This is a genomic window from Mycobacterium kiyosense (genome assembly GCA_021654635.1).
Classification (GTDB): domain Bacteria; phylum Actinomycetota; class Actinomycetes; order Mycobacteriales; family Mycobacteriaceae; genus Mycobacterium; species Mycobacterium kiyosense.
In genome coordinates, this window is the sequence record AP025179.1 from 3,912,920 (window position 1) to 3,970,590 (window position 57,671).

Here is a 57,671-nt window from a genome sequence, read left to right on the forward strand (position 1 = left end):
GATGCGGTTACATTCGGAGCCATGAGCGACAGCAACGACACCTCGGGCTTGCACGCGGTCGACAACGCGCTGACTGAGCGGCAGCGCACCATCCTGGAAGTAATCCGCTCCTCGGTGACCACCCGCGGGTATCCGCCGAGCATCCGCGAGATCGGTGACGCGGTGGGCCTGACGTCGACGTCGTCAGTAGCACATCAGCTGCGCACCCTGGAGCGCAAAGGTTACCTACGCCGCGACCCGAACCGACCGCGCGCGGTTGACGTGCGCGGCGCCGATGACGCAGTGACACCGCCGGTTACCGACGTTGCCGGTTCCGACGCATTACCAGAACCCACCTTCGTCCCCGTTCTCGGACGGATCGCCGCAGGCGGTCCTATCCTCGCCGAAGAGGCCGTCGAGGACGTCTTCCCGCTGCCGCGCGAGCTGGTCGGGGAAGGGACGCTGTTCCTGCTCAAGGTTGTCGGTGAATCGATGGTCGAAGCCGCGATCTGCGACGGCGACTGGGTGGTCGTGCGTCAGCAGAACGTCGCCGACAACGGTGACATCGTGGCCGCCATGATCGACGGCGAAGCGACCGTGAAGACGTTCAAGCGGGCCGGCGGTCAGGTGTGGCTGATGCCGCACAACCCCGCGTTCGATCCCATTCCCGGTAACGACGCGATCGTGCTCGGCAAAGTCGTCACCGTTATCCGCAAGGTCTAACCCGGCGCCGGCGCGAGCGCTTAATCAGCTCGCACGAAGCCATTGGCTCGGGCAGCGTCCTCGGTGGCGAACCAGATTTCGGCCAAGGTGTCGTGGTACAGCACGCTGCTGGGCGTGTAGTACAGGCCGAACCGGGCGCTGGCCTTGATCGGATAGCCGTCCGGCGCGCGATACGGGTCATCGTCAAGCGGCAGATGGATGGTGGGACGCACTGCGGCGCTGCCCGCGGGCACTGCCACCGGCGCCTCGGCCCGCGGCGCAGCCGCATACGGCGTATCGGCCTCCGCGGTGTACCCGGCTGGCTCCGCAGCTGCATGCCGGCCCGTCCGAACCTCGGGGACGGGGGCGGCCTCCGGCGGAGACGCGAAGTCCGGCGACTCCTCGTCGGCGGGTTCGGTCTCGTCGGTTTCGGCATATGTGGATTCGGTGTAGGCGGACTCCGCAGCTGCGTTTTCGGCGAAAGCGTGTTCGGCGAAAGCGGATTCGGCAGCAGCCGATTCAGTATCGGCGGGTTCGGCGTCGGCGTAGAAGTCGTTCAGGTACTCATCGTCCGGGAAGCTCTCCGGCACATCGCTTTCCAGCGCATCCACTTCCGGCACGCCGATGCCGGGCAAGTGCGTCTGCGGCACCATGACGTCGGTTTCGAAAACTTCCGGCGTGACGGGCTCGGCGGCCGCCGGTTCCTCCACGATCAACTCGCCGGAGGCACTGCGCGTCACGATCGGAATCGGAGTGGTGCCCACCGCGTCGGGATCCTCGTCGTCGCCGAACTCCGCGAGCTCCCCCGACTCGTAACCCTCGTCGCCCACAGCCGCATATTCGGCGAATTCGTCGTCATACTCGTCGTCGAGGCGCGGCTCAGCGTCGGCAACGTCGCGATCGATGTCGCCGCCGACGTCCCGGCCGGGCTCCGCGCCGCCGACCAGCCCGCCCCGGGACCAGCCGACCCGCCCGGCCGGACCGGAGTCGGCATGCTCCTCGAACTGCTCGTCGACGGGCGGGAATCGCTCGGAACCGTAGTCGATGTCGTCGTGCCCCCAGGGCACGTCGGCGCGGGGCTCGTAGCCGGCGCCCACATCGAGTTCCGGTTCTCGTTCGTACTCGGGTACAACCTGGCCGGCGGCGCGGCGACGGCGCATGCCCACCAACACCAATACGAACATCAGCAGGAGCAGCAGCACCGGTACGGCCGCGACCAGCCACCACCAGTGGAAGGTGAACTTCTTAGCCGGCGGCGGGGACGCGGAGTTACTCGGCTGGTTCTGCCCCGCGACCTGCAGGCCGGACAGCAACGGCGCCAAGTTCGACGGATCGGTGCTGAAGGCGTTCTTGGCGCGGTTCCACGAGATCTTGCCGCCGGTGAACTTCTGCGACACCACGTCGCCGTCCATGGTCTGGTCCCCAACGGGGGCGCCGAGTTTCCCGGTGGGGCCCTTGAGCTTGTCCCACGCGGCCTTCATGGCACCGCGCACCACGAACGCGCCGTGATCGGGCGTCCAGAAGATCACCGGCTTGTCGGCGGCGGAGAATGTCGCGATCCGGCTGGCGGGCGTGATGCCGCCGTCGGCCTCATTGGCGGTGGGAAAACCCAGGTCGCTGCTGACCGGTCCCCCGACCGCCTCGTACTTCTGCAGAATCGGCCCTTCGACCGCATTGGCTCCGGTGGCCGGGCTGAAGAAAATCTTGCCGCCGTTGAAGTCCTGGACGATCCCGTCGCCGCCGATCGGATATTGACCGCCCTTCTTGGCGCCCAATGGGCCGTTCGCTCCGCCGGCGGCGCGCCAGGACATGTTGATGGCTGCCGTGGGGTCGATCGCTACCTGCAGGCCCTTGAGCTGCTCGGCCAGGGTCGCGGGATTGGTGGTGAACTCCTTGGTCTTGCGGTTCCAGGACACCTCGCCACCGGTGAACTTCTGGGAGGTCACCTCGCCGTCGTAGGTTTCGTCACCGATCGGGGCGCCCAGCACGCCGCCCGAACTGCCCAACTTGTCCCACGCCGCGTTGAGCGCGCCGCGAACCACGAACGCGCCGTGGTCGGGGGTCCAGAAGATCACCGGGTTGTCGCTGGCGGCGAAGGTGCTGACCCGGCTGTCGGGTCCGGCCAGGCCGGGAACCTCGTTGATGGTCGGGAAACCCAGATCGCTGCCTGCCGGACCGCCCAGCGCCTCGTACTTGGCCAGGATCGGTCCGAACATGTATTTGGCGCCGGTGGCCGGCGTGTAGAACATCTTGCCGCCGTCGAATTCCAGTGCGAATCCGTCCCCGACGGGATATACGTCGCCTTTGCGGGCTCCCAGCGTCGACGTGTCGCCGCCGGCTTTCTCCCAAGCGGCCATCATGGCCGCCTCGGCATCGCCGATCGGGGACGCCGAGACGGTCGGCGCCATCAGCGTGACGGCCAGCGCAGTAGCCGCCAAGCCGAGTAACGCCCGCCCGAACAGCCTGCTCAATTGACCTCTCTGCCCGTTCACCAAGCCTCCCAGCCGATGCCCTGCCCACCTGGCGAGCCGGCGGATTCACCGCCGTGGGCCGTTTCCCCGCAACGGTCCGCATCGTCGCCGGGCTCGCATTACTTTGCTCTTGCGAACGAGAAATGCGAAGTCAAATTGTAGATATTACGGAAACGGATACCGAGCCGATGTCGAAATGATGCCGTGCCGCGCTCGTGTCGCGAACACGCGGCGTGCGGAACTCCCGGGCGAGCTGGGGTGGCGAGGGGACTTTGCCGATGCCTGGGCGGAGGTCAGACGCCTAGGCCGCGGCCGATGATCTCTTTCATGATCTCGGTGGTGCCGCCGTAGATCGTCTGCACCCGAGCATCGAGATACGCCCGGGCGACCGGGTATTCGCGCATGTAGCCGTACCCGCCGTGCAGCTGTAGGCCCCGGTCGATCAGCTGGACCTGCTTCTCGGTCGAGTACCACTTAGCCATCGCGGCCTGCTCGGCCGTCAGCTTGCCTTCCAGGTGCAGCGCCAGGAACTGGTCGACCATGATGCGCACCACGGTCGCCTCGGTGGCCAACTCGGCCAGCAGGAACCGGCTGTTCTGGAAACTGCCGATCGGCTTGCCGAACGCCTTGCGTTCCTTGGTGTACTGCAGCGTCTGTTCGAGCACGGTTTCCATGGCGGTGGCCGCCATCACCGCGATGTTGATCCGCTCCTGGGGCAGGTTCTGCATCAGGTAGATGAAGCCGAGGCCCTCCTCGCCGAGCAGGTTCTCGACGGGCACGTGCACATCGGTGAACGACAGCTCCGCGGTGTCCTGGGCGTCCAAACCGATCTTGTCCAGGTGGCGGCCCCGCTCGAAACCCTCCATGCCGCGCTCGACCACCAGCAGGCTGAAGCCCTGCGCACCCTTCTCGGGGTCGGTCTGGGCGACCACGATGACCAGGTCGGAGTTGATGCCGTTGGTGATGAACGTCTTCGAACCGTTCAGGACGTAGTGGTCGCCCTGCTTGACCGCCCTGGTCTTGATGCCCTGCAGGTCACTGCCGGTACCCGGCTCGGTCATCGCGATCGCGGTGATCAGTTCGCCGGTGCAGAACTTGGGCAGCCAGCGCTGCTTCTGCTCTTCGTTGGTCAACTTCAGCAGGTAGGGCGCCACGACGTCGTTGTGCAGACCGAACCCGATGCCGCTGTAGCGTCCGGCGGTGGTCTCCTCGGTGACGATGGTGTTGTAGCGAAAATCCGGATTGCCGCCGCCGCCGTACTCCTCCGGGACGGCCATCCCGAGGAAGCCCTGTTTGCCGGCCTCCAGCCATACGCCGCGGTCGACGATCTTGGCTTTCTCCCATTCCTCGTGATGAGGCGCGACATGGCGGTCCAGAAAGGCCCGGTAGGACTCGCGGAACAAGTCGTGCTCGGGTTCGAAAAGCGTGCGCTGGTATTTGACGGCACCGCTCATGCGTGCGACCTCCGGGTAGCGAAAATTTGGCAGACCTGCCACCAACATATACCAACCGGGCGGTTGGTCGGCGGCAGGCGTGGCCGGACGCCCCGACGGCTGATCGCAGCGGTCAGGCCCCCCGACCGAAATCGTGCAGGGTGGCGGCCAGAGCCGCCGGCACCCGGGCCTTGATCCGCGTGCCGTCCGCCTGATGCTCCGCCTGCTGCACCCGACCCTCGGCATGCAGCCGGGCGACCAGGTCACCGCGCTCGTAGGGGATCACCACGTCCACCGCGGCGTCGGTCGGACCCACGAGTTCGGCCATCCGAACACGCAGCGCGTCGATCCCCTCCCCCGGTGCGCGCGGAGACGAAGACGGCGCCGGGCAGTTCGTGACGCAACTTGGCCAGCATCAGGCCGCTTGCCGCGTCCACCTTGTTCACCACCACCAACTCCGGTGGCGCCGCGGTGTCGTGGTCGGCGATGACCTCGGAGATCACCTGCCGAACCGCGCTGATCTGGGCCAGCGGGTTGACGTCGGAGCCGTCGACGACGTGCACCAGCAGGTCCGCGTCCACCACCTCCTCCAGAGTGGACCGAAACGCCTCGACCAACTGGGTGGGCAAGTGCCGCACGAACCCGACGGTGTCGGTGAGCACGTACGGCCGGCCGTCCTCGAACTCGGCGCGCCGCGTCGTGGGCTCCAGCGTGGCGAACAGCGCGTCCTGGACCAGCACTCCCGCCCCGGTCAGCGCGTTGAGCAGGCTCGACTTGCCGGCGTTGGTGTACCCGACGATGGCGATCGACGCCATGTCGGCGTGCAGCCGGCGACTGCGCTGGGTGTCGCGCACCTGCTTCATCGCCTTGATGTCGCGGCGCAGCTTGGACATCCGCTCGCGGATGCGGCGCCGATCGGTCTCGATCTTGGTTTCACCCGGGCCGCGCAGGCCCACCCCACCACCGCTGCCACCGGCGCGACCGCCGGCCTGCCGCGACATCGACTCACCCCAGCCGCGCAGGCGCGGCAGCATGTATTCCATCTGCGCCAGCGCTACCTGTGCCTTGCCCTCCCGGCTGGTGGCGTGCTGGGCGAAGATGTCCAGGATCAACGCGGTGCGGTCGATGACCTTGACCTTGACGGCCTTCTCCAGCGCCGTCAGCTGGGCCGGGGACAGCTCGCCGTCGCAGATCACCGTGTCGGCGCCGGTGGCGATCACCACTTCGCGCAGCTCCTGGGCCTTGCCGGAGCCGATATAGGTGGACGGGTCGGGGCGGTCGCGGCGCTGAATGAGGCCTTCGAGGACCTCGGAGCCAGCGGTTTCGGCCAGCGCCGCCAGCTCCTCCATACTGGCCTGGTTGTCGGCTGAGGTCCCCTCGGTCCACACGCCGACCAGCACCACCCGCTCCAGGCGCAGCTGCCGGTATTCGACTTCGGAGACGTCGGTGAGTTCGGTCGACAGCCCGGCGACGCGGCGCAGCGCGGATCGATCTTCGAGCGCGAGCTCACCGAGGCTGGGTTCTGGAATGCCCGTTTCGGGCGAATCTGGATAATTCATAAGCGCTTTCGATGGTGGCACGTCGCGGGCGGCGATGCACCTGAATATCAGGCCGGTGAGTCCCACCAGGCGTCGTCGAGCTCGCCGCGGGCCACCAGCACCGACGGCCCGCGCAGGAAGCTGGTGGCCTCGGTGACGGTGACGACGACGTCGCCGCCGGGAACGCGCACGGTCAGGGTTCCGGTCTGCGCACCCTCGGATGCCAGCGCCGCGACGGCGGCCGCGACCGTTCCGGTGCCGCACGACCGGGTCTCGCCGACACCACGTTCGTGGACGCGCATGGTGACCATGCCGTCGGCGGGGGCGGTGAGAACCTCGACGTTGACACCTTCGGGGAATTGCGCGGTATCGAAGGTGACCGGCGCCGCGACGTCCAGGGCGGCCAGCGCGGTGGCGGTCAGTTGCGGATCGACGCACGCCAGGTGCGGGTTGCCCACGTCGACCGCCACTCCGGCGAATCGCCTGCCGCCGACCGTAGCTTCGCCGCGGCCGAGCACATTCGCCTTGCCCATGTCGACGGTGACGTCGGCGTTGGTCTGGTCGACGTGGTGCAGGGTCACCGGCCGGGGTCCGGCCAGGGAGCCGACCACGAACTCGTCGCGCGTCTCCAGCCCGCTGGCACGCAGGTAGTGGGCGAACACCCGCACGCCGTTGCCGCACATCTGCGCGGTCGAGCCGTCGGCGTTGCGGTAATCCATGTACCAGTCGCCGGGGCACACGCCATCGGGCAGCCGATCGAGCACGCCGGCGGCCTGCGCGGCCCCGGCGGTGGTGACCCGCAGCACACCGTCGGCGCCCAGGCCGCGGCGCCGGTCGCACAACGCGGCGACCTTGGCGGCGGGCAACCCCACCCGGCAATCGACGTCGGGCAGCAGCACGAAGTCGTTCTGGGTGCCGTGACCCTTGGCGAAGAACACCGGATCAGCCTACGAACTCAGCCTGAGCGTTGCCAGGCCCGCAGCGTTTGATCGACCGCGTCGGCCGCGGTCGCATCGATCCAATGCACGCGGTGGTCGCGGCGAAACCACGATCGTTGCCGTCGCACATAGCGCCTGGTGCCGAAAAAGGTCTGCTGCTGCGCGTCGTCGAGTAGTTCGGCGGTTCCGCCGGCGTCCAGTGCCTCGATGACTTGCGCGTAACCCAGCGCGCGGGCGGCGGTGACGCCGTCGCGCAGGCCGCGACCGAGTAGCGTCCGCACCTCGTCGACCAACCCTTCGGTGAACATCAGCTCGGTGCGCCGCGCCAGGCGTTCGTCGAGAATCGTTGTGTCACAATCCAACCCAACGATCGCGGTGTTCCACCGGGGGACACCGATGCGCGGCGCGGACGCGGCGAACGGCTGCCCGGTGAGCTCGATTACCTCCAGCGCCCGCACCGTGCGCCGGCCGTCGGTGGGCAGAATCGCCGCGGCCGCGACGGGATCCCGGCGGGCCAGTTCGTCGTGCAGCCGGGCCACCCCGATCTCGGCCAGCCGTTGTTCCCAGCGGGCGCGTACGGCCGGATCGGTCGCCGGGAAGGACCAGTCGTCCAGCAGGGATTGGATGTAGAGCATCGACCCGCCGACCACGACCGGGACGGCCGCCCGGGCCCGGATCGCCTCGATGTCGGCGACGGCCGCCTGCTGATAGCGGGCAACGGTGGCGGTTTCGGTGACGTCGAGGACGTCGAGCTGGTGGTGCGGGATGCCGCGGCGCTGGGCGACCGGCAACTTGGCGGTCCCGATGTCCATGCCGCGGTAGAGCTGCATCGCGTCGGCGTTGACGATCTCCGCCGCGCCGCCCAACCGGTCCACGACGTCGAGCGCAAGTTGCGATTTGCCGGTGCCGGTCGGGCCGATGATCGCCAGCGGTCTCATGGTTGCCAGACACCGGCGAAGTAGCCCACCCCGTAGGGCGCCCCCCGGTAGAGCTCCTTGGCCGACCGCGGTCCGGTTCGGCCAGACCGGCCAGCACCTGGAAGGCGACCCGACCCAGGACCCGGTCCGGCAGCCGGGCCAGGGCGCCGATGTCACCGGCGGCGAGCGCATCGTCGAGGACCAGCTGCGGAGGGGCGCCGCTGGGGTCGTAGCCGCCGGGCGCGCTCGGGGTCAGGGTGTTCACGCCGTCGGCGACGACCAGCACACCGATCGGCTCGGATTCGCCGTCGATCTCAATACGCAACCGGCGCCCGCACGCGAGCGCGCCGGCGGGGTCCCGGTCGGCGGCATACGCCCGGACCTGCACGCTGCCGTCAGGTCGGGCCCGGCCGCGGACCCACCCAGCCAGCAGCGCGCACAACGGCAGGTCGGTCGGCTGGCGGCTTCCCGGCGCGAGAGCCACGGGTACGTCGACGCCGAATCCCGCGAAGGTTCCGGCGCACTCCGGGCCCAGGGTGGCGTCGGTGCCCGCAATGCCCACGGCGATCCACCGGGCCGGCAACACCGCGGCCGCGGCCAGTACCGCCGTCCGCAGCTCACTCGTCTCGGCGGCGGCCGCCCCAGCCAGGTCCGGGACCAGCACCGGCGCGGAAGGGACGATCGCGATCGCGCTCAGCACGCCACCAAACTAGCTGGACGTCACCCAGTCGTCGGCCCCCACGCCGGCTCCTCGGCCGCGATGACGGGAGCGGCGGGTCGGGCCGGGGCGGTGGGGGCTTCAGCTTCGGCTTCGGCCTCGGCCTCGATCGTGGCGGCCTCGCCGCGAGCCAGCGCCACCGTCGCGGCGATCACCATGGCGACGGCCGCACCCAGGCCGACCCACTCGAAGCCGTCGGCCCGCAGCGTCTCCCCCAGGACCGTGATACCCAGCACCGTGGCCACCACCGGCTTGGCCACCGTCATCGTCGGCAGCGATGCCGTCAGCACGCCGGCGCGGAACGCCGACTGCTGGAAAATCATCCCGCACAGCATCATCACCAGCCACGGGATGAATTCCGGCGCGCTGATCGCGGCCAAGAAACCCCGCGTGTGCAGCACGTCGACGACGCCTTTGGTCAGCACGGCGAACAAGGCCAGCGAGGAACCCGCGACGAAGGCCAGCAGCACCGCTGCCTGCGGGCGGCCCGACCACACCTTTGCCGCGATCACACAGGACACCAACAGCGGACCCATCACCACGGCCACGATCAGCCACGTCGACAGCGGTGCCCGGTCATGTCCGGCCGTCGGGTCACCGACTGAGATGACCACCGCCAGAGACGCGGCCAGCACACTCGCCCAGATCCACTCCGACCGGGTGATGCGGTGGTGGGTCAGGCGCGAGTAGATCGGCAGAGCGAACAGCAGGGCCGTCACCTGCAGCGCCGTCACCAGCATCACCGACGCCCAGATCAGCGCCACCGCCTGCAGGCTGTAGTTGAGGATGGCGCACAGACCGCCCGTCCACCAGCGCGCGTCACGCAGGGACATGCCGAACAGCTTGAGATGGCCGACCTGCTCGTCGGTGATCTCGTGCGCCGAGCGCTGGCGGATCACGTCGCCCGTCGCCGAGGCCAGCGCCGCGAACAGGGCGATGATCCCGGCGATCGCAACCATTGACATGGGTGACCCTCATTCCCAACTTCGCCGCCAGCGTCCCCCCGTCAGGTCTACGGACACCTGATATTCGCTGGCAGTTCAACCAATACTGTATGGCTCTGCAGAGACACTGAACAGTGCTGCGGCCGGTCGCCAATCCGTTTCGCGCCCTTGGAAACCTCCCGACGGTTACCTCGCCCCAGAGCCTTGCCAGCGAAACTTCAGCTCCGCCCAGAGCCGGTTATGTGGCGGCTGTGAGAATGCTCCGCGCCCGCCGACGTCCCCTCGTTACGGTACCCGGCCGCGAGCAGTCCCCGCCGGGTGCAATCCAACGGGAACCGATTCGTTACGCACCCTGTCACGGCGGGAAAAAGCATCGGTGCCCAAAGGTGGCCGCGTACCGCCTGCCAAACTGCTTGAATACTGGTGGGGAACCGGTCGGCAGAGCACCAGAGCTGCCGGTCGTCTTGGGTGCCGCTTCGCGCGGCAGCTGCGCGGGATCTCGACCGCGTGACGGAGAAGGATAGGTGACGAGCGCAATGACGGGTGACCAGCCCAGCGGCAACGACTCAGCAGGGTCGATCAGTGAAACATCCGCCAGGCCGGTACCCGGCCCGCGCCCAGGTCCCGGGCCCCGGCCCGGTCCGGCGCCGGGTACCCGACCCACGGTCACCCACCACGTGTCCAAGCACCCGCCCAGCGATCCGCACAAGTTCGGGCGGGTCGACGACGACGGCACCGTATGGCTGATCACCGCGTCCGGCGAGCGTGTTGTCGGCTCCTGGCAAGCCGGTGACCCCGAAGCCGCGTTTTCCCATTTCGGGCGGCGTTTCGACGACCTGAGCACCGAAGTCTCGCTGATGGAAGAGCGGCTGGTGTCCGGCACCGGGGATCCCCGCAAGATCAGCGCCCACGCCGCCGCACTGGCCGAGACGTTGCCCACGGCTGCGGTGCTCGGCGACGTGGACGCGATCGCCCGCCGGCTGGACGATATCCAGGCGCGCATCGACGTGTACGTCACGGCGCACCGGTCCAGGCGCGAAGAGCATCGGATCGCCCAGACCGCCCGCAAGGAGGCGCTGGCCGCCGAGGCGGAGGAGCTGGCCACCAACTCGACGCACTGGAAAGTCGCCGGCGACCGGCTGCGGGCCATCCTCGATGAGTGGAAGACGATCAGCGGGCTGGACCGCAAGGTCGACGACGCGTTGTGGAAGCGCTACTCCACCGCGCGGGAGACCTTCAACCGGCGGCGCGGTTCCCACTTCGCCGAACTGGACCGGGAGCGCTCGGGCATCCGTGCGGCCAAGGAGCGGCTCTGTGAGCGCGCCGAAGCGCTGTCCGACTCGACGGACTGGGCGGCCACCAGCGCCGAGTTCCGCAAGCTGCTGACCGAGTGGAAGGCGGCGGGACGCGCCAGCAAGGACGTCGACGACGCGCTGTGGCGCCGGTTCAAGGCCGCTCAAGACACGTTCTTCAAGGCCCGCAACGCCGTCACCGCGGAAAAGGACGCCGAGCAGCGGGCCAATGCCGCCGCCAAAGAGGCCCTGCTGGCCGAAGCGGAGAAGATCGACACCAGCAATCACGACGCCGCGCGCGCCGCGCTGCGCGCGATCGCCGACAAATGGGATGCGATCGGCAAGGTGCCGCGGGAGCGGTCCGCCGATCTGGAGCGGCGGCTGCGGGCGATCGAGAAGAAGGTGCGTGACGCAGGCGAGTCGGACTGGGCGGACCCGCAGGCGCAGGCCCGCGCCGAGCAGTTCCGGGCCCGCGCCGAGCAGTACGAACAGCAGGCGGCCAAGGCCGAGGCGGCGGGCAAGACCAAAGAAGCCGATCAGGCCAGGGCCAACGCCGAGCAGTGGCAGCAGTGGGCCGACGCCGCGGCCAAGGCGCTGACCCGCAGGTCCTAGCGTTCGTCGGGCTCGGGGCTTTCGGGGTCGGTCGGCTCCGCGGGCGGACGGCCCAGGACGGTGTTGGACTCCAGCTCGCTGACGACGCGGCGCCGTTCCTGCTCGGCGGCCAGTTGCACGATGGTGCGCTGCCACACCACGCGGGCCCAGTGGAAGGTCAGCAGGATCACGGTGATCCAGGAGACGAACAGGCCGATGCCCGGGCCGGGGTGGCCGAGCGGCACAGTCTGGCGCGACCAGACGGCCAGCATGCCGGCGCCGCTGGCCAGCGCCGAGCCCGCCAGTGCCACCCACGCCACCGCCCAGCGCCGGGTCAGCAACGCCAGCGTGGAGAAGCCGATCCCGAACACCAGCGCCAGCCACTCGAAAACCCGCAACGGCAGCGCGACCACCGCCTGGGCGGCGCCGTGGGTGTTGAACAGCAAATCCCAGCCGCGGACGCTTCCGGTGTGCGGCAGGACGAACGAGCTCACCAATACGAACACCAAGATCGCCACGACCAAAGCCCTTGCACCAGGATCGATTTCACGTGCCACACGCCGCTCGGCGTCCTCGATCTCGGACCGGTAGGCGTCGAAATCCGCCACGTCTGTGTCTCCGTTCATCTGCTCATCGACCGAAGCCGGGTTGACCGCATCCGGCCGGTTGGGCCGGGGCGAGCGGCAACCCGACCGCGGGCATGCCGAGGCCGACCCCGCTGCTCGGTTTGCGGCCCGCGGCGTGCGCGTCTCCGGCGCGGGTGCGGCGATGGCTCAGGACGCCGGCATCGGCAATAAGGTGGTGCGGTGCGGCGTCGGTAACTCGCACGGTAACGATGTCACCGGGGCGCACCTGGTCGGTTCCCGACACGCGCCCGGTCGAGTCGACCGCCTGGGTCCGGTCGCTGGTGGCGAAGTGGACCAGCCTGCCGTCGCGCGCCCGGCCCGTCATGCGTGCCGTGCTGGCGTCCTTGCGTCCCTCCCCGGTGGCGACCAGAAGTTCGACGGTTTGGCCGACCAGGGCGCGGTTGTGCTCGAGGGAGATCCGCTCCTGCAGGTCGACGAGACGCAGATAGCGTTCCTGCACAACGGCTTTCGGTAGCTGATCCGGGAGTTCAGCGGCGGGGGTGCCGGGGCGCTGCGAGTACTGGAAGGTGAATGCCGCCGCGAATCGAGCCCGGGCCACGACGTCGAGGGTGGCCTGGAAGTCCTCCTCGGTCTCGCCGGGAAATCCGACGATCAGGTCGGTGGTGATGGCGGCATGCGGCATCGCCGCCCGGACCCGTTCGATGATGCCGAGGTAACGCTCGGCGCGGTAGGAACGGCGCATCGCGCGCAGGATCCGATCCGATCCGGACTGCAGCGGCATGTGCAGCGCCGGGCAGACATTCGGTGTCTGCGCCATCGCCTCGATCACGTCGTCGGTGAACTCGGCGGGGTGCGGTGACGTGAACCGGACCCGCTCCAGGCCGTCGATGTCGCCGCAGGCCTTGAGCAGTTCGGCGAAGGCGCCGCGGTCGCGGGGTATCGCGGGGTCGGCGAAAGAGACGCCGTAGGCGTTGACGTTCTGACCCAGCAGGGTGATTTCCAGGACGCCGTCGTCCACCAGTGAGCGCACCTCGGCCAGAATGTCGGCGGGACTGCGATCGACCTCTTTGCCCCGCAACGACGGGACGATGCAGAACGTGCAGCTGTTATTGCAGCCCACGGAGATGGAAACCCAAGCGGCATAAGCCGATTCGCGAGCACTCGGCAGCGAAGACGGAAACTCCTGCAGGGCCTCGGCGATCTCCACCTGTGCCGCGTTGTTGTGCCGGGCGCGTTCCAGCAGGGTGGGCAGCGAGCCGATGTTGTGAGTGCCGAAGACGACGTCGACCCACGGCGCCTTGTGCAGCACAACGTCGCGGTCCTTCTGCGCCAGGCACCCGCCGACGGCGATCTGCATGTCGGGGTTGCTGCGCTTGCGTGGCGCCAGGTGACTGAGGTTGCCGTAGAGCTTGTTGTCGGCGTTCTCCCGGACGGCGCAGGTGTTGAACACGACGATGTCGGCCTCGGCCTCGTCGGCCGCGCGCTGGTAGCCGGCCGCCTCGAGCAGGCCCGCCAGTCGCTCGGAGTCGTGGACGTTCATCTGGCAGCCGTAGGTACGCACCTGGTAGGTCCGCGCCGACGCTGCGGAAACGGCGTCACTCGCCGCGCCCGCAACGCCTGGTACCACCGTCGAAGTCACGGGGTAATGGTACGGGGACCGCCGCTGACCGGAGGAACCCGCAGCTCACGGCAGCCCCCGCAGCCGGGTCGGCTAGACCCGCCGACGCTCCCGTTCGGCGGCCAACTCGGCCAGCACCACCTCGCACGCGACGGTCTGGCTGTACCCGCGGCGGGCCAGCAGCCCGACCAGCCGGCGAGTCACCTTGATGTCGTCGTCGCCACCCAGCACCTCCCGGCGCAGCCGAGTCCGTATCAGCTGCTCGGCTTGCGCCCGCTCGGCACCGGCATCGATCCCGCCGAGCACCCCGGTGATCACCTCGTTGTCCACGCCCTTGGTACGCAGCTCAGCAGCCAACGCGCGTTTGCTCTTACCCGCGTTCGCCCGCCGCGACCGCACCCACTGCTCGGCGAAGTCCGCATCGTCAACCAGCCCGACGGCGGCCAGCCGGTCGAGTACCCGGTGGCTGACCTCGTCGGGATAGCCCTTCTTGGCCAGTTGGCCGGCCAATTCGGCCCTGGTACGTGCTCGCGCGGTGAGCAGGCGCAGGCACAATGCCCGCGCCTGCTCTTCGCGGCGAGACGACTCAGAAGTCGACGGGGGCGGGCAGGACGCTGTCATCGGTCACCACTGCACCAATGCCGAGCTTTTCCTTGATCTTCTTCTCGATCTCGTTGGCCACTTCGCTGTTCTCCATCAGGAAGTTGCGGGCGTTCTCCTTGCCCTGGCCGAGCTGTTCGCCCTCGTAGGTGAACCAGGCCCCGGCTTTGCGGATGAAGCCCTGATCCACTCCCATGTCGATCAGCGAACCTTCCCTGCTGATACCCCTGCCGTAGAGGATGTCGAACTCGGCCTGTTTGAACGGCGGTGACACCTTGTTCTTGACGATCTTGACGCGGGTGCGGTTGCCGACCGCGTTGGTGCCGTCCTTGAGCGTCTCGATCCGCCGCACGTCCATACGCACCGACGCGTAGAACTTCAGCGCCTTGCCGCCGGTGGTCGTCTCAGGACTCCCGAACATGACTCCGATTTTTTCGCGCAACTGGTTGATGAAGATCGCCGTGGTGCCCGAATTGTTAAGCGCACCAGTCATTTTCCGCAGCGCCTGACTCATCAGCCGGGCCTGCAGCCCGACGTGGCTGTCACCCATCTCGCCTTCGAGCTCCGCGCGCGGCACCAGTGCCGCCACCGAGTCGATGACCAGGATGTCCAGCGCACCCGAACGGATCAGCATGTCGGCGATCTCAAGTGCCTGCTCCCCCGTGTCCGGCTGGCTGACCAACAGCGAATCGGTGTCGACGCCGAGCTTCTTGGCGTAATCCGGGTCCAGCGCATGCTCGGCGTCGATAAACGCCGCGACGCCGCCGGCTGCCTGGGCGTTGGCCACCGCGTGCAGTGCCACGGTGGTCTTACCCGAGGACTCCGGGCCGTAGATCTCGATGACCCGGCCACGGGGCAGGCCGCCGATGCCCAGCGCGACGTCCAGCGCGATGGACCCCGTCGGGATGACTGAAATCGGCTGACGCACCTCGTCGCCGAGGCGCATCACCGAGCCTTTGCCGTAACTCTTCTCGATCTGGGCCATCGCCAGTTCGAGAGCCTTCTCGCGGTCAGGGGCTTGTGCCATGGTGCCTCTCCTGTAGTCGGTGTTCGGTGACCGGTATTGGTCGGTTGGCTGTGACACTAGAGAGGGCCACCGACAAGTCGAGATCTCCGAATGCCAACACACTAGCCGAACACCTGTTCGACTCCACTTTCGACACGCCGCATAGGGCGATTTCGCCGGAAAGGCACCCGGAAACCCATGGACATCGCCGCCGAACTCGCCGAGATCTCCACCTATGGAGGATTTTTCGCCGTGAAAGTGGGCGGCGACCCCACGGGCTGGCATCCCGTCACCACGTCCTACACCGACGGCTTCACCGATCTGATCGATGTCACCAACACGCGCCTGGCCAGCTCCGAGCCGCGAATCGGCGCTTCGCTGGTGCACCTGGCCCACGCCGCTCGGCTGTGGTCACTCGTGTTGGCCTGTGTGCTGGCCCACGGCGTGCTGCCCGACCTGACCGACCTGCAGCGCGCCGACGACAGCGCCCAACTGCGGCTGCCCGAACCCGTCGGCGAAACCGTTCCACCCGATCCCGAACTCTTGTATTGCGTCGTCGTGCAGGACCACATGGAGCGGTTTGCCGCCGGCCTGCGGGTCAATCTGGCACCTGGCCTGCGCTCCGGCAACATCGCCTCGGCGCTCACCGGAACCGCGCGAATGCTGCTCGCGGCGCGGCCCGATCTCCGGGGGCCGATCACCCGCACCACTGCCGCCCTGCTGGATATCGGCGAACTGGCCGGAACCGGCGAACTCGTCGGCCCCGATCTGGGCTTCCGGCGCAACAGCTGCTGTCTCTACTACCGCGTGCCTGGCGGTGGCAAATGCGGCGACTGCGGGCTTTGACGGCTTGAGTTCCCCGCCGAGAGTCACGCCAGCGTGACGTTCGGCGTCGAAGTCTGCGCCAGCGTGACGTTCGGCGGAAAGGCAGGGAGTTGGGCGCCAGCGTGACGTTCGGCGTCGAAGTGTGCGCCAGCGTGACGTTCGGCGAAAAGGGAGCAACATCACCACTGGTCGCGCGGGACGTCGAAGTCCGCGCACAGCGCCCGCCACACCTCACGCGGCTCGACGCCGTCCTCGATCGCCTGCGCGGCCGTGCGCCCGCCGAACCCGGTCAAAACGTGGTCGACCAGCACCGATGCGCCGTAGGCGGCGCCAAAGCGCAGCACCACCCGCTCGTTGAACTCCGTCAGCCGCACGCCAGCCAAGATACCCAGCCGGTCACCCGGCCAAAGCAAGCGCTTCGTGGCACACCCGCACCGGGTCGGCCACCTGCGCAATGCTGTCGGCGGCCCGCCGGGCGGCCTCGCGATACCCGGGCGACCCCAGCACGTCGCCGACCGCTGATACCAGCGCCTCGGCGGTCAGTGGGCGAATCAGCCGCCCGCTGCCCTGCCGCACCACCCGGTTCGCCATCTCCCACTGATCGCCACCGCCGGGTACCACCACCAGCGGCACCCCGGCGAGCAAGGCCTTGGCCACCAGGCCGTGACCGCCGCCCCCGATCACCACATCGGCGTGGGTCAACAGCTCGTCCTGCCGGCCCAACCCCACCACAGCCCAGGGCGGCGGCGCCAGGTCCGCACCACCGAGCCGCGACACCACCAGCCGCGAACCCTCGGGCAAAGTGTCGCCCGGTATCAGGCTTTCCAGGGCGAGCTCCGCCAGCCCGATGGTGCCCGTCGCCGCGGTGGAAGGGGCTACCATCACTACCGGCCCGGAGCCGGGCGGAATCTCCAGCACCTGTTCGGTCGGCTCGAAATGCAGCGGTCCCACCACGACGGCCTCGTCCGGCCAATCCGGGCGAGGCACCTCCAACGCCGGCAGCGTGGCGATCAGCCGCCGCAGCGGCCCCGGATCGTCGGCCGGTAAACCGATGTCCACCCGCACGGCGGCACGCTGGCGCTGACCCGCACGCACCGAGCGTGTCGTCAGCGCTCGCATCACGGTGTCGCGCAGCCGTCCCCGCACCCCGGTCCCAGGCGCCAGACCGCTGCCGATCGGCGGCAACCCCTTCGACGGGAGGTACAGCGGATGCGGGCTCAGCTCGACCCACGGGATGCCCAGCAGTTCGGCGGCCATGCCACCGCCGGCGGTGATGACGTCGGAGACCACCAGGTCGGGAGCCAGCTCGCGCAGCGTCGGCGCGACGAGCTCCGCCATCCGCGCCGCTCGCCGGTGAATCCTGGCGCCGGCATCGACGTCCTCGTCGACGGCCACCAGACCGTCCAGTTCGACGGCGTCGACCCCGACCGCGCGGGCGGCCTCCAGCCACTCGACCCCGGTGAACAGCGTGGGCGTGTCTCCGGCCGCGGATAAGCGCCGGCACAGCGCGATCGCGGGAAACGAGTGCCCGGGATCGGGCCCGGCTACCACGGCGACGCGCATCGGCCCTACCCTGCCACAACCGCACTCGCCTACGCTGGCAACCATGACCGAGCTGACTCAGACCACCACCAACGACAACATCCGCACGGTCGAGGGATTCTTGTATGCGCTGCAGGATCAGGATTTCGAGACCCTGGACGCCGCCCTTGACGACAACCTCGTCTACGAGAACGTCGGGTTTTCGACGATCCGCGGTGGTCGCCGCGTGGTGAAGCTGTTCCGCAAGATGCAGGGCCGGATGGGTTTCGAGGTGAAGTTCCACCGGGTGGCCGCCGACGGCGACGCGGTGCTCACCGAACGCACCGACGTGCTGGTCTTCGGGCCGCTGCGAATCCAGTTCTGGGTGTGCGGGGTGTTCGAGGTGCGCGACGGGCGGATCACGCTCTGGCGGGACTACTTCGACGTCTTCGACATGCTCAAGGCGACGCTGCGTGGCGTGGCCGGCATGGTGATCCCGTCGCTGCGCCCGACGCTTTAGGGCAAGCCACGTCCACAGCAAACGGCACATGCCGCGGCACGTGGCAAATGGCAAATTTCTGAGCGAAATTTGACGTTGTTCGGTGAAAAACCTAAAAATCACCGCGCCGCGATCGACTTACGATGACGCTGACGAGGTTCGAGGGCAGGCTCGGAGCCTCGTAATGCGCATGACCGATAGGCCATGGCAAATTGGGGAGGCCCAAAATGTCATTTGTAGTCGTGACGCCAGAGTTAATAACGGCAGCTGCAGCGGACTTGGCCAGCATCGGCGCGTCGGTGGATGCGGCGGGTGCCGCCGCGTCAGCCCCCACCGTCGCGGTCCTGGCCGCAGGCGCCGATGAGGTGTCGGCCGCCATCGCATCGTTGTTCGGAACCCACGGCCAGGCGTACCAGGCCCTCAGCGCGCAGGCGTCGGCGTTCCATGAACAATTCGTGCAGATCATGGCTGCCGGCACCGGCGGCCAGGGCGGCGCCGGCGGCACCGGCGCGCTGATCGGCTCCGGCGGCGCAGGCGGCGCCGGCGGCTTGGGTCAGTACTGCGGGCCTGGGGGGACCGGCGGAAATGCCGGACCGGTCTACGGTAGCGGCGGGGCCGGCGGCACCGGCGGAAGCGGCATCGGCGGCGACGGCGGAAACGGCGGAAACGGCGGCAAGGCCGGGCTGATCGGCGATGCCGGCAACGGCGGGAACGGCGGTCAAACGCTGGCTGGTGCGCCCCGCAAGGGCGGTGATGGCGGCAGCGGCGGCGACGCCTGGCTGATCGGCAACGGCGGCAACGGCGGGACTGCCGCCGCTAGCGGGACGCGCGGCGCAGTCGGTCCCGGTGGCGCCGGCGGGCTACTACTCGGCTCCAGCGGTCAGAACGGGCGGTAGTTCGCCTCCGCTGCAGCGCGGTCAGGCCTACATTGCCCTCGGCAACCCACCGAGCTCGTCGAACGCCTGCGCCCAGCTCATCAACCGATCGGTCACGTCGACCAGCTCGTCGCGGTAGCGCTGTTGAATCGCGCCGCCCGCGCCCTCCCCGTTTGCCGCCGACACCAATTGCGCTGCCGCAGTGACCATTTCGTTGTACTGACGAACGCCCGCGCCCAGCTGAGCGGTGTAGGCGTTGATGGTCGGCACCAGGTACTCCCGCGACGGGTCGGAGTTGTGCGCGGCCCGTTCCATCGACACCACCTGCGTCGCGGTGGCGGCCATCGCCGCTGACGTCCGGTTGGCCGCGGCAGTCAACTCGGCGATCTCGTCGGCCGGTAGCAGGGCGCCGCGTTCGATCACGCCTAGCAGCGAATAGAACCCGCGTTCGGAGGCCCCCAGCGCGTACATCGCCGGCCGAGCGGCCGACCCCGGCGCCGGCAGCCGCCGGATGTTGCTCAGCCGCGGCGATGGCAGCGGCTCGGCCTTCAACCAGTGGTAGCGGAAGAACAGCAGGGTCGCGGGAATCACCATCAAGACCGCGATCGCTCCGGTGATCTGCAGCAGCAGCGCGAACCAGCCCCAGGCTGCCAGTCCCGCCGTCACCGCCGCCCAGAACAGGCACCCGAAGGTGAAGATCCAGGCCCAGCGCAGCGCGCGGCGGCGGCGGCGCAGCATCCGGGCGCGCGGATCGGCGACCGCGTTGATCTTCTGGGCGACCAGGCCGGTCAAGTCGGCAACGGTATCGAATCCGCGCTGCAGCAGCGCCCGCCACCGCGGATGTGGATTCGACTTCGCAGACATCTCGGACGTCACGCCTATTGCTGACCGTAGGGCTGCTCAGGAACAGGTCCGGCGGCCCCGGTGGCGGGCGTGGTGGTGTTCACGCCGGGTGCAGGCGTCCCCCCGGCCGGCAGTGCGTCGCCGCGCATCGAGGCGCGGATCTGCTCGAGCCGCGAGTGCCCGGCCATCTGGACGCCGGCCTGTTCGACTTCGAGCATGCGGCCCTGCACGGAGTTCTGGGCGAGTTCGGCGGATCCGATCGCGTTGGCGTATCGGCGTTCAATCTTGTCGCGCACCTCGTCGAGGCTGGGGGTGTTGCCCGGCGCGGCGAGCTCGCTCATTGACCGCAGCGACGCGCTGACCTGCTCCTGCATCTTGGCCTGCTCGAGCTGGCTGAGCAGCTTGGTGCGCTCGGCGATCTTCTGCTGCAGCACCATCGCGTTGCGTTCAACCGCCTTCTTGGCCTGGCCCGCGGCTTGCAAAGCCTGGTCGTGCAGGGTTTTGAGGTCTTCGACGGACTGCTCGGCGGTGACCAGCTGCGCGGCGAAGGCCTCTGCGGCGTTGTTGTACTCGGTGGCCTTGGCGGCATCTCCGGCGGCAGTGGCCTGGTCGGCCAGCGTCAGCGCCTGACGCACGTTGACCTGCAACTTCTCGATGTCGGCCAGCTGCCGGTTGAGCCGCATCTCAAGCTGACGCTGATTGCCGATGACCTGCGCGGCCTGCTGGGTTAGCGCCTGGTGGGTGCGCTGGGCTTCCTCGATGGCCTGCTGGATCTGCACTTTGGGGTCGGCGTGCTCGTCGATCTTCGAGTTGAACAGCGCCATCAGGTATTTCCACGCCTTGACGAACGGATTGGCCATCAGTGAGCTCCGCCTTCGCTTCTTATGTGCTGGTTGGGCCGCAACGCTACCCCTGACGCTCAATTTAGTGGGTCAACCCGCATCTACCCACCCATGGTGGGACCAAAATGACGAGGTGTTCGGCCGGCAATCAGGCGACGGCCAGCGCGACCACCGGCGGAATGACGACTTTGGTGCTGACATCGATGGTGGCGGCCCCGGCGTCGAGGCGTGCGCTGCTGCGCTCCTCACCGGCCATCCGCTCGCCGGCGTCGATGAGCACCTGCGACAACGGGACTTGCAGCGCGTCGCAGATCGAGTTGAGCAGCTCGCTGGAGGGTTCCTTGCGACCGCGCTCGACTTCCGACAGATACCCGAGGCTTACCCGCGCCGAATCGGACACCTCGCGCAGCGTCCGGCCCTGAGATGTCCGGGCCCCCCGCAGCACGTCGCCAATGACCTCGCGCACCAGTGACGTCATCGCGCTCTCCTCCATCCGGTCAGAATCCAGTCACGATCGTGCCCCTAAAAAGCATGGGACTTTAGGACAACGCCAACCGGGGCCGCGTTGGTTCCCAGGAAAACGACAGAAATCTAACCGGACCGCTTGGTGTGGCGGATTTCTCGCACCGTCGACGCCACGTAGTCGATGCCGGTGACCAGCGTCAGCACGATCGCCAGCCCCATCACCACCTGCGCGGCGGTGTGCAGCAGACCCGCGAGCGGCAGTACGAACAACCCGATCGCCACCGCTTGGACGACCGTCTTCAGTTTGCCGCCCCCAGCTGGCCGGGATAACGCCGCGCCGGATGACGGCCAGCCGCAACGCGGTGATGGCCACCTCCCGGGCCATGATGACCACCGTCACCCACCACGGCAACTCACCCAGCATCGACAGGCTGATCAGCGCCGACCCGATCAGAATCTTGTCGGCGATCGGGTCGACGAATGCGCCGAACTCGGTCGCCATGCCGTAGTTGCGGGCCAGCAGTCCGTCGAACCGGTCGGTGATGCAGGCGACGGCGAAGATCGCCCACGCCACGATCCGCGCGTAGGTGTGGTGGCCGTCGCCGTAGAACAGGGCATAGAGGAAGATCGGGACGAGCAGCAGCCGGGTCAGAGTCAGGATGTTGGCGAGATTCGCGATGCGGGCACGGCCTTCGATCTGACCTGTCTGCGGCTGCCCCGACCACGGCAACAGAATAACGGCTGACCAGCTCATGTGGTGGCTGACGTCGATACTGTTTGCACGTGACCCAAAGTCGACGGGACAACCAGCCGGTGGTCCGGCGGGCGCGGACTTCCGACGTTCCCGCCATCAAGCATCTCGTCGACACCTATTCGGGCCGAATCCTGCTGGAAAAGAATCTCGTCACGCTTTACGAGTCCGTCCAGGAGTTCTGGGTCGCCGAGCACCCGGAAATCGAGGGCAAGGTCGTCGGTTGCGGGGCACTGCACGTGTTTTGGGCGGACTTGGGCGAGATCCGGACCGTCGCGGTCGATCCGGCGATGACCGGCCACGGCATCGGCCACGCGATCGTCAACAGGCTGCTCGAGGTAGCCCGGGAGCTGGAGCTGCAGCGACTGTTCGTGTTGACCTTCGAGACCGAGTTCTTCGCCAGGCACGGTTTCACCGAGATCGAGGGCACCCCGGTCACCGCCGAGGTGTTCGAGGAGATGTGCCGCTCCTACGACATCGGCGTGGCCGAATTCCTGGATCTGAGTTACGTCAAACCCAACACGCTGGGTAATTCCCGGATGCTGCTGGTCCTGTAGCCATGCGAGCAGCTACTCGGCGTCGCCGCCGTCGGCGTTCGCCCCGCCGCGGATCAGCGCCAGCGTCCCGGCCAACTCGTCGGGCTTGACCAGCACCTCGCGCGCTTTGGAGCCCTCCGAAGGCCCGACGATGCCGCGGGTCTCCATCAGGTCCATCAGCCGGCCCGCCTTGGCGAAGCCCACCCGCAACTTGCGCTGCAGCATCGAGGTCGAGCCGAACTGGCTGGACACCACCAACTCCACCGCCTGCAGGAAGACATCCATGTCGTCGCCGATGTCGGGGTCGACGTCGGCGCGTTCCCCGGTCGGTTTCGCGGCGGTCACGCCGTCGGTGTATTCCGGCTCGGCCTGGTCCTTGCAGGCGGCGACGACGGCCTGGATCTCCTCGTCGGTGATGTAGGCGCCCTGCAGCCGGATCGGCTTGCTCGCCCCCATCGGCAGGAACAGGCCGTCGCCCATCCCGATCAGCTTTTCCGCGCCGGCCTGGTCCAGGATCACCCGGCTGTCGGTGAGCGACGACGTGGCGAACGCCAGCCGGGACGGCACGTTGGTCTTGATCAGCCCGGTGACGACGTCCACCGAGGGCCGCTGGGTGGCCAGCACCAGGTGGATGCCGGCGGCGCGGGCCTTCTGCGTGATCCGCACGATCGCGTCCTCGACGTCGCGCGGTGCGGTCATCATCAGGTCGGCCAGCTCGTCGACAATGGCCAGCACATAGGGGTACGGGCGGTATTCACGCTGGCTGCCCAGCGGCGTGGTGATGTCCCCGGAGCGCACCTTGGCGTTGAAGTCGTCGATGTGCCGCACCCGGGAGGCCTGCATGTCCTGGTAGCGCTGCTCCATCTCCTCGACCAGCCACGCCAGCGCGGCGGCGGCCTTCTTGGGCTGGGTGATGATCGGCGTGATCAGGTGCGGAATGCCTTCATAGGGCGTGAGTTCCACCATTTTGGGGTCGATCAGGATCATCCTGACCTCTTCGGGGGTGGCCCGGGTCAGCAGCGACACCAGCATGGAGTTGACGAAGCTGGATTTGCCGGATCCGGTGGAGCCGGCGACCAGCAGGTGCGGCATCTTGGCCAGGTTGGCCGAGATGAAGTCGCCTTCGATGTCTTTGCCCAGCCCGATCACCAGCGGGTGGTGGTCGCGGCGGGTGGACGGCGCGGTGAGTACGTCGGCGAGCCGCACCATTTCGCGGTCGGTGTTGGGGACCTCGATGCCGACCGCGGACTTGCCCGGGATGGGGGCCAGCATGCGCACGCTCTCGGTGGCCACCGCGTAGGCGATGTTCTTTTGCAGCGCGGTGATCTTCTCCACCTTGACGCCGGGTCCGAGTTCGACCTCGTAGCGGGTGACCGTGGGACCGCGGGTGCATCCGGTGACGGCGGCGTCGACCTTGAACTGGGTGAGCACCTCGCCGATGGCGCTGGCCATGTGCGTATTGGCGGCGCTGCGCTTCTTCGGCGGATCCCCGGCCACCAGCAGATCCAGCGACGGCAGCGTGTAGGGGCCCTCGACGACGCGGTCGAGCGCTTGATCGCCCCGCTTTTCGGCTTTGCCGCCGCGCCGCCGCGACCGCCCGAGGACGGGCTCCGTCGGAGCCTCGGAATCGACTGAGTCTTCGGGCTCCTGGACTTCGGGACCCGGGGTCTGCGGGGCTTGCGCCGACGGCCACGCCTTGGGGACGTCGTCGAGGGACTGGTCGTAGTAGCCGTCGGAGAAGTCCTCGGCCGGCGTCACTTCGACGGTGTCCGCGTCGTCGCCGGCGAAGTCGTCTGCGGCAAAGTCGTCGTAGTCGTCGTAGTCGCGCTGGAACATCCGGGTGCCGAACATGCTGCGCAGGGCGTCGGGCACTTCGCGGATGGTGATGCCCGTCAGCAGCAGCAGCCCGAACAACGCGCCGATGAACAGCAGCGGGGCCGCGATCCACGGCGTCAGCCCGTCCGAGAGCGGACCACCGATGGCGAAGCCGATGAAGCCGGCCGCCCGCCGGCGCATTTCGGGATCCTCGGGCGATCCCGACCACAGGTGGCGCAGCCCGAGGAAAGACAGGGCGATCAGGCTGGATCCCAGGATCAGCCGCGGCCGCGCGTCGGGGTTGGGTTCGGTGCGCATCAGCACGATCGCCGCGGCGGCGGCCAGTAGCGGCAGCAGCACGACCGCCGAACCGATGAAGGTGCGCAATCCGGCGTCCACCCACGCGCCGACCGGCCGGGCGGCGCCGAACCACGAGCTGGCGGCGACGATGACGGCCAGACCGAGCAGCACCAGCGCGATGCCGTCGCGTCGGTGGCCGGGTTCGATGTTGCGAGCCTGGCCGATCGACCGTGCGGCGGTGCCGGTGCCTCGGGCGGCCATCATCCAGGTGGCGCGGGCCGCCCGGCCCCCGGCGATTCCCGCCAGCACCAGGAGCGACTGATTGCGGCGCTTGGCTGGGCGGGCGGGACGCTTGGCGGCCCGGGTCGGGCGTTTGGCCGGCCGGGCTGCACGCTTGGCCTGCGATGTGCCAGCTGCTGCGGCTCGCCCACCTCGGGCTCCGGTCCGCGGAGAACCCTTTGACCTGCTCGTTCGGGTTCCGGAGCCAGCGACGGTCTTACTTGCCATGATCGCAAGCCTAGTCGCAAAAACAACATCTGCACCATCCGCCACACTGGTAACGACCGCGTCGCCGCGATGTGCCCGCCTCGTGACCTGACCGGTGTGAGTAGGGTGACAACCGGCCGCGGTTGTGCCGCGGCGCACCACCGAAAGTTCACGCCTGAACCCGCCAAAGTCGCCAGGAGGCTCACCATGCCCGTCGTCGTCGTCGCCACCATGACCGTCAAGCCTGAATCGGTCGACACCGTCCGCGACATTCTCACCGGCGCCGCCGGCGAGGTGCACGAAGAGCCCGGCTGCCAGCTGTACTCGCTGCACCAGACCGGTGAGACCTTCGTCTTCGTCGAGCAGTGGGCCGACGAGGAGGCGCTCAAGACCCACAGCACCGCCCCCGCGATCGGCAAGATGTTCGCCGCCGTCGGCGATCACCTGGCCGGGGCTCCCGACATCAAGATGTTGCAGCCGCTTCCCGCTGGAGACCCCGACAAGGGCCAACTGCGCTCCTGATGAGTCGCGCGCTCGAAGGCAAGGTCGCCTTCGTCACCGGCGCCGCGCGCGGCCAGGGCCGTGCCTACGCGGTCCGGTTGGCCGCCGACGGCGCCGACGTGATCGCGGTCGACCTGTGCGGCCAGATCGACAGCGTCCCCTACCCGCTGGGCACCGCCGAGGATCTGGCCGTCACCGTCAAGCAGGTCGAGGACACCGGTGCGCGCATCGTGGCCCGCCAAGCCGACGTCCGGGACCGCGACGCGCTGGCGGCGGCGCTGCAAGAAGGTCTGGACGAGTTCGGCCGGCTCGACATCGTGATAGCCAATGCCGGTATCGCGCCGATGCAGTCCGCAGACGGCTGGCGCGATGTCATCGACGTGAACCTCACTGGCGCCTACCACACCGTCGACGTCGCGATTCCTGCTCTGGTCGCGCACGGCGACGGAGGTTCGATCGTGCTGATCAGCTCGGCCGCCGGACTGGCCGGCGTCGGCAGCGCCGACGCCGGCTCCATCGGCTATGCCGCCGCCAAACACGGGATGGTCGGACTGATGCGCTTGTACGCCAATCTGCTTGCCAAACATGACATTCGGGTCAACTCGGTGCATCCGTCCGGGGTCGACACACCGATGATCAACAACAAGTTCATCCGCCAGTGGCTGGCCGACATGGTCGCCGAATCGGGTTCGGCCCCGGGAATGACCAATGCACTGCCGGTGCAGATTCTGCAGCCCGACGACATCGCCAACGCGGTAGCTTGGCTGGTGTCCGACCAGGCCCGCTACATCACCGGGGTCACGCTGCCGGTTGACGCGGGTTCGGTGAACAAGAGGTAGGCGTATGTCCCGAAACCCCGCCGCGCGCACCGCATTCGGGCCGATGGTGCTGGCCGCCGTCGAGCAGAACGAGTCGGCCGATCGCAGGCTGATCGACGATGATCTCGCCGAACTGTTTCTGCCGATACCGATGCGCCTGCTCGTCGCCACGACACACTGGCCGACAGTCCGCGGCGCGCTGATCCGCGCCTCGGAGTGGACCGGCCGCGGGCTATGGGCCAATATCGCTTGCCGCAAACGATTTATCGGCGACAAACTCGCCGAGGCTCTCGACGATATCGACGCGGTGGTGATCCTCGGCGCCGGCCTGGACACCCAGGCGTACCGGTTGAACCGCCAGGTCCGCAAGCCTGTCTTCGAGGTGGACCTGCCGGTCAACATCGCCCGCAAGGCCAAAACGGTACGACGGGTGCTGGGCGAACTGCCACTCTCGGTTCGGTTGGTGGCGTTGAACTTCGAACGCGACGACCTGCTGACCGCACTGGCCGAGCACGGCTACCTCCCCGACTACCGGGCGTTCTTCATCTGGGAGGGAGTCACCCAATACCTCACCGAGCAAGCGGTACGCACCACGTTGGAGGGGCTGCGCCCGACGGCACCGGGCAGCCGCCTGGTGTTCACCTACGTCCGTCGCGACTTCATCGACGGCACCAACCGATACGGAACCCGCACCTTGTACCGGTCGGTCCGTGGACGAAAGAAGTTGTGGCACTTCGGTCTTGATCCCGACGAAGTCGCGCAGTTCTTGAACGAATACGGCTGGCGACTGGTGGAGCAACTCGGGCCCGACGAACTCAGCGAGCGCTACGTCGCGCCCACCGGGCGCAAACTGGCGACTTCCCAGATCGAATGGTCGGCATACGCCGAGAAGACCTAAACCTCCAGGACGGTCGGCACGATCATGGGTTGACGGCGATACGTCTCGCCCACCCACTTGCCCACCGTGCGGCGCACACCCTGCGCGATCCGGATCGGGTCGACGACGTTGTTGGCCGCCAGCGATTCCAGCTCCGCTTCGACCTTACGCACCACCGGCTCAAGCGCTTTCGGATCTTCGGAGAACCCGCGCGAATGCAGATGCGGCGGCACCACCGGCTTTGCGGTGCCGCGCTTGACCACGACGGTCACCGCGACGAAACCCTCGGTCAGAATCAGCCGCTCCCCCAGCGTGATCTCGCCGACGTCGCCGGTGATCAAGCCGTCGACGAACATCTTGCCGACCGGAACCGCGCCGGCCACCACGGCTTTGCCGGCGACCAGGTCGACGCTGACGCCGTTCTCCGCCAACAGGATCGACTCCTGGGGCACGCCGGTGCTGGCGGCCAGCTTGGCGTTGGCTCGCAGGTGCCGCCAGGTTCCGTGCACCGGCATGACGTGACGCGGCCGCACCCCGTTGTACAGGAAGAGCAGTTCCCCGGCGTAAGCATGGCCCGAAACATGCACGCGCGCTTGGGCGTTGGTGACGACACGAGCCCCGATTTTGGCCAGCGCGTCGATGACGCCGTAGACCGCCTCCTCGTTACCCGGAATCAGCGACGAGGACAACACGATCAGGTCCCCCGATGTCAGGGTGATGCTGCGATGCTCGCCGCGCGACATCCGCGACAGCGCCGCCATCGGTTCACCCTGGGTACCGGTGGTGACCAGGACCACCTGGTCGGGTGGCAACATCTCGGCCGCCGCGATGTCGACCAGGTCGGTGTCGGCGACCCGCAGGAAGCCCAACTCACGCGCAATGGCCATGTTGCGCACCATCGATCGGCCCACGAACGAAACCCGGCGGCCCAAAGCCACTGCGGCATCGATGATCTGCTGCACCCGGTCGACGTTGGAGGCGAAGCATGCCACGATCACCCGCCCGTCGGCGCCGCGGATCAACCGGTGCAAAGTCGGGCCGATCTCACTTTCCGACGGCCCGACGCCGGGGTGCTCGGCGTTGGTCGAGTCGCACAGGAACAGATCGACGCCGGCGTCGCCGAGGCGTGACATGCCGGGCAGATCGGTGGGTCGGCCATCCAGCGGCAGTTGGTCGAGTTTGATGTCGCCGGTGTGCAGCACGGTGCCCGCACCGGTGTAGACGGCGATCGCCAGCGCGTCGGGAATGGAGTGGTTGACCGCGAAGTACTCGCATTCGAACACGCCGTGCCGGCTGCTCTGCCCCTCCTTGACCTCGACGAACACCGGCTTGATCCGGTGCTCCCGGCATTTGGCGGCAACCAGCGCCAGGGTGAATCTGGAGCCGACGACCGGGATGTCGGGACGCAGCTTGAGCAGGAACGGGATCGCCCCGATGTGGTCCTCGTGCGCGTGGGTGAGCACCAGCGCCTCGATGTCGTCGAGGCGGTCTTCGATGTGACGCAGGTCGGGCAGGATCAGGTCGACGCCGGGCTCGTCGTGGGTGGGGAACATCACCCCGCAATCGATGATGAGCAGCCGGCCGAGATGCTCGAAAACCGTCATGTTGCGGCCGATTTCGCTGATCCCACCGAGCGCTGTGACCCGCAGCCCGCCCGCGGGCAGGGGACCTGGTGGGGCGAGTTCTTCGTTCACTGCCAGCTCACCTGAGAACGGACGCCGCGCGCATGTCCGCGGCCAGCGCGTCGAGTTGCTCGGGGGTGGCGGCGACCTGGGGCAACCGTGGGCCGCCGGCGTCGATGCCCTGTAACCGCAGACCGGCCTTGGACAGCGTGACTCCGCCCAGCCTTGCCATCGCGTTGCACAACGGACCCAGCGCGACGTTGATTTTGCGGGCGGTGGCGATGTCGCCGGAATTGAAGGCGGACAACAATTCTCGTAGCTGACCCGCGGCCAGATGGGAGATCACGCTGATGAAGCCGGTGGCGCCCATGGCCAGCCAGGGCAGGTTGAGCGCGTCGTCGCCGGAGTAGTAGGCCAGACCGGTTTCGGCGATGATCTGCCCGCCGCCGTGCAGGTCGGCCTTGGCGTCTTTGACCGCGACGATATTGGGGTGGGCCGCCAGCGCGCGCAGGGTGTCGGGCTCGATCGGCACGATCGAGCGCGGCGGAATGTCGTAGAGCACGACCGGCAGGTCGGTGGCGTCGGCGACGGCGGTGAAATGGGCCCGCAGCCCGCTCTGCGGCGGCCGCGAGTAGTACGGAGTGACCACCAAGAGTCCGTGCGCGCCCTCTTGCGCCGCTGCCTTGGCCAGTTTGATGCTGTGCGCGGTGTCGTAGGTGCCTGCACCGGCGATGATCCGGGCCCGGTCCCCCACCGCGTCGAGAACGACCCGCAGCAGTTCGCGCTTCTCGTCGTCGGTGGTGGTCGGCGACTCACCGGTGGTGCCCGAGACCACCAGCCCGTCGCACCCCTGATCCACCAGGTGCGTGGCCACCCGGGCCGCGGTCTTGGCGTCCAGGGCGCCGTCGGCGTCGAATGGTGTCACCATCGCGGTCAGCAAGGTTCCCAGCCGCGCTGGGGCATCGAATCCGACGGTGCTCACGGTTGACCAGATTACCTGGCTACGGCAAGCCGATTGGTATCGCCGCGGACGGTCCGGCGGTTCATCCGACCACTTCGACGCGACATGCCAGGCCTGCCGCGCGATCGAGGCGGGCATCCGCAGTGAGTAGCGGGATGTCAAGATGTCCGGCAAGGGCTGCATAAAGCTCGTCGTAGAAGCTGACGTGGTGCCGCATTTCCCACGCTCGGCGAGCCAACATCCCGGCATGTGGGTAGCGGTTGTCTACCAGTGCATCGAGCATCCGCAGCGCCGTTTCAGCTTCTCTGGCGCTTATGAGCCCGGCCCGCTCGTGACGGCGCAGCACATTTCCCACCTCCGCGTCGATCAGGTGCGGCGCATGTCGGCGCATCTGAGGCAGCCGCTGCCGCAACGCGTCCGCTGCGGCGGTCTTACCGACCAGGCTCAGCACTAATGCCGACGCATCGATGACAAAGTCCTTCACCGCCGGTCTTCGGCCAAATCGGCGAGGATGGATTCCGTTGTGGCGGCCGGAGTATCGCCCGCCTTCCGTGCCGCCGCCATTTCTTCCAGCGCCTCAGCCGGAGTGGGGCGGTTGGCGAAATCGACCACCCAGTCGCGCATGTACGACTGCAGCGATCGCCCCGCGGCGCGGGCACGATTTCGGATGACCAGGTAGGCATCCTCGGGGATTTCCCGGATCTGTATGGTCGCCACAGCGCTATTTTAGCGCTGAACCGCCTAGGGGGTCAGACCTGCGGCCTCAGGCTTCGGTCACACAACCCGATTGCTCCCTACGCCTTCCCCCGCTACGCGGCCTCAGGCTTCGGTCGCGAAAGGACTCGTGGCGACTTCCGTGCCGTCCGCGAGCCTGGTGATCTCGAAGTCGGCGAAAACCGCAGGCGCGACGTCGACCAGCTGGCGCAGGCAGGCGATAGCCAGCCGCCGGATCTCGACGTCGGCGTGCTCGCTGGCCCGCATGGCGATGAAGTGCCGCCAGGCCCGATAGTTGCCGGTCACGACGATCCGAGTTTCGGTGGCGTTCGGCAGTACCGCGCGGGCGGCCTGGCGGGCTTGTTTGCGCCGCAACACCGCGTTGGGTTGGTCAGCGAACTTGGCTTCCAGCTTGGTCAGCAGCTCGGTGTAGGTGGCGCGGCTGGCGTCTGCGGCCGCCGTCAGGATCTCCCGCAGCTCGGGGTCGTCCTCCATGCCGGGCGGGACCACGACCTGGGACTCGTATTCGGGCACGTAGCGCTGCGAGAGCTGCGAATAGGAGAAATGCCGGTGCCGGATCAGTTCGTGGGTGCAGGAGCGGGAGACGCCGGTGATGTAGAACGAGACGCTGGCGTGCTCGAGCACCGAAAAATGCCCGACGTCGATGATGTGCTTGATGTAGCCGGCGTTGGTCGCGGTCCGAGGATTGGGTTTGGACCAGCTCTGATAGCAGGCGCGACCGGCGAACTCGACCAGTGCGGAGCCCCCTTGCACGTCAGGGCTGTCCGTGGTCCAGGGGACGTCGGGGGGCGCCAGGAAGTCGGTCTTGGCGATCAGTTGCACGCGTAGCGGCGCGGTCTCGGCCACGGCGCTCACCTTAGCCCGCGCGGCCACTGCCGGTATCGCGCTGCACCGGTTCGGTCAATTACTGCGTCGGCCAGGCACAACTTGCTCCACGAGGTCAGCGCCGTGGGTCGTCCCGCGGTAGCAGCGAAGCCCGTCGCCACCGATGCCGCACCATCGGTCGTCTTCATCGCTTCGCGCACCTTTGCACGCAGCCGGGAGGCTGACAGTTTCTTGGCCGGTAGGGCGGGTTACGCACCGAGCTACCTCGACGCGCCATGCCACCTCGAATTGATCACGCCCGGAGGGCACGACACAGCGAGCCTCACCGAACCGACAACGTCGGCAAACAAGACGGTGACTTGCTTGTGTTCGCCTGTCCGCTGTCGTCGCGTGACGGGCGTCCCGCACACGTCGCAGAACCGCTTCTCTAGCCGGACGGACCATTGCACTGACTTCTGTTGCGCCGTCAATGCCCCTCATCATCGCGCACCAGGCCGGCTGGGAACTTAACGGCAAACGACCTCACCCGGCCTGCGACTGGTCGACGAAAAGGATCAGCGTAAGGGCCGCAAAGGATTTCTAGGCCCCGAATCGATCCGCTCCAGCTGCTCTCGGACCACATTGTCCAACCGTGCCGACTCGTCCAACGCCGCCAGCAATTCCGTCCTCAAGCGCGCGATCTTCTGACCCATCGGCTCCCCATCGTCCTGGGCCGCGGCCGCGCCGACATACCGACCAGGGGTCAATGCATAGTCCGCGGCCTTGATCTCCGCCAGTGTCACCGACCTACAGAACCCCGGAACATCCTTGTAGGTAATGCCTTTCGCAGCTGCCGAAGGCGTACCCCGCCACTCGTGGTAGGTGTCACCGATCCGAGCGATGTCGTCGTCGCTCAGTGCGCGCTCGGTTCGGTCCACCAGGGAACCCAACTCGCGGGCATCGATGAAAAGCACCTGACCGGAACGGTCGACGCAACCTTGCTCACCTGCCGTCTTGTCCTTGGCAAAGAACCACAGGCACACCGGGATTGCGGTACTACGGAACAACTGTGTCGGCAGCGCAACCATGCACGACACCAAATCGGCATCCACGATCCGCGCCCGAATGTCGCCCTGTCCGTTCGATTTCGACGACATCGAGCCGTTGGCCATTACCACCCCGGCCTTGCCCGCCGGCGCGAGCTTGGACAGGATGTGCTGGATCCACGCGAAGTTGGCGTTGTTGGCCGGCGGCACGCCGAACCGCCAGCGCGGGTCGGCCTCGTGACGGGTCCAGTCCTTGATGTTGAACGGCGGATTGGCCAGCACGTAGTCCATTTTGACGTCGGTGTGCTGATCGTGCGCGAGCGTGTCACCCCACCTCCGGCCCAACCCGGCGTGATCGATCCCGTGGATGGCCAGGTTCATCCTGGCCATCCGCCAGGTTTCCTCGATGCTCTCCTGGCCATAGATCGCAATGCTTTTCGCGTCCGCGTGGTGGTCGGCGATGAATTTCTCGGTCTGCACGAACATGCCGCCCGACCCGCAGCACGGGTCATAGACCCGGCCGCCGGCGGGTTCGAGCACCTCCACAATCACCTTCACCACGCTGGGTGGCGTGAAGAACTCGCCGCCCCGTTTGCCTTCGGCGCGAGCGAAATTGCCCAGAAAATACTCGTAGACCTCCCCCATCAGGTCGCGGGCTCGGTGCGCACCCTGCCGGCTGAACCGGGCGCTGTCGAACAGGCCGATCAGCTCGCCGAGCCGGCGCTGGTCGATGTCGTAGCGGTTGTACACACGTGGCAGCGTCCCGCCCAGCGTCGGGTTGGCCATCATCACGGCGTCCATCGCCTCGTCGACGAGCTGACCGATGTTCTTGCCGGGCCGGCCCTCAGCAGCGTTGTCCGCCAGGAACTTCCATCGCGCGGCCGGAGGCACCACGAACACTCCGGGCTCGTCGAGCGCGTCCGAGAGGTACTTCAGAAACACCAGACCGAGGATCACGTCTTTGTAGTGGCTGGCCGACAGCGATCCGCGCAGCTTGTCCGCGGCCTTCCACAGCGTGTCCTTGAGTTCCCTCATGGTCGAAGGCTCAGGCTGTCTGTGAGGCGGCATCGATGCGGCCTCCTAGTCTCCGGTATCGGGGGCAGAAGTCGCGACGAAGTGGTCCCTTGCCCGCACGGCGCCGCTGATCAGCAACGGAAGCAGCCGGTCGCGCATCGCCGCCAACGCGGCGGATTCGGCGCGACGCTGCTCACAGACCGCGCCGAGCGTGGTGATCGTCGCCGCCGACCCGGAATCCAGACAGCGCACGTCACGCACCCGGACATCGAGCAGTTCGCGCGGCCGGATGCGTTGTCGGCTGCCCGTCATCCCCGCAGCCAGCCGGGCAAGCACCGACGACACCTCCGGCTGCCGAAGTGCCGACCACAACACCGAAGTGTCCACTCCGATCGGCCGCAGCACCACGAATTCACTGCTGGCCAGACCTGGTTCGGCACCCGGGCGCGGGATATTCCAGATCCGCGGGGTGCCGGGATTCAGTTTGGCGAACAACACACACGGGTGCTCGACCAAGAATTTCACGCTTCTGATCACATTGGCATCCAACATGATTGGACGTTGGTCATGGTCGAATGCCGGGAAGCTGTAGAGCGCGACATTGTCCGCCAGCTTGCCGGGTTGGATGCTCGCAGAAGACCTTTGCGCCACATTCGCCAGTGTCGTGTACTCGGCGACTCTCCCGGCCAGCGTCGTCATCAACGCTTCGGCGGATTCGACGACCCGACAGTTGACGGCAATCTTGTCGTCGAGGGCGGCCAGCAGACCAGCGATCGGTTGCCGCTCCGCAGGGTCCGCCGCGCTGATCGGGACGCTGCCCAACACGCGGTGGTTGAGCACCGGTTGACCAGAACCGGCGCGAAACCTGTTGAGCTCAAAGCTTTTCAGATGGTAGTACCAGTATCGCGTCTCTGCCGGGTTTTTTGGCGCGGCAGACCATCGCGTTGTCGCTGACCCACGCATCGCCGGGGCAGTACTGCACGCTGCCGCAGCACGAGCCGACGCGGCCCACCACGATCATCGGGCCACGGGCATTGGACTCTCTCGTGCGCCCGATGACGCCGTTGGCACCGTAGACCGGAAAACACCCGTCGGCCGTCATCGCCGGCAACGCCTGCCCGACGCGGAACTCCAGGTGATGCCCCAGCCTGCCGTCCATCAGCCGGCCCGCTTGATCACGGCGCTGCGCAGATCCGCCGCCAGGTCCCCCCCGGTCGTTCACGCCGACGCGGCCCAGGCCGAGCCACGAGGCCATCGACTCCAGCTCCCCGGTCAGCGCCGACGCAACCCGGCGCCGGTCGATCCCGGCTTCGCCGAACGCCCCCACCACTTGCAGCTCGTCGGCAACCCGGTCGGATTTGAGATCGACTCGCGCCACCAGTCGGCCGTCCAGCAGGAAAGGCCATACGTAGTACCCGTAGCGGCGTTTGGCCGCGGGTGTGTAGATCTCGATGCGGTAATGAAAGCCGAACAGCCGCTCCACCCGGGGCCGGAAGAAGATCAGCGGGTCGAACGGGCACAGCAGCGCGGTCCCGCGATCGACGCGCGGCACGGTTCGGGGGCGCAGGTAGGCCGGCGGCCACCCCTCGACGTCGACGCGTTCGAGAGCACCGCCGGCCACCAACTCGGCCACCGCCGGCCTGGTCTGCTGCGCGGAGAGCCGGAAGTAGTCGCGGATGTCCGCCTCGGTGCCCACCCCCAACGCGGTGGCCGCGCGCAGCACGAGCTCGCGTACCGCCTCGTCGTCGTCGACCTGCCGAGCCAGCACGGGCGCCGGTAGTACCCGCTCCACCAGGTCGTAGTGCCGGGCAAAGCCGACCCGGGTGGCCGTGGTGAGCACACCGGCGGCGAACAGCGCCTCGGCCACCCACTTGGTGTCGCTGCGCCCCCACCACGGCCCCGTGGCGCCGCGCGGTTCGGCTTCCAGGTAGGCCTCGATCTGCCCGGCCGTGCTGGGTCCGAGCTCGGTCACCGCGGCGACGATGTCGTCGGCCAGCTGCGGATTGGCCTTGACGATGTGGGTGCCCCACCGGCCGTGCCGGTACTGACGCATCCGCCAGCGCAGCAGCGGCCAATCGTCGACGGCCATCAGCGCGGCCTCGTGCGCCCAGTACTCGGCGAACAGCCGATTGCGGGCCGGACCCCAGGCCGCTTCGTCGAGCACGTTGCGGTCGTAGGGCCCCAACCGGCTGAACACCGGCGCGTAGTGCGCCCGCACCGCCACCGACACGGAGTCCAACTGCAGCACCTGGATTCGCGAAATCAGCCGCCGCAGGTGCGCCCGGGATATCGAACCGGCCGGCTGCGGCTGGCTAAACCCTTGAGCCGCAACGGCTATCCGCCGGGCTTGGGCGGCGGTCAGCCTGGGAGTCCGCAGCGCCACGGGCCGAGAATACCGGCCTGCCGGCCTTCCGCGACCGCGAGGCTAGCCGGTCCTTCTTTTCTGATCCAACGGCGTCACCGCGCCCGACTCCCGGTCGCGTTCGCCGTAGGCGGCTTCCAACGCCGGTGGAATCGAATCCAGATCGCGGTAGACCTCCGCGAGTTGCTCCAGGATCCGGATGCGCCGCTCGGCGGCCTCCTCCACCGCGCGCCGCGCCTGCTCCATGAGTCGCTCCCGCTCCTGCTGAGCCTGCTGGGTCTCCCGCTCGATCGTCGATTGGGTGTCGGCCCGCATCTTGGCCAGCTCCGCGGCCAGGTTTTTCCTGGTTTCCTCGCATTCGGCTGCCAAGGCTTCGCGCTGTGCGTGCATGTTGGCCAACTGTTCTTCGTGCCGGCGCTGCTCGTCGGCGATGTCGGCCCGCGCGGATTCGATCAACGCGTCCGCCTCGGCGCGTGCTTCGGCCTGCATCTCGGCGATTTCGTCGACCGCGCGGCGCATCATCTTGGCCATCCGATGCTGAACCGCATGCGGCGACGGCGAGGTGTCGGCGAGCAGGGCGACCTCTGCGCGCAGCGCGGCGGCCTCGTCGGCGGACTCCTTCAACCTGGCCCGCAGGCTCTCCACGTCGTCGCGCAGCAGCTGCTCCTTGGCGGTCAGCATCTCGATGCGAGCGTCCACCGCGGCCGGGTCGTAACCCCGGAACATGCGCGGGAACGTCTTCCCCGGTTCGGTTCTCACTGCGAATTCCCCCTTGTGAAACGCCTGGCATTTCGTCGAGCGGGCGCGGCCACGCCCCTCACGCTCGAGAGTAGCTGTGGAACCGGTAGCGCAACCCCGAGCGACTGACCCGCCATTGCCCGACCTCACCCTGCCACGTCTCGTCCAGCAGCGGGGCGACGATGTCGCCGTCGTCACGTGGCAGCACCACGTCGACTTCGGTGACCTCGCAGCGCGTCGCCCGCGGCAGCGCCAGCAGGTAGATCTCTCCGCCACCGATCACCCAGGTGTCGTCCGGGTCGGTGAGCGCTTCGTCGAGGGATCCCGCCACCTCGGCGCCGTCGGCGACGAAATCCCGCTGCCGGGTCAGCACCACGTTACGGCGGCCCGGCAGCGGCCGGTTCCGCGCCGGCAGCGATTGCCAGGTGCGTCGCCCCATCACCACCGTGTGTCCCAGCGTGATTTGCTTGAAGTGGGCCATGTCCTCGGGCACCCGCCAGGGGATGTCACCGGCGCGCCCGATCACCCCGGACGTCGACTGGGCCCACACCAGGCCCGTCATACAGCTACTGGGGCTTTGATCGCCGGGTGCGGGTCGTAGTTCTCCACCACGACGTCCTCGTAGCGGTATTCGAAGATCGAATCTCGATGCGCCAGAACCAGTTTCGGGTATGGCCGGGGCTCTCGGCTGAGTTGCAACGTCACCTGCTCGACGTGGTTGTCGTAGATGTGACAGTCACCACCGGTCCAGACGAACTCCCCCCACCTCCAGGCCGGCTTGGGCGGCCATCATGTGGGTGAGCAGCGCGTAGCTGGCGATGTTGAACGGCACCCCGAGGAACAGGTCGGCGCTGCGCTGGTAAAGCTGGCAGCTCAGGCGTCCGTCGGCGACGTAGAACTGGAAGAACGCGTGGCACGGCGGCAGCGCCATCTGCGGGATGTCGCCGACGTTCCAGGCCGACACGATGATGCGCCGCGAGTCCGGGTCGGTGCGCAGCAGCTCCAGCGCGGCGCTGATCTGGTCGATGTGTTCACCGCTCGGGGTCGGCCAGGACCGCCACTGCACCCCGTAGATCGGCCCCAGTTCGCCTGTCTCACTGGCCCATTCGTCCCAGATGGTGACACCGTGCTCGTGTAGCCAGCCGATGTTGGAGTCACCGCGCAAGAACCACAGCAGTTCATACACCACGGACTTGAGATGAACCTTCTTGGTGGTCAGCAGTGGGAATCCGGCCGACAGGTCATACCGGATCTGCCGGCCGAAAAGGCTGCGGGTGCCGGTGCCGGTGCGGTCGGATTTCGCCGTTCCCGTGTCCAGAACCAAGCGCAGCAGGTCTTCGTACGGCGTCGCGATCGGCACCCGGCCAGCTTAGTCGCGCTTGGCACCGCTAGTGGGAACTGACTGCGATTTTCCGGGCGCTGGTTTGACGGTGCGGTTTTATTCGCGGGGTAGCAAGGCTGAGCGGGAACGGGGCGGAGTAGAACGAAGGGCATGCCGAAAATCACCGACAGCGTCACCACCCCCGACGGCAGCTGCGACGTCGCACTGTTCACCCCGGACGGGACGGGCCCCTGGCCCGGGGTGGTCATGATCCCCGACGCCGGCGGCGTGCGGGACACGTTCGACGAGATGGCGGCCAAGCTGGCCGGATTCGGTTACGCGGTACTGCTTCCCGATGTGTACTACCGGGAGGGCGACTGGGCCCCGTTTGACATGGCGACCGTGTTCGGTGACGCCGACGAGCGAGCCCGGATCATGTTCATGATGGGTACCCTGACGCCGGACCGGATCACCCGCGACGCCGAGGCGCTCTTCGACTACCTGGCCGGGCGCCCCGAGGTCACCGGCGAGCGGTTCGGCGTCTGCGGCTACTGCATGGGCGGACGTATCTCGGTGCTGCTGGCCGGGCGCCTTCCACAGCGGGTCGCCGCGGCGGCGTCGTTCCACGGCGGCGGCCTGGTGAGCGACAACGAGGACAGCCCGCACCTGCTGGCCGACCGGATGAACGCGGTGATCTACGTGGGCGGCGCCGAGAACGACCCGTCGTTCACCGCCGATCACGCCGAGCAGCTGGGCAAAGCACTGACCGCGGCCGGGGTCCGGCACACCATCGAGTGGTACCAGGCCGGGCACGGGTTCGCGGTGCCCGACAATGCGCCCTACGACGCCGCGGCCGCCGAGCGGCACTGGGCGGCGATGGCGGAGACGTTCGCCTCGGCGCTGCGTTGAGCGTCACTTACCGGGACTGAAAACCGCCCGCGGGGCCGAGCAGCAGGCCGCCGTCGATCACCATCGTTTCGCCGGTGATCCAGCTCGCCGCGTCCGACACCAGGAACGCGACCGCACCTGCCACGTCGACGGGCTCACCGATGCGGCCCACCGCAATGGATTTGGCGAGCGGATCCTCGTTGCCTTTCCACAGCGCCTCGGCGAGCCTGGTGCGCACCACGCCCGGGGCAATGGCATTGACCCGGATACGCGGTGAAAGTTCCAGGGCCAGTTGCTTGGTCACGTGAATCAGCGCGGCTTTCGTAGCGTTGTACATGCCCATCCCCGGCGACTGGTGCAGGCCGCCGATGGAAGCGGTGTTGACGATCGCACCGCCGTGCTCGCCCATTCCCGATTTCACGACCAGCGATGTCCACAGCAGCGGCGCCCACAGGTTGACGTCGAAGATCTTCGCGAACCGCGCATGATCCTGCTCGATCAGCGGTCCGAACGCCGGGTTGGTGCCCGCGTTGTTGATCAGGATGTCCACCCGTCCGAACCGTTCCACCGTGAGCTCGACGCAGCGCCGCGCCGCGTCCTCGTCCACCGCGTGCGCACCGACGCCCAGCGCCCGCTCACCGACCTGGGCGGCAGCCTGCTCGGCGGCCTCCTGTTTGCGTGCGGTGAGCACCACGTTGGCGCCCGCTTCGGCGAGTTGCTGCGATATCGCCAGCCCGATGCCGCGTGAGGCGCCGGTGACGATGGCGGTGCGGCCGGTCAGATCGAGTGAGGTCATGATGTCAGCCTGCTGTCTGTAAAAAGTGGTGAAAGACTTTTTGGGGCAAGGTTTGAATGCGCGCACACGTGGTATGCGAGATGCATGTTATCGAAATTGAATTTTATGAAACCACTGGTGGTGGCCGGGGCTGTCGCTACAGCGATTGCCGCGGCGCCAATGGCCTCTGCAGACGTTGCCGCGACCGTGCCGGGCTCTCCCAGCACCGGCATCACGCATTTCGCACCCCTTGACCCGGGTGGCAGCGGCTGCGACGCCAACGGAAACTGCGGCTCGGGCGGTGTCAACCAAGGCCCCGGCGGCGGACCCGGCGGCCAGGGCTGCGTAGGCGGAATCTGCGGCAGCGGCGGCCAGTTCGCCGGTCCGGGTGGCGTGCCGGGCGGCGAAGGCTGTCTTCCGGGCGTCGGTTGCGGCACCGGCCACGGCTGATTCGGTTCCCACGCAAAACACCACTACCCCGTTATCCACAACCCGTCAGTGTCCCGGCAGCCTGGTGATCCAGGTCCGGGACTCTGCCGGGTCAATCACATCGTCGAGTTCGAAAGTCGTGGCAGCGCGTAACGCCTTGCCGTGCTCGTAGGCGGCGGCAACCAGCCTGTCGAACAACGCTTGTCGTGCGGCGTCGTCCGCGGCGGCCGCCAGCTCCTTGCTGAAGCCAAGCCGCACAGCACCTTCCAAACCCATGCCGCCGATCTCGCCGGTCGGCCATGCGACGGTGAACTGCGGCGCGTGGAACGAGCCACCGGCCATCGCCATTGCACCCAGGCCATATCCCTTGCGCAAGATGATCATTCCGAACGGGACGGTCAATTGTGCACCGACGATGAACATCCGGCCGAACCGGCGGACCGCCGCCTCTTTCTCCGTCTCAGGCCCGACCATGAATCCTGGTGTGTCGCACAGCGACACCACCGGCAGACGGAACGATTCGCACAGCGCCAGGAAGTCCCCCGCCTTGTCGGCGGCCTCGGCGTCGATCGCCCCACCCAAATGGTGGCTGCTGTTGGCGATCAGCCCGTACGCCTCGCCCTCCACCCGTACCAGCGCGGTGACAATGCCTACCCCGTAATCGGGTCGCAGCTCCAGCATCGAGCCGACGTCGACGATCGACTCGATCGCCCGGTGCACGTCGTAGGCGCGCAACCGGTTCTCCGGCACCACATGCCGAGCCAGCCGGGGATCGGGCTCCTCCCAGCTTCCGAGCGAGCCCTGGAAATAGGACAGGTACTGCTTGGCCAAGGCCACCGCGTGGGCTTCGTCGCGCGCCACCAGGCTCACCACGCCGTTGCGCCGTTGCACATCGATCGGACCGATCGCCTCCGGCGGATACACCCCAGCCCGCCGCCCTCGATCATCGCCGGGCCGCCCATCCCGATGTTGGCGTCCGGTGTCGCGATGATCACGTCGCACACCCCGGCCAACGCGGCGTTTCCGGCAAAGCACCGCCCCGAGACGATCGAGACCAACGGCACCCGACCGGACAAGCCCGCCAGCGCCGCGAACGTCGGCACGTCCAGGCCGGCATGACCGCCGACGTCGGTGTCGCCGGGCCGCCCGCCCCCACCCTCGGCAAACAGCACCACCGGCAGCCGCTTCCGGACGGCGAGGTCGAAAACCCGGTCGGTCTTGGCGTGGTTGCGCATGCCCTGGGTACCGGCCAACACGGTGTAGTCGTAGGACACCACCACCGCCTCGGCAGCATCGCGCCCGAACCGGTGCGCCCCGATGGTGGCCAGGCCGGCGACCAGGCCGTCGGCCGGGGTGTTGGCGATCAGGTCCTCTTCGGAGCGGCGGCTGCGCTGCGCTGCGATCGCCAGCGCGCCGTACTCGACGAAGCTGCCGGGGTCGACCAGGTCGGCGATGTTCTCCCGGGCGGTGCGACGGCCCCGCTGGTGCCGCTTGGCGACCGCCGCCTGTCGGCCTTCGTCCAGGGTGATCAGGTGGCGCCGCCGCACCTCGTCCAGATCGGCGCGAGATGCATCGAGATCGATTGAACCCGAAGTGTTTTCGTCGTTGGACTCGGATCCGGTGCGGGTGTAGACCACCAGCGGGTCGCCGGTCCCGACGACTTGGCCGGGCATGACCAGGTTGCGGGTGGTGCGCAGGGCGCCCGGAGCAACCAGCACGTGCTGCATCTTCATCGCTTCGAGCACCACCAGCTGCCCGCCGGCCTCGACGTTGGTGCCCTCGGGCGCGACCTCGATAACCGTGCCGGCGAGCTGTGCCCGCAACGCTTCCTCCCCCGGGTAGAGCTCGACGTGGGCCTGCTGCCGGCGCTGGTGCGACGTGGCCGCGGCGGCCAGCCCGGGAAGCCGGCTGTCCAGAAAACTCGTGGTCACCACACCTGACTGGAAGTCGCTGTCGGACAGCAGCTCTCGCAGTAACTCCAGGTTGGTGCCGACACCCTCGATACTGAATTCGCCCAGCGCGGTGTGCATTTTGCGGACTGCGGCGGCAAATGACGCGCCCCGCACATGGGTGACGACCTTGGCCAGCAGCGAATCGTACCTAGGACTCGGGGTCAGGCCCGGACGACCGTAGGTGTCCACCCGCACCCCCGGGCCAGTGGGCGGCGAGAATACGTTGAGGGTTCCCGACGTGGGCAGGACGGATCCGTCGGGAGCGAACGTTTCCATGTTGACCCGCGCCTGGACGGCGATGCCGTGCGGCTTTATCGGCTGACCGATCACTTCGGTTCCGTCCGAGGTGATTCCGGCCGGCAGGCTCAGCTGCCCGTAGCCCGCACCCCGGGCAATCGCCAACTGCACTGCGATCAGGTCGGTGCCGGTGACTTCTTCGGTGACGGTGTGTTCGACCTGAATCCGCGGGTTCACCTCCAAGAAGACGAATTCGGAACCGCGAACCAGGAACTCCACGGTTGCCAGGCCGCGGAGACCCACCTGGGCGCACAACCGGGCTGCGGCACCGTGCAGTGCGCGCCGCAACTCGTCGGAAAGCTGTTGCGCGGGAGCGACTTCGATGACCTTCTGATAACGCCGCTGGACACTGCAGTCGCGATCGCCGAGCGCAATAGCCCGCATCCGCTCCCCGTCCGGCGCGGCCACGATCTGCACCTCGATGTGCCGGGCGTCGTCGAGCAGCGCTTCGGCGAAAACCGCCGACTCACCGAAGCCGAGTCGGGCTTCGGCGGCGCACTGCCGGTAGGCATCGTCAACCTGGTCGGCGCTGTCCACCCGGCGCATGCCCCGCCTCCCCCGGCCAGCGCCTTGATGATGATGCCGCCGTCCTGGACGGCGAAGAAGGCGCGCACCTCGTCCACGCTGGCCGGTCCGTCGGTGGCCGCCAGCACCGGTACGCCGGCGGTGACCGCGGCGCCGCGGGCGGCGGACTTGTCGCCGAAGCACTCCAATGACTCCGCCGCCGGACCCACGAACACGAACCCGGCGTTCGCGCAGGTCCGGGCGAATTGCGCGCTCTCGCTGAGGAACCCGTAGCCCGGGTGGATCAGCGCGGCGCCGGCCGATTTCGCGGCCACCAGCACCGCGGTCTGGTCGAGGTAGGCCGCGACACCGTTGCCCGGCAGGTTGATCGCCTCGTCGGCGGCGTGTACGTGCGGGCTGTCGGCGTCGTCGTCCGCGTAGACAGCGACCGTACTCATGCCCAGTTCGGTTGCGGTGCGGATGATTCGGAGAGCGATCTCGCCGCGATTGGCAATCAGCAGAGTGGTTTCGCGTTCGCGCGCTGCCGGCCGCATAGCGCTTAGCGTACGGGCCAGATCAGACGACGCCGTGCTTGGGCATCACCGTCGGCCGCACGCCGTAACGCGGCCCCGACACCGGTCGGGCGCCGTCCACGACGACGGCGGGTGCGCCCGGCAGCACGTCCATCGGATCGTCCGCGCCGGGAACCGCCCAGCCGGTGCCGACCGACGTCGGTTCGCCGGCCCGGGCCGGCGCCGCGACGTACCACCCCGTCGGCACCGACAGGCGACCGACCGAGGACGCCGCACCCGAGGCGGCCACCACCGGTGTCGCACCCGCCGGCACCGCGGGCGCACCCAGCCGGGGCCCTCGCCGCAACCTTCGCTGCGGCGATATCGGCGAAATCGTCGTCGTCGTCGTTGGCCGGCATGGCGATGTTCGAGAAATTGGCACCGAAGTCGGCGTAAACGGCCTTGACGTGGTTGACGACCTCGAAGATCGGATGGTCGATGCCGTCGATCCAGGCAAGCAGCCCGATGATCCCCCCCCGATCCCGCCCACCGCTGCCGGCGAGGTCGAGGCGGCCGGCGCAGCCAGACTCAGTACGGCGTTCGGGCCGCTGTCGACCAGATGCGCCAGGGCGGTCTGCTGCGCGGGCGCGGCGGCGGGGTCGGCCACCGCCGACGGGCTGCGCAGCGCATCCAGTCGCCCTGCCGCCGCCGAGGACGCGGCGTACCCGTACATGGCCGCGGCGTCCTGCGCCCACATCTCGCCATAGCGCGCCTCGGCGGCCGCGATGGCCGACACGTTCTGCCCGAATGTGTTGGTCGCCGTAAGTTGCGTCAACCGCGCCCTGTTGGCGGCGACCTCGGCCGGCGGCACCGTCGCCCGGAACGCGGTCTCGAAAGCGGCCGCCGACGCCCGGGCCTGTTCCCCGGCGAACGCCAGGCAGTCAGCGGTGCAGCTCAGCCAGACCGAGAAGGGCTGCGCCGCAGCGGCCATCGCCCGCGCTGCCGGACTCAGCCATTCCTCGGTGGTCAGCCTGGTTATCACCGCCTCGAAATCGGACGCGGCGGCGCTCAACTCGGCGGCCACACCGTTCCACGCCGCCCCGGCCGCCAGCATCGGCGCCGCCCCGGCGCCGGCGTACATCAGCGCCGAGTTGACCTCTGGAGGCAGTGCCCCGAAATCCAATCTGTATCCGTTCTCCGGCGGGCCGTGGTACCGGCGCTCCCGCCCAACAGGCCGTTTGTCCGATCAAGCTCACCGCCGGTACGCGTGCGCTCGGCGAACCCCCCACTCGTTGCCAGACCGGTCGCAGTAAGCCGGTCGAGTTGACTCCGTATTTCTCTGCATGCTCCCTGAATCGCCGATACCCCGCATCCGCACGGGTGCGGCCGCCGTCGTTGTATCGTGGCTGGTCAGAGCCTCGTGAAGACGGGATTCGACCGGTTAGCAGACATACGGAATTCATAGAACCCGACTCTTGTCATTTTCCCGGGAGTCCGTCATAGCCACCGTTTACAAGCAGCTCACGCGGCGACTTTGCGCAGCACGACGGGCTGCAAACCGTATCGCGACCCGGCGTATCCGGGCCCGCCTCTGCCGCCATGGCCAAGCCCGGCGCGCTGAGTATCCCGATGGTCGGGGCGGCCTGCGGGACGGCTCAGCGCAGCGCCGGCCCCCACCGGACCTGTTCGCGCAGCGCGCCTTTGAGTAGTTTTCCGCCGGCGTTGCGCGGCAGCGGCGTGGTCGCCACCGAGACGTATTGCGGAATCTTGAAGTCGGCCAGTTGCGTGCGGCAGTGCTCGAGCACCGCCGTCACATCCAGTTGTTCTCCGACCAGCACCGCCCCCACCTTCTCGCCCATCACCTCGTCGGGCACCGCGAGCACACACGCATCGGCCACCCCGGGAGCCGAAAGCAGCACCGCTTCCACCTCGACACTGGAGACGTTTTCGCCGCCCCGGTTGATGATGTCCTTGAGCCGATCAACGATGTGCACGCGGCCGGCGGCATCGACACGCACCACGTCGCCGGTGTGCAACCATCCGTCGACAATCGTCGCGGCGGTGGCGTCCGGACGGTTCCAGTAACCGGCGGTGACATTGGCGCCCCGGGTCACGAGTTCTCCGACCAGGTCACCGGAGTCAGCGGAGTCGCCGCCCATCGGGATCACACCGAGATCGACTGAGGGAACGGCATATCCGACCGAGTCCGCGTGCTCGACCGCGTCCGCGTCGGGTAGCACGGTCATCAGGGACGCGCTCTCGGTCATGCCGTACCCGTTGAACACTTGGGCTGACGGGAACGCGACCTGCACCGACTGCACCAAGCTGGGCGCGATCGGGGCGCCACCGTAGCCCGCCCAGCGGACACCGGAAACGTCGGCGGCGGCGAAACCTTTGTGCCGCAACAACAGTGCGTAGATCGCGGGAACGGTCACCATCACCGAAATGCGCTCGGCGCTCAATGCGCTCACCAACTCGTCGAGGTTGAGAACGGGCATGATCACCGCCGCGCCGCCGAGCCGGTGCGCCGCCAGAAGCTGTGAGTTGCAACCCGTCACATGAAACAAGGGCACCGAAATGAGGGTGCGCAGCGCTTCGGCGATGTCCCGGGGTTGCCGCAGGCACCGCACCGCGTTCTCGGTATTGGTGACAAAGGCCTGGTGCGTGGTCGGTACGCCTTTGGGATGCCCGGTGGTGCCGGAGGTGTAGAAGAGCGCGGCGACGTCGGTGCTTTGCGCCCGCTCGGTCACGTAGGGCCGCCCGTCCGGCAGCGGCGCATCCGGCGCCAGGTCGACGTGCGCTCCCGCGTCGGCCAGGACGAAGTCCACCTCGGGCTGAGCCGAACGCGTATTGACCGCCACCGCAATGCCTCCGGCCAGCACCGTGCCCCAGAAAGCCAGCACCCAATTGACCCCCGCATGATGGCGAATCGCCACCCGGTCACCGGCTTTGAGCCCGGCCGCCCGCAGACCGCCGGCCACCCGCGCCGCACGGTCCCACAACTGCCGGTAAGTCAATCGCTGCCCGCCCAGTTCGACGACGGCCTCGCTGTCCGGGCGCGCGTCCACGTGCTCGGCGAGCATGTCCAGCAGGGTGGCCGGGATGTCGTCATAGTGCGGAACGCCGTTGCGGCCGAAGGAAACCCCCGTCCGCGGGAAAGGGTTGCCGTCCCGGGGGATCTCGACGATTTCCGCCATGGCCGTGGCTCCTTCCGCCGCCCGATCGAGCATGCCTCTCACACCGTAGGAGCCGCGTGGCCCATGGTCCAGATCGGCGCAGCAGATCAGGTCTGCAAATCGGCTTCGAGGAAGTTGTCGACGTCGACGGTGCGCGTGATCCAGCGCCACCACCCCGGCAGCTGCGGCTCGGCGGTGGCGGCGTCGATGACGCGCGGCTGCACGACCTCGACGGTGCGCCCCTTGGTCACTACGGTCGCCGATCCGGCGGCGAGCACGTTGCGCAGCCAGTCGACACCGGTGCCGTAGGGCAGCGGCACCAGGATCTTGTCCGGCGTCGTGATGACGACAACCGGAGTCTGGTATCGCCGTCCCGAGTTGCGGCCGGTATGCCGGATCACCGACGCATACCAATAGCGGCGGCCCGCCAAGGCCATGCTGAGCGGGTTGGTCACCCGCTTGTTGAGTTGTCGGACCGCGTCCCGGACGTGTGGATTTCGGTAGGTGGGCATGTGTTCAGCCTGCTGGCATCGGGGACCGATGGCCAGGGACTTACGTCCTGAATCGCCGGTTAGTCTGTCCTCGATGACGACCGCCGACTCCACGCCCGCACTCGACGCGTTCTTCACGGTCGACGGCGAGTTCTACCTGCCCGGTGAGATGACGCGGGGTCCCTGGGGCGCGACGATGGGCGGTCAGATCGTCGGCGGTCTGTTGGGTTGGGGAATCGAACAATCCGGTATCGAACAATCCGGTATCGACGCGGATTTTCAGCCCGCCCGGCTCACCGTGGACCTACTGCGGCCGGCGCTGCTCGAGCCGGTGCAGATTCATACCTCGGTGCAGCGCGCAGGTCGTCGTCTCAGGCTCGTCGACGGCACGCTGGTGCAGAACGGGAAGACCGTGGCGCGGGCCAGCGCGCTGTTTCTGCGCCGCGGCGACCATCCCGAGGGCGAAGTCTGGTCGGCAGCAGTGCAGATGCCGCCCCTTCCGGCCGGCTCGGCGGGTTTTCCGGACGACATGCCGTTCCACATCTGGGGGTACGGCGCCACTTCGGCAGGCAGCCCGGGTATCGCGGCCGGCGAGTGGGAGCAGACACACTCCCAGAAATTCGCCTGGACAAGGCTTTTCCGTCCGTTGGTGGAGGGCTTTCCGTTGACCCCGTTCACCCGGCTGGCGTTCGTCGGGGATGTGACAAGCTCGCTAACCCATTGGGGCACAGGGGGTTTGCGGTACATCAATGCCGACTACACGGTCACCGCAAGCCGACTGCCGGAGGGCGAGTACGTCGGGTTGGCCGCCCAGAGTCATTACGCAGCCGCCGGAGTGGCCACCGGCAGCGCGATCCTGTTCGACCAGCACGGGCCGATCGGCACCAGTTCGGCGCTGGCCCTGGCGCAGCCCGCCGAGGCATTCAAACCGATGTTCACTTAGCCGAAACGCCACCGGGCTGCCAGACCTCGGCCCGGGTGCGGCGTTTGGGTTATGCTGACGCTCCATCAGCCGCGACCGGATCCGCACGTCTCGGGTGGCGGGCGGACGGTCACTACGACGGGTGGACATTCCCTTGGAGGGGAACCGGCCATGCGCATTCACTTAACACCGCTACTCCTTTTCCGGACCCCTTTCCCGTACTGCGCAGTCCGGCCGGCAGCGCCCACCCCGGTGTGCCCTGCGCCGTGACGACCCCGGTGCTCGACCTCGACGGCCGGCTGATCAACCGGCAGCAGGAGTTCGCCGAACTTCGGGCCGCGGTGGAAACGGCGGGACGTGTCGGCGGTGAGTGCCTGCTGCTCAGCGGGACACCGGGAGTCGGCAAGTCGACGCTCATGCAGGCCTTCGGCGTCGAGGTGTCCGAACGTGGCTGCGTGTTCGCGTACGGCAGGTGCCGGGACGGCGCCGCCGCCCCCTACGCGGCGCTGTCGGACGCGCTCGGCTCGCTGGTGCGCAGCATGCAGGTCACCGGGCCGCCCGAATGCGAGCACTGGCGCGCCGATCTGGTCAGCGAGATGTCGGGGTTTGCGGGCATTCTCGGCGAACTCGTGCCCGACCTGGCGGCGGTGCTGGGCGGCCCCTCGGACGAAGTCGACCTCGATGCGGCGGACTCGCGCCGCCAATTGCACCGCGCCGCCATTCGGCTGTTGTCCGCCACGGCGTCCTATCGGCCGGTGGTCCTGGCGATCGACGACCTGCAGTGGGCCGATCGGGACACACTGCTGCTGCTGGCCGAACTCTTGACGGTGTCGCTGCGCAACGTCCTGGTCGTCGGTGCGTACCGCTCGGGTGCGTTCGATGCGACCGCGGCGGGCATCAGAGCGCAGAGCCTGAAGACGATCGAGCTCGAACCGCTGGCCGCCGATGATGTCGAGGAGCTGCTCGCCGAGGTGTGCGGTCGCAGCGTGGAGATGCGCGACGTGGCAGCGGAGTTCCACCATCGGACCGGCGGCAACCCGCTGCAGCTGCGTCAGCTGTTCTATCGGGCGCAACGCGAAGGCGCGCTCAACCCGGCCGGCCCGGGCGGCCGCCCGAGTTGGGATCTGCGCGTACTCAGCTCGATCGAGGTCTCCGCCACCGCCGCGGAGTTCCTGGGGCGCTACCTCGATCAGCTCCGCCCGACCGACCGGGAGGTGTTGAGTTCGTTGTCGTGTATCGGCACCGAGTTCGACCTCGACGACGCGACGGCAGCGGCCGCGCGGTCTCCCGACGTCGTGGCCCACGCGCTGTGGGTGTGCCTCGAGCTTCGTTTGGTCGAGGCCCTCGACGGCGGTGGCCAGCGGATTACCAACGCGATCAGCCGCGACGCCCGCTACCGGTTCAGCCACGACCGGGTAGCCGAGGCAGCGCGCGCCGGGATGTCCGCCGATCAGATGCGCGCCGTGCACCTGCGTATCGGGCGGCGACTGGTCACGCTCGGGGACGATCGGGTGTTCGAGGCCGCGCGCCACGTCGGGATCGGCGGGCTGGGGTTGGCCGACGAGGTCGAACGCACCGGTTTCGTCGAGGTGGTGCGGCGGGCGGCGCGCAAGGCCCGGGCGCAGGCTTCGTTCCCGTTGGCCCTCGGGTATTGCCGTAATGCTCTGGATCTGCTTGGCGGGCAACGTTGGGCCGCCCACTTCGCGCTGACCCGGGAGCTGCAGCTCGACGCCGCCGAGGCCGCACTGCTGGTTGGTGACATACCGGTGCTCAATGCGCTGCTCGACGAGGCCGAGCAGATGCTGTACGAACCGCCGGACCGCGCGCGCCTGGCCTATCTACGGCTCAAGGGCCGGGTCGCGGAGAACCGCCTGCAGGAGGCGCTCGAAATCGGGCTGCAAGCCCTCGACGAACTCGGCGAAAAGATCCCCAGCGAGGCGGGCAAGCCGCGGATGGGCAACGCGATCGTCCGGATGCGACTGACGATGAGCCGCTGGAGCAGCGAGCGACTGCTGGACCTGCCGCACTGTGCGGACCGGCGGGTCATCGAAATCCAGCCGATTCTCGCCGAACTGTGCAGGTTGTCGGTGCTCGTCCGGCCCAACCTGTTGCCCTTGCTGGTACGCAAGCAACTCGATCTGATGCTGGCCCACGGCCACACACCCTCCTCGCCGGTGGTGATCGGCGGTTACGGGATTGTGCTCGTACTGCTCGGTGACCATGCCGGCAGCCAGCGCTTCGGCGAGGTCGGCATGATGCTTGCCGAGCGACCGGAATTCCGGGACGCGCGGCCGCAGACGTTGTTCATGCACCTGGACTTCATCCAGCACTGGCGCCACCCGCTCCGCGACGGCCTGAGCGAGCTTCGCGACGCCATCGAGGAGGCGCTCGACCAGGGCGACCAGGAGAGCGCTGCAAGCCTGGTCGCCGTCCTGCTCTCGCAGTCGTTCTGCGTCGGTCGTCCGCTCGCGGAGATCGACGCAATCGCCAGCTCCCTGATCCCGCACATCCGTTCCCAGCCGGTGCACAGCTCGCTATGCCAGGCCATGCACCAGTTCTGCCTCAACCTGATGGGCCGCAGCGCCGATCCCGTCCTCCTCGCCGGCGAAAGCGGATACGACGAGCGAGAGGTGCTGCCAGCCGCCCGACGGGAGGGCGACGAGGTGTCGCTGAGTGTCGCCGCAGCCATGAAGCAGGGCCTGCACTTCTGGTGCGGGGACCACGCCGGCGCGGTCGCCGCCACCCCGGAGGCAATCGAGCACCTCGGGGGTCTGGCCGGCACCGCGGTGTCAGAACTTGTCCACCTCATCGCCGCGCTCAGCATGATCCGGTGCGCGCCTCGGGATCGCTCGACGGCGCGTTTCGTCCGCCAGACGCTGGCGTCGCACCGCAAGTGGGCGACGGAGGCACCGGAAAACTACGCAGCGCCCTATGCCCTGATCCGGGGCGCATGGGCGCGAGCGCGGGGGCAACACGCCAAGGCCGAGCGCCACCTGCACAGGGCGATCGAGCTCGCCGAGAAAAATCAGCTGCCGATGATCAGTGCGCGAGCCCAGGAGGAGGCGGCCGCCCTCTATGCCGACACCAGCCGGACGACGCTGCGCGACCATATGCTGCGATCGGCCTATCAGCGCTGGCTGAACCTGGGTTTCAAGGTGCGTACCGACTGGCTGGCGCGGGAACATCCCTGGCTGCTCAGACGCGATCTCAAGACGGATGCGGCCGGGATCGACCCGGTCGGCGCCCATCAGCTGCTGCACGCGCTGTCGGGCGCCCGGACCCCGGACGGCTTGGCCAACATCATTCTGGGCTCGGTGGCGGACACGACCGGTGCGCGCCGCGTCCTGTTCCTCACCGGTGCAGCGGAGAATCTGTCGGTCCGCGCCATCCACGAACACGGCGACATCTCGATCGTGGACGGCCCCTGGACCGAAGTGCCCTACGACGCCGACATCGTGCGCCGCGCGATGGGCACCGGCTCCCCCATGATCGTCGCCGCCGAGCCCGCCCAACCGGGTGGCCGGTCACCGGGACGCGGTCAACAGCATCCGGGCCCGTCCGTGCTCGTCGTTCCGATCACGTTGCAGGACAAAATAATCGGCGTCATTTACGCCGAGCAGGACGAATCCGGCGGAAGCTTCACCGCCGACCACGAACAGGCGGTCGCCTTCTTGAGCGCCCAGGCCGCCGCGCCCCTGTGGAACTTCCAGCTCGAGGCACGCCTGCGGGCCGCCGACGAGCACCGACAGTCCCTGATCGACGTGCAATCCCGGTTTGTGCCCAATGAACTGCTGCGCATCCTCGACATCGACGACCTTCGCCGCGTCCGCAGCGGCTACCGGGTGGAACGCGAGATGACCGTGCTCATCAGCGATATCCGGGGTTATACGACCATGATCGAGGACATGGACGTCGCCGAGGCGGGCAACCTGGCGATGGGCTTCCTGCGGGCTGTCGAGCTGCCGATCATCAGCTACAACGGCATGATTCAAGACGTGCGCGGGGACGAGATCGTCGCCGTGTTCGAGTCCGAGTCCGACGGCATCCGCGCGGGATTGGCCATGCTGCGCTCGCTGCGCGAGCACAACCAGGAACGCAGAGCACTCGGCTCCGAGGAGCTGCGGGCGGGCATCGGCATCAACACAGGCGCGGTGGCGGTCGGGCTCGTCGGTGGGGTGAACCGGATGGTGCTCACCATCATCGGCGACGCGGTGAACCTCGCCGCACGTATCGAGAGCACCAACAAGCGTTACGGCTCGGCGTTGCTCATCTCCGACCGCACCTATCAGCGCCTCTCGTCGTCCGAGCAATTCGACATCCGGCGCATGGAGCGCGTGATGGTGGTCAACCGACGTCGACCGGTGACGATTTACGAAGTGTACGAAGAGGATTCGGCTCCCCTGCGGGCCGCAAAGCGCGCGGCGCAACCCGCGTTCGACGAGGCCTTCGCATTGTTCGACGCGGGCGACGTCGAGGGGGCGCGCGCCGCTTTCGAACGATGCCGCGAGTTGTTGCCCGAGGATCCCGTAGCACCGCTGCATCTGGCGCACTGCGACGCGGTGGCACGCGGTGAGCTGACCCCTGGTCAAGAGATAGCCCTGATGACCAAGTAGCGCACTACTTCACTTTTGAACCTCGGCAATTTAATTGCGCACACGTTGATTCTGTCTGCCATGATTTGAACGACAGTCGGGGCCGGCAAGGAGTGTCAGACATGTATCTGAGTGCGGAGCGGTTGGCCCTGGCCAACCAAACAGTCCGAGAGACTTTCGAGCAGACCAGCGTCGCCTGGCAGGCCATCCCGCACTGGGACACCGGCGACCCCAGCCAGACGGCGGTGTCCCAAGACAACTTGACCCCGCCGATCAACCTGTTGTCGCTCACCCCAGCGCACGTCGTTTCATTCACGCTGACGCTGGCCGAGGTTGTCGCCCCGACTGCCGACACATTGCTGGCGAACGTGATCGCCAGCACCGTCCAGCTTGCCGCAGATTTCGACACCGCCGTATTCCCGGCGCTGCTGACGGGGACGACACCCAAGCAGGTGGTCGGCGGAATTACCGCATCGGATCTCCTGATTGCGCTGATCGCGGCCCGCGCGCAGGTAGAGAACAACGGATACCGTGCCCCGTCGTGTCTGGTCACCGACACGTTCGGGGTGATGGCGCTCGCCGCGAGCACGATCGCGAACGGTTACGCCGGAACGGACGTGCTGCTACCTCCGGCGAACGTCAACTCCCTGCAGCGGGTTGACACGCTCGCGACCGACCCCGATGTCCGCGGGTGGCTGCTGGGACGGCGCCAGCGAATTGCGCCCGCAGGCGCAGCGGACGCGTCGGCGGGTGAAGAAGCGGTGGACATCGCCGTCAGCATTCCTCCCAGCCTGGAAGTCGTCGGCGAAGTGGCCGCTAACACAATCGAATTGAGAGTCCGCATCGCATACGCCACCAGGGTGAAGGATGAAGGCGGCCTCGTTGCCTTCACCGTCTGATGACAGCCACGCTGCCTGACGCGCGGCCGGTACCGACGGCGCTCAGCCCGCTCGAGGATTATCTCGCTGTATGCAAGGACGCTTGCTTCGGCGAGATCAAGCGGCTCTACAGTCCCGGTGACGCTCACTCGAGCGGTCTGCACGAAATGATCCTCGACTACCCGATGCGTGGCGGAAAAGCGCTGCGGCCGGCACTGAGCATTGCCACCTGCCTCGGGCTCGGTGGCCACCTCGAGGCGATACTGCCGACCGCCGCGACGCTGGAGCTCTATCACAACGCGTTCCTCATCCACGATGACATCGAGGACGAATCCTGGTGGCGGCGCGGCAAACCCACGCTGCACGTCGACCACGGCGTGCCGATTGCGGTCAACGTCGGCGACGCCATGCTGTCGATGTCGCTGCAACCGCTGCTGGACAACGTCGAGCGCATCGGCCTCGGGCCCGCGCTACGCATCCTGCGTGCCGTCGCGAAAATGACCCGGCTGACCGTCGACGGCCAGGCCGTGGAACTCGAGTGGGTCCGGTCCAACGCCTGGCGGCTCGACGACGCCGACTACCTGAACATGGTGGAACTGAAAACCAGCTGGTACTCCTTCATTACGCCGCTACAGGCCGGCGCGATCGCCGCCGGCGCGGGAGCCGAGCGGTTGGCGCCGCTGGAGTCCCTCGGCCGACATCTCGGCGCGGCCTTCCAGATCACCGACGACCTGCTGAACCTGCGGGCGGACCCGCAGGAATACGGCAAGGAGATCGGCGGCGACCTGTGGGAGGGCAAGCGGACGCTGATGTTGTTGCACGCCTTGCGCACTGCCGAGCCCAACGACCGGGATCAGGCCGTGCGGATTCTGGCCAAGCGCCGTCCGAGCCCGGACGACGAGTTGGGGCTGAGCGAGCTGCTGGACCGGCTCGCCGCTCGCGGGCAACTGTCCCAGTCGGGCCGGGCCGAGATCGAGGCCCGGCTGCAGGGGCAGCATCCCTCAGAGCCCAAGACCCTCAACGACATTCGGTGGCTTTACGAATTGATGCACCGCGTCGGTTCACTCAAGCACGCCCGCGACATCGCCGCCCGGCAGGCACGGGAGGCGGCCAAAGTTCTTGCCACCCTGAATTGGTTGCCGCGCAGCCGCCACCGCGACGTGCTCGCCGACCTGGTCGACTACGTGCACGGGCGGACCCGATGAACCCCGAAGGCTTGATCGGCATGCTCGCGGAACTCGAGCGGATCCGCGAACTCACCCTCGACCTGATCGAACAACAGACCCCGCAGTTGCGTCCGGCCCCTCCGGATGAGGCCGACGGGACGGAGCGAACCGTCTTCGACGTCCTCGTCGGGCTGCGTCGTGCCGTCCTGGGCAATCCCGCGGCCGCCCGACGCATGCACGATCTCCTTGTTGCCGAAGGCCGCCGCTATGCACGCACCCCCCGTGGGACGCGGCTGCGCGACGCGCTGGTCGCCTCCGAAGCAGTGGAGAACCTGCGACGCGTCTGGGAGATGGTGAGCCTCAACATTTTGGACGGTCCCACCGCGCCCAGCGGCGTCCCGAACGCCTGGGCAGACCTGCTGGCCGACGCTTTGATCGGGCGTGGGCTCGACGATTCTGTCCTGGCTCGGCTGCGGCCCGAGGGGTTCGCATGACGCTCACCGATCCCCGCGAAGCGCTCGCCGACCAGAGCGAGTTCATCGGCTACCTGGTTGGCATCGCCGGGCTGGCCCGGGTGGTTCACACCTTGGCCGCCGACGGCGACCGCCGCCCTGAAAGTCCCTGCGAGGCAGACGACTTCGTGCACGTCCTGCTCGGGGTGGCGAGTATCGGTGCGGGGATCGAGCAGCTCGCCAATCCAGTTGCCGCACAGCAGGACATGACAGCCGATGCAACGCTTCCCGTCGCACCGAGCACGCGGTGGCTGCGATGAGTGCCCTGCTCGCGCGCAGCGACTTCCTCCGCGCCCCGGTGCTGGCCACCGCCCGGCCGGCGGGTTTCAAAGGAGTGGCACCACTTCGTGGTCCACGGTCGGGGGTTGCGGCTGTTGATCAACTTCAGCCTCACCAATGAAGCGTTCGGGACAGATGAAGTCCGCCTTACGCCACGCGTCATCGTGATCGCGCGCGACGAGAATTTGGACGGGGGCCATCGAGCGGTTCGACGAGCGCGCGCTGAACGTCTCGGCCGATCTGGGTGAACTCACCATCGGCGACAGCCGGGTCTCCGTGCTACCCGACGGCTACCGCGTGTCAATCGACCTGCCCGACAAGGGGATTCGCGGCGAACTGCACTTCACCTCCGGGTGCAGGCCAGTCGTGGTTCGTAACGAACCGGTGGGAGACGGCCGAATCAGCTGGCTCTTCGTACCTCGGCTGCGCGCCGACGGATGGCTACGTATCGCCGGCCGGGAGTACCGGATGGAAAACGACCTTGCCTATCACGACCACAACTGGGGCCGCTTCTGGTGGGGCGACGACTTCGGCTGGACGTGGGGCACCGTTTTGCCGACCGAACCCGGCAACCCGTGGTCGATGGTAGTAGTGCAGATGACCGACCGCAGTCGGCTGCGCTGCCTGTCGCGTGCGCTCTACGTGTGGCATCACGACGAGCCTGCGGCGACGTTTCGGCACGCGGCGGTGCAGACGCGCTCGGACGGTCTGCTCAGCCGCGCGGCCGACTGCACCTTGCCGCCCCAAATGCGGTTGCTGCTCGACGGCGAGGTGCCAAGCGTCCCGGAGCGCCTCGACGTCACCGCAACCCGGGGCGCCGATACGGTGCACATCGAGTTCCGTTCGCGCTGTTATGCCCGCCTGGCGCAGCCGAGCGAAGTATGTCTCGATCGATCGACCGTGCTCTGCGAAACAGACGGTAGCGCCCGAGCCACCGGAACGATCAACGGCGAAAACATCGACTTCGCCGGTACCGGTGTATTCGAGTTCCTACATGGCTGAACGGGTTTCGTCGCTATTGCGGCGTTCGGTCGAGCACCTGGAGAACGAGGTGCCCGACAGCTACCGCTTGCTGGTCAGCGAGCTCGGCCCGCTGGTGGTACAAATCGACGTCGACGGTGAGGTGTTCACACTGCGCGGCGGTGATCGGCTTCGAGTGTCCGAAGGTGCGGCGCAGCCGGGCGATGCCCGGATCGCCACCTCGCGAGTCGCGATCCTCGATCTGCTCGATGCGCGGGTCGGGCTGGGTGAGGCCGTGGAAGCGGGGGCGGTGTGCGTTCACGGTTCCCTCGATGACGTCCAGCGTGCTCACGACTCGCTGCGGGCATACGTCCATGCCGCGATCCGGGCGCCCTCGCTGCCCGTACTGCTGACCGAGCTTCGCGCGGGGGCGCCATGAGCGAGTGCATAACGACACCGGCGTCACGCAAACCACGTCCCACGGTGGCGGTGCTGGGGGCGGGCATCGCCGGACTCACCGCGGCGCATGAGCTCGCCGAGCGCGGCTTCGTCGTCACGGTGTACGAGGCACGGCGCGATGAACGCAACGGGTTGGGGACCGAGCCGCCCGGAACTTACCCTCCGGTCAAGCTCGGCGGGCTGGCCGCCTCGCAGTATTCGACGGTGGGCACGCACAACGGAAGCCAAGCTGAGCTGCGCCCCTTCCCGGGCCGTCGGGGTCAGCCCCGTGATCCGGGGCGAGCGGCTGCCGGTGAACATGGCTTCCGCTTCTTCCCGGCTTACTACCTGCACATCTGGGACCTGTTCCAACGCACTCCGGTCTATCAGCTCACCCAGACGGCCGACGGGACGGCCCGCTGGACGGCAACTTCACGCACTGTCTACGACAACGTCCGGCGGGTGGTCACCAAGGGCACGACGGTGCAGGGCCAGCCGTCGCTCGTCTTTCCCAGCGAACTACCACGCAGCTTCGCCGAATTTCTCGGAATCCTCAGCCAGTTCGCGACATTGAGCTTCACACCCGGCGATATCACCACCTTTCGGCTGAGGATGCTGCGCTACCTCGCCACCAGTCCGTTGCGTCGCGCCCGGGAACTGCAGAACATGTCGGCCTACGACTTCTTGGTCGGGCACGACCGGACGACGGGGATCAACCAGTTCTTTTACACGCCCCCTTGCGATGCGCTGTTGCGCCACATGCCAAGGATCCTGGTCGCCCTCGACTCGCAGTGGGGCGACGCGCGCACCAACCTCAGCACGTATCTGCAGCTGTATCTGAGCATGGACCGCCGCGACAACAAGGCCGACGGCGTGCTCAACGGTCCCACCACCGAATCGTGGTTGGACCACTGGTACCGCCACCTGGTCTCGCTCGGCGTCGGCTTCGTCCACAACAAGGTGACCCGCCTCGACCCGCCGGCCTTTCATTCGAGTCAGCCACCCCATC

General features: G+C 67.8%; 46 protein-coding genes and 9 pseudogenes (1 of these 55 cut by a window edge). 20 read left to right on the top strand and 35 right to left on the bottom strand.

All coding sequences use genetic code 11. The features are described from left to right. Positions 1 to 21 precede the first annotated feature (21 nt). The gene (lexA, locus tag L6444_RS18350; RefSeq protein WP_236976406.1) at positions 22 to 702 is read left to right on the top strand and encodes a transcriptional repressor LexA; all 681 of its coding nucleotides are present in this window, start codon (positions 22 to 24) and stop codon (positions 700 to 702) included. 20 nt (positions 703 to 722) lie between these two features. Here lexA and L6444_RS18355 read toward each other — a convergent pair whose 3' ends face one another. From L6444_RS18355 to L6444_RS18385, 7 genes and pseudogenes are all read right to left on the bottom strand, one after another. Further along, a complete protein-coding gene (locus L6444_RS18355) occupies positions 723 to 3,173 on the bottom strand; it encodes a sunset domain-containing protein (RefSeq protein ID WP_236976408.1) in 2,451 nt (816 codons plus the stop codon). A 272-nt stretch (positions 3,174 to 3,445) separates the two neighbouring features. Further along, positions 3,446 to 4,606, bottom strand: coding sequence for an acyl-CoA dehydrogenase family protein (locus L6444_RS18360; RefSeq protein ID WP_236976409.1), 1,161 nt, complete (start codon positions 4,604 to 4,606; stop codon positions 3,446 to 3,448). A gap of 112 nt (positions 4,607 to 4,718) precedes the next feature. Then, positions 4,719 to 6,144 (bottom strand): annotated as a pseudogene (hflX, locus tag L6444_RS18365) (GTPase HflX). Between the two features lie 47 nt (positions 6,145 to 6,191). Next, positions 6,192 to 7,061, bottom strand: a complete 870-nt coding sequence (dapF, locus tag L6444_RS18370; protein ID WP_236976410.1) for a diaminopimelate epimerase — start codon at positions 7,059 to 7,061, stop codon at positions 6,192 to 6,194. Positions 7,062 to 7,078: 17 nt separating this feature from the next. Continuing rightward, positions 7,079 to 7,999 carry a tRNA (adenosine(37)-N6)-dimethylallyltransferase MiaA gene (miaA, locus tag L6444_RS18375; RefSeq protein WP_236976411.1) on the bottom strand — a complete coding sequence of 307 codons (921 nt, stop codon included), beginning with the start codon at positions 7,997 to 7,999 and terminating at the stop codon, positions 7,079 to 7,081. Further along, a pseudogene (locus L6444_RS18380) lies at positions 7,996 to 8,678 on the bottom strand (class III extradiol ring-cleavage dioxygenase family protein). The gene miaA and the pseudogene L6444_RS18380 overlap by 4 nt, the downstream one beginning before the upstream one ends. A gap of 20 nt (positions 8,679 to 8,698) precedes the next feature. Next, positions 8,699 to 9,661 carry a DMT family transporter gene (locus L6444_RS18385; RefSeq protein ID WP_236976412.1) on the bottom strand — a complete coding sequence of 321 codons (963 nt, stop codon included), beginning with the start codon at positions 9,659 to 9,661 and terminating at the stop codon, positions 8,699 to 8,701. Positions 9,662 to 10,176: 515 nt separating this feature from the next. Here L6444_RS18385 and L6444_RS18390 point away from each other — a divergent pair. Beyond that, a complete protein-coding gene (locus tag L6444_RS18390) occupies positions 10,177 to 11,544 on the top strand; it encodes a DUF349 domain-containing protein (protein WP_236984244.1) in 1,368 nt (455 codons plus the stop codon). Here L6444_RS18390 and L6444_RS18395 read toward each other — a convergent pair. The 4 genes from L6444_RS18395 to recA form a co-directional block, all read right to left on the bottom strand. Then, positions 11,541 to 12,149: an Rv2732c family membrane protein gene (locus L6444_RS18395; RefSeq protein ID WP_236976413.1), complete on the bottom strand. Its 609-nt coding sequence runs from the start codon at positions 12,147 to 12,149 to the stop codon at positions 11,541 to 11,543. The two genes, L6444_RS18390 and L6444_RS18395, sit on opposite strands and share 4 nt — an antisense overlap. A gap of 4 nt (positions 12,150 to 12,153) precedes the next feature. Next, positions 12,154 to 13,749: a tRNA (N6-isopentenyl adenosine(37)-C2)-methylthiotransferase MiaB gene (gene miaB / locus L6444_RS18400; protein ID WP_370653111.1), complete on the bottom strand. Its 1,596-nt coding sequence runs from the start codon at positions 13,747 to 13,749 to the stop codon at positions 12,154 to 12,156. A gap of 72 nt (positions 13,750 to 13,821) precedes the next feature. Beyond that, positions 13,822 to 14,349 carry a recombination regulator RecX gene (gene recX, locus L6444_RS18405; protein WP_236976414.1) on the bottom strand — a complete coding sequence of 176 codons (528 nt, stop codon included), beginning with the start codon at positions 14,347 to 14,349 and terminating at the stop codon, positions 13,822 to 13,824. Next, on the bottom strand, positions 14,315 to 15,355 hold the full coding sequence (gene recA / locus L6444_RS18410) for a recombinase RecA (protein WP_236976416.1): 1,041 nt from the start codon (positions 15,353 to 15,355) through the stop codon (positions 14,315 to 14,317). The genes recX and recA overlap by 35 nt, the downstream gene beginning before the upstream one ends. A gap of 177 nt (positions 15,356 to 15,532) precedes the next feature. On the opposite strand from recA, the gene L6444_RS18415 reads away from it, so the two are divergent. Next, on the top strand, positions 15,533 to 16,180 hold the full coding sequence (locus tag L6444_RS18415) for a (2Fe-2S)-binding protein (RefSeq protein ID WP_236976418.1): 648 nt from the start codon (positions 15,533 to 15,535) through the stop codon (positions 16,178 to 16,180). A gap of 158 nt (positions 16,181 to 16,338) precedes the next feature. Here the strand turns inward: L6444_RS18415 and L6444_RS18420 are convergent, their stop codons facing one another. Next, the gene (locus L6444_RS18420; protein ID WP_444980222.1) at positions 16,339 to 16,533 is read right to left on the bottom strand and encodes a DUF3046 domain-containing protein; all 195 of its coding nucleotides are present in this window, start codon (positions 16,531 to 16,533) and stop codon (positions 16,339 to 16,341) included. Between the two features lie 22 nt (positions 16,534 to 16,555). Further along, complete coding sequence (locus tag L6444_RS18425; RefSeq protein ID WP_236976420.1) at positions 16,556 to 17,722, bottom strand: glycosyltransferase; 1,167 nt, start codon at positions 17,720 to 17,722, stop codon at positions 16,556 to 16,558. A gap of 43 nt (positions 17,723 to 17,765) precedes the next feature. Here L6444_RS18425 and L6444_RS18430 point away from each other — a divergent pair, with 43 nt between their 5' ends. Together L6444_RS18430 and L6444_RS30720 are read left to right on the top strand one after the other, a co-directional pair. Further along, positions 17,766 to 18,200 carry a limonene-1,2-epoxide hydrolase family protein gene (locus tag L6444_RS18430; protein ID WP_236976423.1) on the top strand — a complete coding sequence of 145 codons (435 nt, stop codon included), beginning with the start codon at positions 17,766 to 17,768 and terminating at the stop codon, positions 18,198 to 18,200. 206 nt (positions 18,201 to 18,406) lie between these two features. Beyond that, positions 18,407 to 19,075, top strand: a complete 669-nt coding sequence (locus L6444_RS30720; protein WP_444980223.1) for a PE family protein — start codon at positions 18,407 to 18,409, stop codon at positions 19,073 to 19,075. 27 nt (positions 19,076 to 19,102) lie between these two features. On the opposite strand, the gene pspM is transcribed toward L6444_RS30720, so the two are convergent. The 4 genes and pseudogenes from pspM to pgsA form a co-directional block, all read right to left on the bottom strand. Then, entirely contained in the window at positions 19,103 to 19,918 is an 816-nt protein-coding gene (gene pspM / locus L6444_RS18440) for a phage shock envelope stress response protein PspM (RefSeq protein ID WP_236976425.1), read from the bottom strand. A gap of 14 nt (positions 19,919 to 19,932) precedes the next feature. After that, a complete protein-coding gene (gene pspA, locus L6444_RS18445) occupies positions 19,933 to 20,757 on the bottom strand; it encodes a phage shock protein PspA (RefSeq protein WP_236976427.1) in 825 nt (274 codons plus the stop codon). Between the two features lie 130 nt (positions 20,758 to 20,887). Next, entirely contained in the window at positions 20,888 to 21,217 is a 330-nt protein-coding gene (clgR, locus tag L6444_RS18450) for a transcriptional regulator ClgR (RefSeq protein WP_236976429.1), read from the bottom strand. A gap of 113 nt (positions 21,218 to 21,330) precedes the next feature. Next, a pseudogene (pgsA, locus tag L6444_RS18455) lies at positions 21,331 to 21,958 on the bottom strand (CDP-diacylglycerol--glycerol-3-phosphate 3-phosphatidyltransferase). Between the two features lie 29 nt (positions 21,959 to 21,987). Here pgsA and L6444_RS18460 point away from each other — a divergent pair. Continuing rightward, complete coding sequence (locus tag L6444_RS18460) at positions 21,988 to 22,512, top strand: amino-acid N-acetyltransferase (protein ID WP_236976431.1); 525 nt, start codon at positions 21,988 to 21,990, stop codon at positions 22,510 to 22,512. Positions 22,513 to 22,524: 12 nt separating this feature from the next. On the opposite strand, the gene L6444_RS18465 is transcribed toward L6444_RS18460, so the two are convergent. Next, positions 22,525 to 25,113 (bottom strand): DNA translocase FtsK, encoded by a 2,589-nt coding sequence (locus tag L6444_RS18465; protein WP_236976433.1) that lies wholly within the window; start codon positions 25,111 to 25,113, stop codon positions 22,525 to 22,527. Between the two features lie 186 nt (positions 25,114 to 25,299). On the opposite strand from L6444_RS18465, the gene L6444_RS18470 reads away from it, so the two are divergent. Genes L6444_RS18470 through L6444_RS18480 form a run of 3 tightly spaced genes read left to right on the top strand, consistent with a single transcriptional unit; the run spans position 25,300 to position 27,309 of the window. Beyond that, positions 25,300 to 25,614, top strand: coding sequence for a putative quinol monooxygenase (locus L6444_RS18470; RefSeq protein WP_236976435.1), 315 nt, complete (start codon positions 25,300 to 25,302; stop codon positions 25,612 to 25,614). After that, positions 25,614 to 26,432, top strand: coding sequence for a mycofactocin-coupled SDR family oxidoreductase (locus tag L6444_RS18475; protein ID WP_289624923.1), 819 nt, complete (start codon positions 25,614 to 25,616; stop codon positions 26,430 to 26,432). Before L6444_RS18470 ends, L6444_RS18475 begins: the two co-directional genes overlap by 1 nt. A gap of 4 nt (positions 26,433 to 26,436) precedes the next feature. Next, entirely contained in the window at positions 26,437 to 27,309 is an 873-nt protein-coding gene (locus tag L6444_RS18480; RefSeq protein ID WP_236976437.1) for an SAM-dependent methyltransferase, read from the top strand. Here the strand turns inward: L6444_RS18480 and L6444_RS18485 are convergent. The 12 genes and pseudogenes from L6444_RS18485 to L6444_RS18545 all read right to left on the bottom strand — a co-directional run bounded on the left by L6444_RS18485 (position 27,306) and on the right by L6444_RS18545 (position 37,930). Next, entirely contained in the window at positions 27,306 to 28,982 is a 1,677-nt protein-coding gene (locus tag L6444_RS18485; protein ID WP_236976439.1) for a ribonuclease J, read from the bottom strand. The genes L6444_RS18480 and L6444_RS18485 overlap by 4 nt on opposite strands. A 7-nt stretch (positions 28,983 to 28,989) precedes the next feature. Beyond that, positions 28,990 to 29,892: a 4-hydroxy-tetrahydrodipicolinate synthase gene (gene dapA / locus L6444_RS18490; protein ID WP_236976441.1), complete on the bottom strand. Its 903-nt coding sequence runs from the start codon at positions 29,890 to 29,892 to the stop codon at positions 28,990 to 28,992. A gap of 61 nt (positions 29,893 to 29,953) precedes the next feature. After that, a complete protein-coding gene (locus tag L6444_RS18495; RefSeq protein ID WP_236976442.1) occupies positions 29,954 to 30,355 on the bottom strand; it encodes a type II toxin-antitoxin system VapC family toxin in 402 nt (133 codons plus the stop codon). Continuing rightward, positions 30,352 to 30,588: a BrnA antitoxin family protein gene (locus L6444_RS18500; protein ID WP_236976443.1), complete on the bottom strand. Its 237-nt coding sequence runs from the start codon at positions 30,586 to 30,588 to the stop codon at positions 30,352 to 30,354. Before L6444_RS18500 ends, L6444_RS18495 begins: the two co-directional genes overlap by 4 nt. Before the next feature lie 102 nt (positions 30,589 to 30,690). Further along, entirely contained in the window at positions 30,691 to 31,452 is a 762-nt protein-coding gene (gene thyX / locus L6444_RS18505) for an FAD-dependent thymidylate synthase (RefSeq protein ID WP_236976444.1), read from the bottom strand. Positions 31,453 to 31,506: 54 nt separating this feature from the next. Then, a pseudogene (locus L6444_RS18510) lies at positions 31,507 to 31,746 on the bottom strand (glycosyltransferase); the annotation flags it as partial. A 239-nt stretch (positions 31,747 to 31,985) separates the two neighbouring features. After that, a complete protein-coding gene (locus tag L6444_RS18515; protein WP_236976445.1) occupies positions 31,986 to 33,524 on the bottom strand; it encodes a class I SAM-dependent DNA methyltransferase in 1,539 nt (512 codons plus the stop codon). A 12-nt stretch (positions 33,525 to 33,536) separates the two neighbouring features. Continuing rightward, positions 33,537 to 34,629: pseudogene (locus L6444_RS18520) on the bottom strand (restriction endonuclease subunit S). Beyond that, positions 34,629 to 35,847: pseudogene (locus L6444_RS18530) on the bottom strand (winged helix-turn-helix domain-containing protein). The pseudogenes L6444_RS18520 and L6444_RS18530 overlap by 1 nt, the downstream one beginning before the upstream one ends. A 48-nt stretch (positions 35,848 to 35,895) precedes the next feature. Then, complete coding sequence (locus L6444_RS18535; protein ID WP_236976448.1) at positions 35,896 to 36,591, bottom strand: cell division protein DivIVA; 696 nt, start codon at positions 36,589 to 36,591, stop codon at positions 35,896 to 35,898. 58 nt (positions 36,592 to 36,649) lie between these two features. Then, entirely contained in the window at positions 36,650 to 37,132 is a 483-nt protein-coding gene (locus tag L6444_RS18540) for a dihydrofolate reductase (protein WP_236976450.1), read from the bottom strand. Further along, positions 37,129 to 37,930 (bottom strand): annotated as a pseudogene (locus L6444_RS18545) (thymidylate synthase). Before L6444_RS18545 ends, L6444_RS18540 begins: the two are co-directional and overlap by 4 nt. A 132-nt stretch (positions 37,931 to 38,062) precedes the next feature. On the opposite strand from L6444_RS18545, the gene L6444_RS18550 reads away from it, so the two are divergent. After that, positions 38,063 to 38,800, top strand: a complete 738-nt coding sequence (locus L6444_RS18550) for a dienelactone hydrolase family protein (RefSeq protein ID WP_236976452.1) — start codon at positions 38,063 to 38,065, stop codon at positions 38,798 to 38,800. Between the two features lie 7 nt (positions 38,801 to 38,807). On the opposite strand, the gene L6444_RS18555 is transcribed toward L6444_RS18550, so the two are convergent. After that, positions 38,808 to 39,575, bottom strand: a complete 768-nt coding sequence (locus L6444_RS18555) for an SDR family oxidoreductase (protein ID WP_236976453.1) — start codon at positions 39,573 to 39,575, stop codon at positions 38,808 to 38,810. A 105-nt stretch (positions 39,576 to 39,680) separates the two neighbouring features. Here L6444_RS18555 and L6444_RS18560 point away from each other — a divergent pair, with 105 nt between their 5' ends. Next, positions 39,681 to 40,004, top strand: coding sequence for a PE-PGRS family protein (locus L6444_RS18560; RefSeq protein WP_236976454.1), 324 nt, complete (start codon positions 39,681 to 39,683; stop codon positions 40,002 to 40,004). 45 nt (positions 40,005 to 40,049) lie between these two features. On the opposite strand, the pseudogene L6444_RS18565 reads toward L6444_RS18560, so the two are convergent. The 4 genes and pseudogenes from L6444_RS18565 to L6444_RS18580 all read right to left on the bottom strand — a co-directional run bounded on the left by L6444_RS18565 (position 40,050) and on the right by L6444_RS18580 (position 46,936). Beyond that, positions 40,050 to 43,290: pseudogene (locus L6444_RS18565) on the bottom strand (acetyl-CoA carboxylase family protein). Positions 43,291 to 43,312: 22 nt separating this feature from the next. Next, a complete protein-coding gene (locus L6444_RS18570) occupies positions 43,313 to 44,431 on the bottom strand; it encodes a PPE family protein (RefSeq protein ID WP_236976455.1) in 1,119 nt (372 codons plus the stop codon). 472 nt (positions 44,432 to 44,903) lie between these two features. Beyond that, on the bottom strand, positions 44,904 to 46,436 hold the full coding sequence (locus L6444_RS18575) for a class I adenylate-forming enzyme family protein (protein ID WP_370653165.1): 1,533 nt from the start codon (positions 46,434 to 46,436) through the stop codon (positions 44,904 to 44,906). A 95-nt stretch (positions 46,437 to 46,531) separates the two neighbouring features. Further along, positions 46,532 to 46,936, bottom strand: coding sequence for a PNPOx family protein (locus tag L6444_RS18580; RefSeq protein WP_236976457.1), 405 nt, complete (start codon positions 46,934 to 46,936; stop codon positions 46,532 to 46,534). A gap of 73 nt (positions 46,937 to 47,009) precedes the next feature. Between L6444_RS18580 and L6444_RS18585 the strand changes: the two genes are divergently transcribed. The 9 genes and pseudogenes from L6444_RS18585 to L6444_RS18625 all read left to right on the top strand — a co-directional run. Further along, on the top strand, positions 47,010 to 47,858 hold the full coding sequence (locus L6444_RS18585; RefSeq protein WP_236976458.1) for a thioesterase family protein: 849 nt from the start codon (positions 47,010 to 47,012) through the stop codon (positions 47,856 to 47,858). A 257-nt stretch (positions 47,859 to 48,115) separates the two neighbouring features. Next, a complete protein-coding gene (locus L6444_RS18590; protein ID WP_236984250.1) occupies positions 48,116 to 52,450 on the top strand; it encodes an AAA family ATPase in 4,335 nt (1,444 codons plus the stop codon). 101 nt (positions 52,451 to 52,551) lie between these two features. Then, positions 52,552 to 53,328 (top strand): hypothetical protein, encoded by a 777-nt coding sequence (locus L6444_RS18595; RefSeq protein WP_238305722.1) that lies wholly within the window; start codon positions 52,552 to 52,554, stop codon positions 53,326 to 53,328. Continuing rightward, the gene (locus L6444_RS18600) at positions 53,325 to 54,512 is read left to right on the top strand and encodes a polyprenyl synthetase family protein (RefSeq protein ID WP_236984251.1); all 1,188 of its coding nucleotides are present in this window, start codon (positions 53,325 to 53,327) and stop codon (positions 54,510 to 54,512) included. The genes L6444_RS18595 and L6444_RS18600 overlap by 4 nt, the downstream gene beginning before the upstream one ends. Beyond that, positions 54,509 to 54,967, top strand: a complete 459-nt coding sequence (locus tag L6444_RS18605) for a hypothetical protein (protein WP_236976460.1) — start codon at positions 54,509 to 54,511, stop codon at positions 54,965 to 54,967. Before L6444_RS18600 ends, L6444_RS18605 begins: the two co-directional genes overlap by 4 nt. Then, entirely contained in the window at positions 54,964 to 55,245 is a 282-nt protein-coding gene (locus L6444_RS18610; RefSeq protein WP_236976461.1) for a hypothetical protein, read from the top strand. Before L6444_RS18605 ends, L6444_RS18610 begins: the two co-directional genes overlap by 4 nt. Beyond that, positions 55,242 to 56,266: pseudogene (locus L6444_RS18615) on the top strand (hypothetical protein). The gene L6444_RS18610 and the pseudogene L6444_RS18615 overlap by 4 nt, the downstream one beginning before the upstream one ends. Next, positions 56,259 to 56,663 carry an SCP-2 sterol transfer family protein gene (locus L6444_RS18620; RefSeq protein WP_236976463.1) on the top strand — a complete coding sequence of 135 codons (405 nt, stop codon included), beginning with the start codon at positions 56,259 to 56,261 and terminating at the stop codon, positions 56,661 to 56,663. Before L6444_RS18615 ends, L6444_RS18620 begins: the two are co-directional and overlap by 8 nt. Next, a protein-coding gene (locus L6444_RS18625) for an FAD-dependent oxidoreductase (protein WP_236976464.1) crosses the window boundary here: on the top strand, positions 56,660 to 57,671 show its 5' end (the start). Its footprint extends 2,090 nt past the window's final position; 1,012 of the gene's 3,102 nt are visible here — the first part of the coding sequence; it begins with the start codon at positions 56,660 to 56,662; the stop codon falls past the right edge of the window. The genes L6444_RS18620 and L6444_RS18625 overlap by 4 nt, the downstream gene beginning before the upstream one ends.

Excerpts from the sequence above, each read along its gene's own strand:
- L6444_RS18620 (WP_236976463.1), top strand. The coding sequence starts at position 56,259 with ATGGCTGAACGGGTTTCGTCGCTATTGCGGCGTTCGGTCGAGCACCTG.
- L6444_RS18395 (WP_236976413.1), bottom strand. The coding sequence starts at position 12,149 with ATGAACGGAGACACAGACGTGGCGGATTTCGACGCCTACCGGTCCGAG.
- L6444_RS18595 (WP_238305722.1), top strand. The coding sequence starts at position 52,552 with ATGTATCTGAGTGCGGAGCGGTTGGCCCTGGCCAACCAAACAGTCCGA.
- L6444_RS30720 (WP_444980223.1), top strand. The coding sequence starts at position 18,407 with ATGTCATTTGTAGTCGTGACGCCAGAGTTAATAACGGCAGCTGCAGCG.
- L6444_RS18480 (WP_236976437.1), top strand. The coding sequence starts at position 26,437 with ATGTCCCGAAACCCCGCCGCGCGCACCGCATTCGGGCCGATGGTGCTG.
- L6444_RS18555 (WP_236976453.1), bottom strand. The coding sequence starts at position 39,575 with ATGACCTCACTCGATCTGACCGGCCGCACCGCCATCGTCACCGGCGCC.
- L6444_RS18515 (WP_236976445.1), bottom strand. The coding sequence starts at position 33,524 with ATGCCGCCTCACAGACAGCCTGAGCCTTCGACCATGAGGGAACTCAAG.
- L6444_RS18430 (WP_236976423.1), top strand. The coding sequence starts at position 17,766 with ATGACCGAGCTGACTCAGACCACCACCAACGACAACATCCGCACGGTC.
- L6444_RS18560 (WP_236976454.1), top strand. The coding sequence starts at position 39,681 with ATGAAACCACTGGTGGTGGCCGGGGCTGTCGCTACAGCGATTGCCGCG.
- L6444_RS18360 (WP_236976409.1), bottom strand. The coding sequence starts at position 4,606 with ATGAGCGGTGCCGTCAAATACCAGCGCACGCTTTTCGAACCCGAGCAC.
- L6444_RS18465 (WP_236976433.1), bottom strand. The coding sequence starts at position 25,113 with ATGGCAAGTAAGACCGTCGCTGGCTCCGGAACCCGAACGAGCAGGTCA.
- lexA (WP_236976406.1), top strand. The coding sequence starts at position 22 with ATGAGCGACAGCAACGACACCTCGGGCTTGCACGCGGTCGACAACGCG.
- L6444_RS18605 (WP_236976460.1), top strand. The coding sequence starts at position 54,509 with ATGAACCCCGAAGGCTTGATCGGCATGCTCGCGGAACTCGAGCGGATC.
- L6444_RS18580 (WP_236976457.1), bottom strand. The coding sequence starts at position 46,936 with ATGCCCACCTACCGAAATCCACACGTCCGGGACGCGGTCCGACAACTC.
- miaA (WP_236976411.1), bottom strand. The coding sequence starts at position 7,999 with ATGAGACCGCTGGCGATCATCGGCCCGACCGGCACCGGCAAATCGCAA.
- L6444_RS18585 (WP_236976458.1), top strand. The coding sequence starts at position 47,010 with ATGACGACCGCCGACTCCACGCCCGCACTCGACGCGTTCTTCACGGTC.
- L6444_RS18415 (WP_236976418.1), top strand. The coding sequence starts at position 15,533 with ATGGACATCGCCGCCGAACTCGCCGAGATCTCCACCTATGGAGGATTT.
- recX (WP_236976414.1), bottom strand. The coding sequence starts at position 14,349 with ATGACAGCGTCCTGCCCGCCCCCGTCGACTTCTGAGTCGTCTCGCCGC.
- pspM (WP_236976425.1), bottom strand. The coding sequence starts at position 19,918 with ATGTCTGCGAAGTCGAATCCACATCCGCGGTGGCGGGCGCTGCTGCAG.
- L6444_RS18550 (WP_236976452.1), top strand. The coding sequence starts at position 38,063 with ATGCCGAAAATCACCGACAGCGTCACCACCCCCGACGGCAGCTGCGAC.
- L6444_RS18470 (WP_236976435.1), top strand. The coding sequence starts at position 25,300 with ATGCCCGTCGTCGTCGTCGCCACCATGACCGTCAAGCCTGAATCGGTC.
- L6444_RS18540 (WP_236976450.1), bottom strand. The coding sequence starts at position 37,132 with ATGACGGGCCTGGTGTGGGCCCAGTCGACGTCCGGGGTGATCGGGCGC.
- recA (WP_236976416.1), bottom strand. The coding sequence starts at position 15,355 with ATGGCACAAGCCCCTGACCGCGAGAAGGCTCTCGAACTGGCGATGGCC.
- L6444_RS18385 (WP_236976412.1), bottom strand. The coding sequence starts at position 9,661 with ATGTCAATGGTTGCGATCGCCGGGATCATCGCCCTGTTCGCGGCGCTG.
- L6444_RS18390 (WP_236984244.1), top strand. The coding sequence starts at position 10,177 with ATGACGGGTGACCAGCCCAGCGGCAACGACTCAGCAGGGTCGATCAGT.
- L6444_RS18425 (WP_236976420.1), bottom strand. The coding sequence starts at position 17,722 with ATGCGCGTCGCCGTGGTAGCCGGGCCCGATCCCGGGCACTCGTTTCCC.
- L6444_RS18475 (WP_289624923.1), top strand. The coding sequence starts at position 25,614 with ATGAGTCGCGCGCTCGAAGGCAAGGTCGCCTTCGTCACCGGCGCCGCG.
- L6444_RS18610 (WP_236976461.1), top strand. The coding sequence starts at position 54,964 with ATGACGCTCACCGATCCCCGCGAAGCGCTCGCCGACCAGAGCGAGTTC.
- pspA (WP_236976427.1), bottom strand. The coding sequence starts at position 20,757 with ATGGCCAATCCGTTCGTCAAGGCGTGGAAATACCTGATGGCGCTGTTC.
- clgR (WP_236976429.1), bottom strand. The coding sequence starts at position 21,217 with ATGACGTCACTGGTGCGCGAGGTCATTGGCGACGTGCTGCGGGGGGCC.